Origin of the sequence: Polymorphospora sp. NPDC050346 (assembly GCF_040655695.1) — a bacterium.
GTDB lineage: Bacteria > Actinomycetota > Actinomycetes > Mycobacteriales > Micromonosporaceae > Polymorphospora > Polymorphospora lycopeni.
On sequence record NZ_JBFAKM010000019.1, the window covers coordinates 70,421 to 128,091 of the forward strand.

Consider the following 57,671-nt stretch of genomic DNA (forward strand, 5'->3'; position numbering starts at 1 on the left):
TCCTCCCCCACCCCGTCCCCAGCGCCCCCCACCCCCACCCCCATACCATCCTCCTCCCCCCGGAACTCCACCACTGGGGGGGGGGGGGGGGGGGCCGGCCCCCCCCCCCCCCCCCCCCACGGCCGACCCGACCCGCGACCCGCCACCGACCTGCCGGCCGACCAACGAGAGGTTCCGATGAAAGTCGACGCGCCGTCCCACCCGCCCGTGGCGGCGCCGCGGGGGCGAGCGCGTCCCCGCGGCCGCCGGGCCCTGCTCGGCTGGCTCTACGCGACACCGACCACGCTGTTCGTGGTGGCGCTGTTCGTCATCCCGCTGCTGCTCGTGGTCAGGATGTCGCTGTCGAGGTGGCCGCTGCTCACCGGCGACCAGGGCATCAACGCCCCCGACAACTTCGTCAAGGCGATCAACCACCGCTTCTTCACCGACTCGGTGGTGTTCACCGTCAAATACACGGTGCTCGCGACCGTACTGCTCCTGGCGCTCGGTCTGGGGCTGGCCCTGCTCGTGCAGGAGTCGAGCCGATGGAACAACCTGCTCCGGGCGTCGTTCCTGATCCCCAGCGCCCTGGGGCTGGCCTCGGCGTCCCTGCTGTTCTACGTCCTCTACTCGCCGTACGCGAGTCCGCTGGCGCCGGTGATGGACAATTTGGGCATCACCTTCCTCGGCTCACCCAACGCCGCCCTGTTCTCGACGATCTTCCTCATCGTGTGGCGCTACGCCGGCTTCTACATGGTGCTCATGCTCGTCGGCCTGCAGGGCATCCCGGCCGAGGTGTACGAGGCCGCCCGCTCCGACGGCGCCACCCGGTGGCAGATCTTCCGCAAGATCACCCTGCCGCTGCTGCGCCCGACGCTCGCCCTGACCACCGTGCTCTGCGTGACCGGCTCCCTGCTCGCCTTCGAGCAGTTCTACATCCTCACCAAGGGCGGCCCGGACAACAGCACGATCACCGTCGTCCAGCTCATCTACATGGTGGCCTTCCAGGGGCAGAACGACCTCGGGGTGGCGGCGGCGCTGTCGGTCATCGTGCTCCTGGCCCTGATCCTCATCAACGCGCTGCAGATGCGCGCCTTCCGGTCCGAGGAGAGCTGAGCCGATGCCCGTGGTTTCCGATTCCACCTCGACAACCACCGCCGGCGGGCCACCGCCGGCCCCGGCGCCGGCCGGTCGGCCCCGGCGGGCCGGGTCGTCCGGTGTCACCATCGCCGGAATCGCCTTCCGGACCCCGTACTGGGTGCTGACCGGCGCGGTCGGACTGATCTTCCTGGCCCCGCTGCTGTGGACGGCGGTCGCCTCGGTCTCTCCGCAGGCCGGCACGAACCAGGTCGACGGCTGGGGCCTCGGCAACTACGTCACTTTGGCCAACTACCAGGCCGGCGTCTGGCGCTACCTGGCGAACTCGACGTTCGTCTCGCTGCTCACCGTCGCCCTCACGCTGCTGATCTCCCTGCTCGGCGGCTACGCGTTCGCGCGGTTCCGCTTTCCCGGCCGCAACATCCTCTTCCTGCTCACCCTCGCGATCCTCATGGTCCCGTACGCGACCCTGCTGATCCCGCTCTACGTGCTGCTCAACGAGGTGGGACTGGAGAACTCGCTGGTCGGCGTGGCGCTCGTGCTCACCATGTTCCAGTTGCCGTTCTCCACCTTCCTGATGCGGATCTCCTTCGAGGCGGTTCCCCGCGAACTCGACGAGGCGGCGCTGGTCGACGGCTGCTCCTCGTTCAGCGCCCTGTGGCGGGTGCTGCTGCCGGCGGTGAAGCCGGGCCTGATCACCGTCGGGCTGTTCGCCTTCCTCGCCGCCTGGAACGACTTCATGGCGCCGCTGATTCTCATCAACGACACCGAACGCATGACCCTGCCGCTCGCCGTGTCCAACCTGCGCGGCCAGGTCCAGGGCGTCGTCGACTACGGGGCGACCGAGGCGGGCGTCGTCGTCCTCGCCCTGCCGTGCATCGTCCTGTTCCTGCTGCTCCAACGACACTATGTGCGCGGCTTCATGTCCGGCGCGTTGAAGGGATGACGATGACCGGCACCGCACCCACGGCCGCGCCCGTCCTGCCGAACCGTGGCCGGTTCCGGCCGCTCGGGTTGGCGGAAGTCCGGATCACCGGCGGCTTCTGGGCCGAGCGTCAGTCGGTCAACGCCACCGCGACCCTGGGGCACATCGAGCACTGGCTCGAGCGGGAGGGGTGGATCCGCAACTTCGACCTGGCCGCGCGCGGCGATCTCGGCCACGGCCGCCGGGGACGCGAGTTCTCCGACTCGGAGGTCTACAAGTTCCTCGAGGCGATGGCCTGGGAGATCGGCCGTGGCGGCGACGCGGGTCTCGAGTCGAGGTTCCGCGCCGTGGTGCGGCGGGTGGCGGCGGCGCAGGAGCCCGACGGTTACCTCAACACCAAGTTCGGCCGCCGCGGGCAGGAACCGCGTTGGTCCGACCTGGAATGGGGCCACGAGCTGTACTGCGTGGGTCATCTTCTGCAGGCCGCGGTCGCCCGGGCCCGGACCCGGCCGGGCGCCGACGACGGGCTGCTCGAGGTGGCCCGCCGGGCCGCCGACAACGTGTGCGAGACGTTCGGGCCGGCCGGCATCGACGGCCTGTGCGGACATCCCGAGATCGAGACCGCGCTGGTCGAGTTCGCCCGCACCACCGGCGACGACCGCTACCTCGCCCAGGCCGCTCTCTTCGTCGACCGCCGGGGCCACGGTCGGCTCAGCGACATCGAGTTCGGCCGGGAGTACTTCCAGGACGAGATCCCGGTCCGGCGGGCGACCGTTCTACGTGGACATGCCGTACGGGCGAACTACCTCGCCGCCGGCGCCGTCGACATCGCCGTCGAGTTGAAGGACGCCGCGCTGCTGGACGCGGTACGCGACCAGTGGCGCAGCACCGTGGCCCGGCGTACGTACGTCACCGGCGGGCAGGGCTCCCGGCACCAGGACGAGGCGTTCGGCGGCGACTGGGTGCTGCCGCCCGACCGGGCCTACTCCGAGACCTGCGCCGGCATCGGCTCGGTGATGTTCGCGTGGCGGCTGCTGCTCGCCGACGGTGATCCCCGCTACGCCGACCTGATCGAGCGGACTCTGTTCAACGTGGTGTCGACGTCGCCGTCGGCGGACGGTCGGAGCTTCTTCTACACCAATACCCTGCACCGCCGTGAACTCGGCACGGAGCCCGACGCGGACCGGCCCAGCCTGCGGGCGGCGGCGTCGCTGCGGGCGCCGTGGTTCGAGGTCTCCTGCTGCCCGACCAACGTCGCGCGCACCCTGGCCAGCCTGACGTCGTACGTCGCCACGGCCGACGACGAGGGGCTGCAGCTGCACCAGTACGTGCCCGGCACCGTCGCGTACCGTCTCGCCGACGGGCGGGAGCCGCGGGTGACGGTGGCGACCGGCTATCCCCACGACGGGCAGATCCGGGTGCGGATCGACAGCGACGACGACCGCCCCTGGGCGCTGTCGATGCGGGTGCCGGGGTGGGCGGTGCGGGGCGCGACGGTGACCGTGGACGGGCAGACCCGGCCGGTCGACCCGGGCGTGGTCACCGAGCGACGGGTGTGGCGGCGCGGCGACGAGGTCGTCCTGTCCCTGCCGGTGGCGCCCCGGTTCACCTACCCGGACGCCCGTGTCGACGCGGTCCGGGGCTGTGTCGCGGTGGAGCAGGGTCCGCTGGTGCTCGCCCTGGAGTCGGTGGACGTCGGGGGCGTCGACACGGTCGACGACCTGTACGTCGACACCGGTCACCCGCCCCGCCTGGTCGACGGTCGGGTGACCGTACGCTGCCGGCCCGTCCACCAGCGCGACCTGGACTGGCCCTACCACGCCGGCCCCGCGCCGGCGCCGGCGGACGCGGAGCCCGACGAGGTGCCGCTGGTCGAATACCACGCCTGGGCCAACCGCGGCCCCTCGACGATGCGGGTCTGGCTGCCGACCGCCGGCTGACCGTCGGTGGCCCTGGTGCGGTTCGGGCCGCCGCCGGATGTTAGCGCTAACGCGCCGCCCGTCATCCACACATCACATGCCGCTCGGACCACCGCCAAGGTGCGGCGCTGGTGGCACCGCAAGCGCCCGCCGCACCGGTACAGGAAGGAAGAACATGAGCCGTAGACGCGTGAGAAGGGTGCCCCTGTGGGTCGCCCTGGCCGCGCTGGTCGTGGGAGGAGGGGTCGGCGTGTCGTCTCCGGCGCACGCCGCCAGCCCGATCCTCCCCGGCAACGAGGGTGATGTCGGTGTCTACACCAACGGACAGAACCACGTCATGGAGATCGGCGACCCCACCTACAGCAACGCCGGGGACGTCACCAACCAGCTGCGGCCCGGTGTGCCGTTCACCGCGGCCAACATGCACCAGTCGATCTTCGAAAAGGATCTCGCCGCCGGCGGCACCGACTACTACCTCGACCGCGTTCTCGGCGTCCACGGAACCCTCGGGTCGGCGGTGCTGATGACCCGGGGCCGCACCCTCTATATGCGCGGCGCGAGCAACAACAACTTCACCACGATGGGCTTCGCCGGCAGTGCCTACGTCGGCGGCCCGAACAACCTCGGCAACCTCTACACCGTCACGGTGCCCGGCCAGACCGTCGCCGAGGTCAACGCGAACCGGTTCAACGCGCCGAGCCACGCCAGGAGCCGGTACACGATCGGCGGCACCGGCGTGACCGCCGACCTGACCAAGTTCATCACCTACGACAACCTCGCGGTCACCGCCATCGACTTCACCAACCCCGGCGGCGCCCCGGCCACCTTCACCGTCCGGGCCGCCTCGCCGCTGGCGACCCAGGCCGGCGCGGGTCCGGCCGAGCTGACCGGCACCCGCACCATCACCAGCGGCTCCAACAACGGCACCATCGACACCCCGTGGGACACGATCCGGGTCGACCTGACCGGTGCCGGGTTCACCCGTACCGGCGCCAACCTCGACCGCGAGGTCACCGTGCCCGCCGGTGGCACGGTGTCGCTGGCGGTCGTCGGCGCCGTCTCCTCGGCGACGCTGCCGCAGACGGTCGAGAGCTACCGGCAGTACGCCGAGATGGCCCCGGGGCAGGCCGTCCGCACCGGCGTCACCGAGTTCAACCGCCGCTGGGCGCAGGACGTGCCGTACATCGACGTTCCCGACCCCGCGCTGGAGAAGGCAATCGTCTACCGCTGGTGGGGCGAGCGGTACAACTCGCTGGACGCCAACGCGTCCGGCCACGTCTACCAGTACCCGACGACGATCGAGGGGGTGAACCTCTACCAGAACGCCGTCGCGCTGACCCAGCCGATGCACCTGCAGGACACCAAGTGGCTGCGCACGCCCTACCTGCCGTACGGGCAGATCCTGAACATCGGCGAGTTGTCCGGCTCCTCGGCGTTCCTCGACAGCCCGGGGCACACCAGTTGGAACAACCACTACTCGCAGTACCTCGGCACGGCCGGGCTGGAGGCGTACAACGTGCACGGCGGCGGGCCGGACATCGCCCGCAAGTTCGCGCACTACTTCGAGGGTGACGGCGTCGGCCAGCTCGAGCACTACGACGGCAACGACGACAAGCTCATCGCCTACTCCAGCAACTACATGCCGGGCAACGACTCCGACGCCATCACCTTCGGCTTCCCGCGGGTGAACGGCGGCGCTCCCGGCGCGGCCACGATCGAACGTCCCGAGTCGGCGTACGTGTGGGGTGCGTTCGAGGCCGCCCGCCAGCTCTACCAGATCTCCGGCGCCGACCAGGCCAAGATCGACGAGATGGGGGCCAGCGCCGACGGCATCCGCGACGCGATCCTGGACCGGCTGTGGAGCCCCGACATGCGGATGTTCCTGGCCGGCACGTCGCACGGCGCCACCAGCGCGGCCAGCTCCAACGGCCGGCCCAACCCGCTGCCCGCCTCGGCCCGGGACCTGATCCCGGCCAAGGAGTCGAACCTCTACGACGTCTACGCCGAGAACCTGATCCCGTACGACCAGTGGCAGACGTACGTCGACGGGTTCCGGTTCCTGACGTACGGCGACAACTTCCCGATCTTCCCGTTCTACACGGCCAACCAGTACGACCGGGCGGCCTACGGGATCGGCGGCTCCAACAACTTCTCCAACATCAACTTCACGGTGCAGTACCGGGGGGTCCGGTCCGCGCTGCGGCACTACGACCCGGAGCAGAAGTACATCACCCCGCAGTACGCCAAGCGGCTGCTGGACTGGATGGCGTGGAGCATCTACCCGGGCGGGGACCTGCGGGTCGCGAACCAGGCCGAGTACTACTCGAACTGGAACCCGACCACCAGGAGCTTCGGCCGGAACAACCCGAACCACATCATGCTCGGCAACATGAACTACATCTTCGTCGAGGACATGGCCGGTATCCAGCCGCGTTCCGACGACAAGATCGAGCTGTGGCCGATCGAGTTCGGGTACGAGCACTTCATGGTCAACAACCTGCGCTACCACGGGCAGGACGTCACGATCGTCTGGGACCCCGACGGCAGCGAGTACGGCCTCGGCGCCGGCTACAGCCTGTTCGTCAACGGCGCGAAGAAGGTCAGCACCGACAAGCTCGGCAAGCTCACCTACGACCCGAACACCAACCAGGTCCAGGTCGCCGACGGCCTGACGGTCACCTTCACCGCGTCGACCGGAAGCAGCTTCCCGGCCGCCGTGGACACCCCGATCGAGGACGAGCGGGTCGTGGCATACCTGCGCACGGCCGGCATCGACCTCACCGAGGACGCGCCGAACCTGGCGGCCGGCGCCGGCCTCAGCTCGTCGTACACCCAGCAGGGGGTGCGGCCCACGCCGTGGCGGCAGTTCCACACGCCCGGCTGGAGCAGCACCGCGATGAACCACACGCCGGGCGCCATCAAGGAGACCGAGCGGCCGGTGACCCTGTCGGCGGTGACCGACGGTGTCACCGCCAACGAGCCCTACTGGGGCAACTACGGCGCCACCGAACGCAACGGCTACATCGAACTCGACCTCGGATCGGCGAAGTCCTTCGACAACGTCAAGGCGTTCTTCGTCAGCGACCGCCAGGCCGGCGGCTACCGTGAACCCGCCCGCTGGTGGGTCCAGGTGCCCGACGGCAACGGCGGCTGGCGGGAGGTCCCCGGGCAGTTCAAGAACCCGGTCGTCCCGTCGGCGAAGTTCAACGAGGCGCTGTTCGGCACCGTCACCACCGACAAGCTGCGGATCGCGTTCACCAACAACCCGACCTTCTACACCGCGATCACCGAGATCCAGGTGTTCGACTCCGGACGCGACGTGCCACCGGTGGCCAACCAGGCGCCGGTCGTCACCGCCGCCCGGGACGGCACCGGCGACGGCAACCTGTCCACCCGGCTCGTCGGCACCGCCACCGACGACGGCATCCCGTACGACGACGAACTCACCTTCGGCTGGGAGACCGTCTCGGCGCCGCAGGGCGCGGGCGTCATCTTCTCCGACGCCGGCGCGCTGGCCACCCGGGTCACCGGCACCGTCGAAGGCGACTACGTGTTCCGGTTCTTCGCCGAGGACGGCGAGAAACGGTCCGAGACGACCGTGGCGGTGACCCTCACCGAGCGGGATGTCGTCGCCGAGTTCGGGGCCACGGCGACGGTCAGCACCAGCGGCACCACGTCGTGGGAGAACCACCAGCGGGTCAACGAGACCAGCACCCCGAGCAGCTCGAACCCGGGTTCCGGCAACGGCTGGGGCAACTGGAACCTGCCGCAGAACGGCACCAGCCCGGCCCGGGAGGCGTGGATCCAGTACGCCTGGGCCAGCCCGGTGCGGCTGTCGTCGACCGGCATCTACTGGTACGACGACAACGGCGGCACCCGTCGCCCGACGGCCACGACGTACGCGGTCGAGACGTCCACCGACGGCACCACCTGGACGCCGGTCACCCTCGCCGAGGGCTCGACGTACGCCGGTGCCCTGGCCACCAACACCTACAACAACCTCGAATTCGCCCCGGTCACCACCAGCTACCTACGTATCCGCATCTGGGGCGTCCAGGGCAGCGGGGCCGGCACCGGCGTGCTGCGTTGGCGCGCCAACGGCGAGACCGTCGACTCGGTGCGCGCCCCGGTGCTCATCCGCACCGCCGTCGGCCAGGTGCCCACCCTGCCGGCCACCCTCGACGGGATCTACACCAGCGGCGAACGCGGCACCGTCGCGTTCCGCTGGCAGGAGATCACGCCGGAGATGGTCGCCGAGCCGAACGTCGACCCGTTCGTGGTCTACGGCACCAACGACGCGTACGGGCTGATCGCCGAGGCCCGCGTCTACGTACGGCCGGAGATGTCGACCGGCGGCATCTCGATCCAGGGCGCCGAGACGTTCGAGCAGTCCGTCGACGTCGGTGAACTGCCGTACCTGCCGGACAAGGTGGAGGTCTCCTACAACGACGGCTCGCGGGACAACCAGGCCATCGGTGTCGAGTGGAACTTCGACGAGAGCATCGTCGACACCCCCGGCCGCTACACCGTCACCGGCGACCTGATCCTGCCCGACTACGTCAGCGAGGCCGGCGCCACCCGGACCACGCTGACCCTCACCGTCGGCGACCCGCCGCAGCCCCCGGCCTGGGACGTCGAGGTCCAGGCGTACACCCAGTGCCTGGGCAGCAACGTCTACCTGCGGGTCAACGCCCGCAACGCCGACGACACGCCGCTGACCATCGAACTGGTGACGCCGTACGGGTCGCGCACGGTGTCCGAGGTCGCGCCCGGACAGTCCGCCTACCAGGCGTTCAACACCCGGGCCAGGACGGTGCCGGCCGCGACCGCGACGGTCCGGGCCACCGGAACCGTCGACGGCCAGCCGGTGACCGTCGAGACGGCGGCGTCGTTCGGCGCACTCAGCTGCGGCTAGCCGCTCGCGTGGTGGCGGCGTCGCCGCGACGCCGCCACCACCCCCTCTGCGAGAACGAGGAGACCGACACCGTGAACACCTTTGTGGTGCGCGGCGCCGCCGCCCCACCGACACCCCGGCCACCGCGCCGGTTCCGCACCGCGGCCGCCGTGGCGGCCGCCGCCGGGCTCGTCGCCGGCACCCTCGCCGGCCCCGCCGCGCCGGCCCTGGCCGCCGAACCCGACTCGTACACGTTCACCAACACCGTCAACCCGATCCTCGGCGACGGCAGCTACTACTCGGCCGACCCGGCGCCGGTCGTCGTGCCCGCCGGCGCCCCCGGCAACGACACCGGCCGCGACCAGCTCTACATCTACACCGGCCACGACCAGGCCGGACCGTCCACGAACGACTTCATCATGAACGAGTGGGGAGCGTTCCGGACCACCGACGTCGAGGCCGGGCAGTGGACCCACTTCCCGTCGCTGATGCGTCCCGAGGCGGTCTTCGCCTGGGCGACACCCGGCCGCGCGTACGCCGGCCAGGTGGTCCGCGGCGTCGACGGCCGCTACTACTGGTACGTCCCGATCCACGAGCGCAACAGCCCGGCGTCGGACAAGTTCGCGATCGGCGTGGCCGTCTCGGACAGCCCGACCGGCCCGTGGACCGACCACGCCGGGGGGCCGATCATCTCCCAGCGGGTACCGACGGCCAACAACATCCACAACATCGACCCGACGATCCTCGTCGACGGCGAGGCCCCCAACCAGCGGGTGTACGTCTGGTGGGGCTCGTTCAGCCAGTTGCGGATGCTGGAGTTCCAGCCGGACATGAAGACCCCGATCGGCACCCCGCGCACCGTCACCGGGCTGACCGGCTTCTTCGAGGGCGCCTGGATCTTCAAGCGTGGCGCCACCTACTACATGGCGTACGCCGGTAACAACGCCGGCCCGACCTCGCAGTGCACCCCGGCGAACTACCACGCCTGCATCGCGTACGCGACGGCGTCCGCACCCGAGGGGCCGTGGACCTACCGGGGCACCCTGCTGCGGCCGGTCTCCTCCACGACCAGCCACCCGGGCATCCTGGAGTTCGACGGCCGCTGGTACCTGGCGTACCACACCGCCGACGCGGTCGGCGGCGGCCACTTCCGCCGCTCGGCGGCGATCGACCCGCTGGAGTGGGACGACACCCAGACCCCGCCCCGGATCAAGCTCGTCACACCCACCCCGGCCAAGGGCCGCGACCTCACCCCCCGGCCGAACATCGCGTACGAGGCGCGGGTCACCGTCTCCAACGAGCCGGTGCCCACCCAGTACTGGGTCAAGGCCCTCAACGACGAGATCGTCCGGTCCAACCCGCTGCCGCCGGACATGTGGGGGACCTGGACCGGCAACAACCCGCCCCAGCAGTGGGTGCAGTACACCTGGGACCAGCCGGTGCGGATCTCCGGCTCGCAGATCGAGTTCTGGAACGACCAGCCGCAGGGCAGCGGCGTCGGCGTCGCCGCCCCCGCCCGCTGGCGCATCCAGTACTGGGACGCCGGCGCCGGGCAGTGGGCCGACGTGCCGAACCCGAGCGGCTATCCGACCGGCACCCAGGGCTTCCAGAACACCACCTTCGACCCGGTCACCACCACCCAGGTCCGGGCGGTCTTCGACGCCTCCACCAACGGCAGCACGTACTCCGGCGTGGCGGTCGAGGAGTGGAAGATCCTCGCCGCGCAACCGGAGGCCGTCACCCCGCCGGCGATCACCGTCGAGGTGGGGGAGCGGGACCTGCCCGGCACCGTCGACGTGACGTACGGCGCGCAGACGCTGCGGATGCCGGTCTTCTGGGACCCGGTGACAGCCGAGGACGTCGCCGAGCCCGGCACGTTCACCATCCGGGGCACCGTGCTCGGCTACGCCGCCGACCGCGTCGCCGCGCAGGTCACCGTCGTCTCACCCGACGACACCGAGGGCGACGAGACCCCGCCGACGCTGACGCTGACGCCCAGCGGCAGCGCCGGCAGCGCCGGCTGGTTCCGCTCCGCGGTGCGGGTACGCGTCGCCGGTGTCGACGACCGGGGCGGCCGGCTGACCATCCGGTCGCGGGTCGACGACGGCGAGCCGGCCGTCGCGACCGACGTGCGGCACGTCGACGTCGAGGTCACCGGAGACGGCGAGCACACCGTCACCGCGACCGCGACCGACCGCGCCGGCAACGTCTCGGCACCGGCCGACCTCTCCGTACGCGTCGACGCGACCGCACCGGCCAGCACCGGCACCGTCGACAGCGCCACCCGCGCGGTCACGGTGACCGCCAGCGACGCCACCTCCGGCGTCGCCCGCATCGAGTACGCCATCGGCACCGGCGCCTGGACCGCGTACACCGGCCCGGTCGCCGCGCCCGACCAGAACCGGCACACCGTGTCGTTCCGCGCACTCGACGTGGCCGGCAACCTGGAGACCGCCCGGACGGTCACCGTCCCGGCGGACCTGTCCGGGCCGCTGACCGGAAACATCGGGCCGATCGCGACCCCGACCGCCTCCTACACGGCGGGCTGGAACAGCGTCACCGCGCTCAACGACGGCGCCGACCCGGCCAACCCGAGCCAGGCGCAGATCTGGGGCACCTGGTCGGCCAACCGTCCGGCGACCCAGTGGGTGCAGTACGACTGGAGCCGACCGGTCCGGATCACCGGCACCGAGCTGAAGTTCTGGCGCGACGCCAACCCCGGCACCGGCGACGGCGTCGCCGCACCCGACGGCTGGGTGCTGCAGTACTGGGACGAGGCCGGCTCGGCCTGGCGGGACGTGACCGGCGCGTCCGGCTACGGCACCAGCACCACCGCCTTCAACACCGTCACCTTCGACCCCGTCACCACGCCCCGGGTCCGGGCGACGTTGCGGGCCAACGGCAACGGCACCACCTACTCCGCGGTCGCGGTCACGGAGTGGCGGGTCCTCGCCGACGACCCCGGCGTCCAGGCCGAGGTGCCGGTGACGGTCACCGTCACGCCCCGGTGCATCGCCGGCCGGGCGTACGTCGCCGTACAGGCCCGCAACGACCACGGCGCACCGGTGGACGTCGCGCTGGAGACCCCGTACGGCACCCGGTCGTTCACCGACGTCGCGCCGGGCGCCAACGCCTACCAGTCGTTCACCGTACGGGCGGCCACGGCGCCGGCCGGTTCGGTGACCGTACGGGCCACCGGGGTCGTCGACGGCCGGGACGTCACCACCACCCGCACCGCACCGCACCCCGGCGTCGACTGCGCCGGCTGACCCGCCAGCCCCGATCACGAATCACTTGGAGCAGACCATGAACACACGCAAGCGCCAGCACCTGCTCGCGGCCTGTGCCGCCGGTGCCCTGCTGGCCGGGGCGGCCGTGCTGCCGTCGCCGGCCATGGCCGAACCCGGCGACAACGCCGACGTGGAGGTGACCGTCGACATCGACGAGATCACCGAACCGGGCGTGCTCGCCATGTCGATCGCGGGCGACTCCGTCGCCCTGACCGAGGACGGCTCGACCCTGCTGGTCCGTCAGTTCGTCGGCACCCTGCCGACGGTCACCATCACCGACACCCGCACCGCCGACGAGGTGCCCGAAGGCGCCGCCTGGGCGGTGCTGGGCAGCGCGACCGACTTCGTCGGCGACGCCGGCCAGGCACCGATCGGCGCCGGCCACCTCGGCTGGAAGCCGCGGCTGATCGACGGCGGCGGCACCGGCCAGGTCAGCGAGGGTGAGGAGGTCGTGACCGTCCTCGACGAGCCGACGCAGCCCGGCAACAACGTCGGTCTGGTCGACCAGGAACTGTTGGTCTCGACGTTCGACTCCGGGGGCGCCGCCGGTGACGCGTACTCCGTCGACGCCGACCTGTTCCTGCGCACCCCGGCGGACGTCGCCGCGGGCTCGTACACCTCGACGCTGACCCTGTCGCTGTTCGAATGAGGCACCGGTGGGGGCCGTCGTACGGCGGCCCCCACCGCACCCCTTCTTCCACCGGAGGCCCGCCATGACCCGAACCCTGCCGCGGCTGCTCGCCGTGCTGGCCGCGGTGCTCGTCACCGTGCCGATCGCGCCGGCCGGCGCGCTGGCGGAACCGACGCTCACCTGGGCGGTGCAGCCGGCCGACGGGAACGGCCCCGACGGCCGCCGGTGGATCGAACGCACCCTCGACCCGGGCCAGGTCGTCACCGAACACCTGGCCGTACGCAACTTCAGCGACGCCGCCGCGACGTTCGCGCTGAAGGCCGCCGACGGCTATCTCACCGGCAAGGGACGCTTCAACATGCTCCCGTCCCACCAGAAGTCGACCGACGGCGGCACCTGGATCGCGGTGCAGGAGACGGTCACCGTCGGCGCCAGGCAGACGAAGGTGGTGCCGTTCACCATCACGGTGCCGCGCGACGCCACGCCGGGGGACCACCCGGCCGGCATCGCGGCGACCGTCACCAGCACCGGCGGCACGGTCGCCGTCGAGAGCCGGGTCGGGTTCCGGGTCATGCTGCGCGCCAGCGGCACGATCACCGCGAGCCTGGCGGTCGGCGACCTCACCGCCACCTACCGCCCCTCGTGGAATCCGTTCTCGGCCGGCACCGTCGACGTCGGCTACACCGCGACGAACGACGGCAACGCCGCGGTGACCGGCCGGGGCCGGGTGACGGTCCCGGGGCTGTTCGGCCTCGGCGACCGGATCGTCCCGGCCGACATCGAGGAGACGCTGCCGTCGGGCAACCGCCGGATCGAGGCCCGGGTCACCGGGGTCTGGACTTTCGGGCCGCTGCGTACGGCCGTCGACGTCACCCCGGCCGTCCTCGGCGGCGACCAGGCCGGCGCCGAGATCCGGCCGGCCTCCGCCACCGTGACGGTCTGGGCGGTGCCCTGGTCGCAGCTGGCTCTCGTCGTCGTCCTGTTCGCTCTCGTCGTGGTGGCCCGGACCGTGACCCGGCGGCGCCGGCAGCGGCTCGCGCGGCTGCTCGACCGCGCCCGCGAGGAGGGCCGGGCGCAGGCCCGGGAAGCCACCCTCGCCGGCAGCCCGCCGAGTGCGCCCTGACCCGCGCCGGGAACGGCCGGGTCAGTAGGTGGCGCGCAGGGCGTCCAGGGTCACCGCGACGGCGGGCTGTGCGGTGGACGGCCGGCGGACCGCGGCGGTGATCCGGCGCGTCAACGGACCGCGCAGCGGGCGGGCGACGACGCCGAAGCGGGGGTCGACCGCGAGGCTCGGCAGCATGGCCACCGAAAGTCCGGCCTCCACGTGCTGCAACGTGAGCAGGTAGTTGTTGAGCCGGCAGACGATTCGCGGCTCGAACCCGGCCGCCCGGCACAGCCCGGTCGCCAGCTGCGACATGTAGGAGCCGGCCACGTCGAACGTCCAGCGCTGGTCGGCGCAGGTGGTCAGGTCGACGGACTCGCCGACGGCGGCGGGATGGCCGGCCGGCAGGACCATGACGATCTCGTCCTCGCCGATCGGCACCAGGTCGACGGCCGGGTCGAGTTCGGTCCCGACGAAGTCCGTCGTCGTCACGATGACGTCGACCTCGCCGCGGCGCAACGCCGGCATGCTCTCGTGCGGCTCCAGCTCCAGCACCACGACCTCGACGTCGGGGTGCGCCCGGGCGATCCGCGACACCGCCGGCACCGCCAGGGCGTGCACGGCGCTCTGGAAGACCGCGAGCGTCACCCGCCCGGCCGGTTCGTCGCCGAGCCCGCGCAGTTCGGCCTCGGCCGCGTCCATCCGCTCCAGGATCTCCCGGGCCCGGCGGGCCAGGATCAGCCCCGCCGTCGTCAGCCGCACCCGCCGCCCGGTGCGTTCCAGCAGCTGTGTACGGGTCTCCCGCTCCAGGACACCCAGCTGCTGGGAGACCGCCGACGGGCTCAGGTTCTCGTGCGCGGCGACGGCGCGGATCGTGCCCAGCGCCGCGAGGTCGGCGAGCAGGCGCAGCCGCCACGGGTGCAGGCTCATCACCGCAGACTGTACGGATCCGCTTAACAGCAGCGGAAGTTTTCCGCGATGGACGTGACGCTCGGCCGTGCCTACCGTCGGCGCATGGACTCCTTCTGGCCGGATGTCGACCGGCACCTCGTCCGCTACAGCGGCGCCGGCACCTTCACCCCCGAGATCATCGAACGGGCCGCCGGCAGCTACGTCTTCACCTCCGACGGCCGGCGCATCCTCGACTTCACCTCCGGGCAGATGAGCGCCATCCTCGGCCACAGCCACCCCGAGATCGTCGCCACGGTCCAGCGTCAGGTCGCCACCCTCGACCACCTCTTCAGCGGGATGCTGAGCCGGCCGGTGGTCGACCTGGCCCGGCGGCTCGCCGGGTCACTGCCCGACCCGCTGGACAAGGTGCTGCTGCTGACCACCGGCGCCGAGGTCAACGAGGCCGCGATCAGGATGGCGAAGCTGGTCACCGGCCGCCACGAGATCGTCTCGTTCGCCCGCTCCTGGCACGGTATGACCCAGGCCGCCGCGAACGCCACCTACAGCGCGGGCCGCAAGGGGTACGGCCCGGCCGCCCCCGGCAACCTGGCGATCCCGACCCCCAACGCCTACCGGCCGGACTTCCGTACCCCCGACGGCGAACTCGACTGGCGGCGCCAGCTCGACTTCTCCTTCGACCTCGTCGACGCCCAGTCGGTCGGCAGCCTCGCCGCCTGCATCGTCGAACCGATCCTCAGCTCGGGCGGGGTCATCGACCCGCCGCCCGGATACCTGGCCGCGTTGCGCCGCAAGTGCGACGAACGCGGCATGCTCCTGATCCTCGACGAGGCGCAGACCGGCCTGTGCCGCACCGGCACCTGGTACGCCTTCGAACGCGACGGCGTCGTGCCGGACATCCTCACCCTGTCGAAGACCCTCGGCGCCGGTCTGCCGCTCGCCGCGATGATCACCAGCGCCGACATCGAGCGGGCCGCCCACGACCGCGGCTACCTGTTCTACACCACCCACGTCGCCGACCCGCTGGTCGCCGCCGTCGGCAACACCGTGCTCGACGTCCTGGAGCGCGAGAAGCTCGACGCGGCGGCGGCCGACCTCGGCGCCTTCCTGCGCGAGGGGCTGGCCGACCTGGCCGGCCGGCACGAGGTGATCGGCGACGTCCGCGGCCGCGGCCTGCTGATCGGCCTGGAGCTGGTGGTGTCCCGCGAGACCCGCGAAGGCGCCGACGCGCTCGGTGCCGCGGTCACCCGCCGTTGCCTGGAACTCGGCCTGCACATGAACGTGGTGCAGCTCCCGGGCATGGGCGGGGTGTTCCGGATCGCGCCGCCGCTGACCTGCACCCGCGACGAGTTGGCCGAGGGGCTCGACATCCTCGACCGGGCGATCGGCGACGTGCCCCGGGGGTAGCCGCCCCACGCGCGGTGAGTGGGCGCCCCCGTCAGCCGACGGGTTCGTGGTCGCACCAGTCGAAGCCGACGGTGCCGGCGGCGGCGTACATCCCGATGACCCGGCCGGTGAAGCCGCCGGCCACCTCGGTCGACAGGTAGCGGCCGTCGAGTTCGGCCAGCACGTCGAAGGCGCCGTCGGCCGCCTCGACGCCGAGCCGCAGCAGGTCGGGTTCCTGGCACGGGTGCCAGTCGGCGGGGGAGGAGGCGCGTACGTCGATCCGCAGCCGGACCGCGCCGGCCGGGGCGGGACGGGTGGCGACCGTCTGCCGCGGCCCGCCGGTGCGGGCGGTGACCCGTACCTCGCCGTCGCCGACCTCGATCCCGCAGTGGTGCCGCTCGTCGAGGCGTACCGCCAGACCGCCACGCCCGGCACTGGCGTCGACCAGGGTGCGTACCCGGCAGGACGGGTGCTGCTGGCGGCGACCGACGAACACGATGTCGGGTTCGTCGAGCGACCGGCCACGGGCGTGGAGGGTGAGCCAGCCGGGGCGGTCCGTGGTCGACCACGTCTCGTCGGGCCGCGACCGCACCGAGATCCACCCCGGGTGCAGCCGCCCGGCGTCGAAGTCGTCGCGCACCGGTGGCGCCGCGACCGGCTGCGGCGGCCACGGCGGCGCCGCCATCGTGGAGGTGACCTCGCCGACGACCGGCCAGCCGTCCACCCAGGTGACCGGCGCCAGGAACGTCTCGCGGCCCATGACGTGCCAGCCGGGGGTGCCGCCGTGTGGCCGTACGCCGAGCAGCAACATCCACCACGTGCCGTCGGGTGCCTCGACGAGGTCGGCGTGGCCGGTGTTCTGGATCGGGCGGCCGGTGCTGCGGTGGCTGAGGATCGGGTTGGCCGGGCACGGCTCGAACGGCCCGTCGGGCGCCGGCCCGCGCGCGATCGACACGCCGTGCCCCCGTTCGGTGCCGCCCTCGGCGATCATCAGATACCAGTGGTCGCCGATCCGGTACAGGTGCGGGGCCTCCGGTGCCTGGGCGCCGGGCGTGCCGGACCACAGCCGGCGCGGCCGGCCGAACGAGCGGCCGGTCGCCGGGTCGATCCGGATCTGCTCGACCCCGGCGTACGTGCACCAGCAGTCGCCCCGCTCGTCCCAGGCCAGGTCCGGGTCGATTCCCGCGACGCCGGGGACGCGGATCGGCTCGGACCACGGGCCGGCCGGGTCGGTGGTGGTGAACACCATGGTGCCGCCGCCCGGCGCGGCGTTCGTCGTGATCAGCCAGAAGCGGCCGTCGTGGTGGCGCAGCGTCGGCGCGTAGACACCGCCGGAGGCCGGGGTGCCGGCCGGCAGGGACAACTGGCTGGGCCGGTCCAGCGCGTTGCCGATCTGTTCCCAGTGGACCAGGTCCCGGCTGCGGAACACCGGCACCCCGGGAAAGTATTCGAAGCTGGAACAGACCAGGAAGTAGTCGTCGCCGACCCGGCACACGCTCGGGTCGGGATGGAACCCGGCGACGACCGGGTTGGTGAACGTGCCGGCGGACCAGCCGACCGGAGCGGTCGAGGTGCTGGTGGTGGCTGCTGTCCCGGCCGCGCGCATCCGCTGCCCCCCGTGTCGGCGGTGGTGGGTCCGCGTCGGCGGGCGGCGGGCGCGGACCGGGTTCACCGCGGCCCTGCGACGTCGGAAGGTGTTCCCGGGCGGGTGGCCCGTCGACGCGGGACGCCCGGAATGCGGCGAAGCCAACGATATAGCCACGGAGATCGATACTCAACGCTCTGATGTGGACGCTCTGCCCGCCGCCCGACCGACCGGCCGCCGGCGTCGCGTGGCGGCGCCTATGCTCCCGGCATGCGGCTTGAGCAGATCACCATCGTGGTGCAGGAGTACGACCCGGCGATCACCTTCTTCACCGGGGTGCTCGGCTTCGAACTCGTCGAGGACTCGCCGTCGCTGACCAACGACGGCCGGCCGAAGCGGTGGGTCGTGGTGCGGCCGCCGGGCGCCGAGACCGGCATCCTGCTCGCCCGCGCCGACGGGGAGCGGCAGCGCGCCGCGGTCGGCGACCAGACCGCCGGCCGGGTCGGGTTCTTCCTGCGCGTCGACGACTTCGCCGCCACGTACCGGCGGCTGGTCGACGCCGGGGTCCGGTTCGTGACCGAACCCCGCGACCAGCCGTACGGCCGCGTCGTCGTCTTCCTCGACATCGCCGGCAACCGGTGGGATCTGCTCGGTCCGGCCTGAGCCCCGGGGCCGGGGGAATCCGGGCGGCCGGCCGCCGGACGTGCGATCGTGGCCGGAGCGGCGGGAGAACGGGGGCGCGGAGCGTGGACGACCAGCCGACGGACGGCCGGGTGATCGGGCTGGTGGTGCATCCGACCAGGCCGGTCGCCGACTCGGTACGGACCCTGCTCGACGCCGCCGGACGGCTCGGCGCCACCGTCGTCGCCCGGGACACCGACGCCGGCCGGGTCGCCGACGACCGGGTCACCCTCCTCGACCAGGCCACCTTCCTCGAGCGGGTCGGCATCGTGGTTAGCCTCGGCGGCGACGGCACCATGCTCGGCGCCATGCGGCTGCTCGTCGGGCGGGACGTCCCCGTACTCGGGGTCAACCACGGCCACCTCGGCTTCCTCGTCGAGATCGCCCCGCCCGACCTGGCCGCCGCGGTGGACCGCCTCGTCGTCGGCGACTTCACCCTCGAACCGCACGCCAACCTCGACATCACCGTCACCGGCGGACCGGACGACGTGACCCGCCACGTCGCGTTCAACGACGTCGTCCTGACCCCGGCCGCCCCGCCCGGCGGCACCGTCGTCGACCTGCTCGTCAACGACGCCCGGTACGGCTACTACCGCTGCGACGCGGTGGTCGCCTGCACCCCGACCGGATCGACGGCCTACAACTACGCCGCCGGCGGGCCGGTGCTGTCGCCGTCGGCGGCGACGGTCGCGGTCACCCCGGTCGCGCCGATGTCCGGCATCAACCGGGCGGTGGTCTTCGGCGGCACCGACACCATCGGCCTGCACAACCCGGCGCGGACCGCGCTGCGGATCACCGTCGACGGCACCGACGCCGGCCGGCTGCCGCCCGACGGCACCCTGTCGGTCACCGTACGGGCCGGCGGCGTCAACGTCGTCCGGCTCGATCCGACCGCGCACGCCCAGCGCAGCCGGGTCAAGCTGAGCCTGCTCGACCTGCCGCTGCGCCCCGACCAGCTCCTCGACCTGGTGCCGCCCCGGCTGCGTGACCAGGCCCGCCATGCCGGCGGACTGGCGTCCGGCCGGATTCCCGACGACCGGTAGGGCAAATCGACTTTGGTCAGGTCTGCTGTCGACCAAAGTGGTATGGCTACCGGCCGGTGCGCGCGGTTGGCTGATCGACATGTCAGCACCGCTTCCTCCGGACCTTCGAGACGCCTCGTGACGACGGATCTGTCCCGCCCGACCGCCCTTACGTCGCGCGCCCTGGGGCCCGACCTCGCACGTGGTTTCATGCTGTTGTTCATCGCCCTGGCCAACTCGCATTACTTCCTGCGTGGCTCGTCGGTGCTCGGCGGCTACCCACGCGACGGATCGGGCGTCGACTCGGCCGTCACCTGGTTGCTCTCGACCTTCGTCGACGGTCGGGCGTTTCCGATGTTCGGGCTGTTGTTCGGGTACGGCGTCGCCCAGATCGCGCGCAGACAGCGGGCGCTCGGGCCGTGGGCCGTACGCCGGCTGCTGTGGCGGCGCAGCCTGGTGCTGATCGTCGTGGGCTTTCTGCACGCGCTGCTGCTCTACGCCGGCGACATCCTGGCGGCGTACGGCGTGCTCCTGCTCGTGGGCGTGTGGTTGGTGCGCTGGAAGGACGGCTGGCTGCTACTGACGGCCCTGCTGTTCTTCGTGCTCGGCGCGCTGCCGGGCGACGGATCGTCGACCATCGACAGCAGCCCTCCGGACGTTGCGATGCTGCCACCGGACGTGCCCACCATGCTCGTCGAGCGGGCCCAGGTATCCCTCTACATCGCCTTCCTGGGCCCCGTCGGCTTCCTGTGCCCGTTCGCGATCGGGCTCTGGGCAGGGCGGCGGCGGATCCTGGAGCGGCCGGAGCGGCACCGGATGTTGCTGTGGGGTACGGCGTCGGTCGGGATCGGCGCCGCGGTGCTCGGCGCCCAACCGATCTCGCTGATGCTCGCCGGAGTGCTGACACCCCCGGACCAGCCGACACTCGAACTGATCGGCCCCCTGCATGACGCCACCGGGGTCCTGGGCGGTCTCGGCTACGCCGCGCTGCTGTCGCTGATCGCCGTCCGGTTCCAGGCTCGCGGCCCTGGGCGGATGGTCGACGCGATCGCCGCGGCCGGTGAGCGATCGATGACCTGTTACCTGGCCCAGTCGGTGGTCTGGGCGGTCGTCTTCACCCCGTTCCTCCTTGATCTCTCCGCCACCCTGACCGTCGCCGGCACGGCGTTTCTCGCCACCACGACGTGGCTGTCCACCGTGCTGCTGGCGGACTGGATGCGGCGGACCGGACGACGGGGGCCGTTCGAGGTACTGGTCCGACGGGTCACGTACCGGCGCAGCGGGCGGTGATCCGCGTACCGCCGGGCAGCGTGGCGCGGATGGTCCCGGCGCCGGTCGGAGCGGTCACCGGACACCTGCCGCACTCCGTACAAGGCCGCAAGACATGTTGGCATGGTCCGCCCGCCGCAGCGCAGGGTCGCTGTCGGCGGCGTGGGGTCGCGTCGAATCGCGAACGCGAGCCCGTGACGGTGCCCGAGGACACGGTCTTCGTGATGGGTGACGATCGCGCGATATCGCGGGACTCGCGGGCGTACGGACCCGTCCCCGACGGCGATGTCACCGGCCGTGTCGTGACCCGGCTCTGGCCGCTCGGATGATCGCCCACCGCGCGGGCGTCGCGCTGTCGTATCGCCCCGATGCCGGGCGACGGCGCGCGAGGGTGTGCGGACTCAGCGGGTGGGTGCCGGCTCGGCCGGCGGCCGCCACTCTCGTCTGAGCAGCCCGTAGACCCACGAGTCGGAGACCTCGCCGTTGACGATGCAGTCTTCCCGCAGCGTCCCTTCGCGCACGAACCCGAGCTTCTCCAGTACGCGGGCAGATGCCACGTTGCGGGTGTCGGTCTCGGCCTGGACGCGATTCAGGTCCAGCGTGTCGAACGCCCACCGCAGCAGGGCCCGCGCGGCCTCGGTCGCGTAGCCGTGGCCCCACGCCGCACTGTCGAAGCAGTAGCCCAGCGAGGCGCTGCGGTAGTCCGGATTCCATCGGTTCAGGCTGCACCAGCCGATGAACGCCCCGTCGGAGTCACGATCCACGGCCAGCCGTGCCCCGGTGCCCTCCTCTGCCATCTGTCGGCAAGCCGTGATGAACCGTTCGGAGCGCGCGGGTTCGCTCCACGGTGGCGCGTCCCAGTAGCGCAGCACGTAGGCGTTGCTGTGCAGGGCGAAGAGGTCGTTCGCGTCCGCGTCGTCGAAGGGACGCAGTCGCAGGCGGGTGGTGTGCAGCGTGGGGGTGGGCAGCGGCATCGGCGTCATGGTCCCGTCTGTGATTGATGGCCGATCAACCAGACATCCGCTGCGGGCCACTCGCAATGGGTTTTCTCGGTGGGCGGGCGGAACGGCGTGCTTGCTCATCGACACGTCCGGACGCTGGTGACGGCTCGGCGGGCCGGGCCGTGAAGAAGCGGATGATGTCGTCGGCCGCGGTGTGGGACAGCATCATCGCCTGGACGCGTGCGGACATTTCGGCGATCGGGTGGATCCTGGTGAACATCGCCTCTTCGTACGTCCGGATTGCCGAGTCGGGGTTGGTGGCGAGTTGGGCGGCGAGTTCGGCGGCGTCGAGCATGGCTTGGTTGGCGCCCTCGCCGACCGGCGGCATGAGGTGCGCGGCGTCACCGATGAGGGTGATGCCCGGTTGGTGGGCCCAGCGTGTACCGGTGGGCATCGCTTCGATCCTGCGTGGGGTCGGCGGGCCGTCGCCGGCTTCGATGAGTGCGGTGAGGTCGGGGTTCCAGCCATCGAACATGTCCAGCAGTGCGCGCTTGCTGCGGTAGGTGTCCAGGTGGCGATCGTCCGCGGGTAGGGAGATGCCGACTCGGATGCCGCCGTCGCCGAGGCGTTGGGCTGCCAGGATCTGGTTGACGCCGATGCACCACAGGTTTCCGGGGCCGACCAGTTCGGCGAGATCCGGGTGGCGTCGGTCGGCGTCGCTGATGCCGAGCTCCACCAGGGTGGCCACGGGGGACAGCGTCACGTCGGTCAGCAGCGGCCGGACGGCCGAGCGTGCGCCGTCCGCGCCGACGAGGATGTCGCAGTCGGTGCGGTGGCCGCCAGCGAACGTCAGCCCGAAGCCTCCGTCGGGTCGTGGTGCTGCCGCGACGAGCCGGTGCTGCCAGGCCACCGCGTCGGCGGGGAGCGAGTCGAGCAGAAGATCACGCAGTGTGCCGCGGTCGATCTCGGGGCGCCCGGAGAACGAGCCGGGTTGTGGCTTGTGGTGCACGAGGGTGCGTCCGGCCGGGTCGAGGATGCGATGTTCCTCGCCCTCCGGCCGTGCCTCGGACCGGAATCGGCCGGCGAGGCCGGCGTCGGCCAGGGCCTGTTGTCCGGACTCCGGGTGCAGGTTGAGCATTCCGCCCTGTGATCGCGTGGATCGGCCGGCCTCGCGTTCGTACACCACCGCGTCGATGCCGTGCCGGTGCAGGATTCGGGCCAGGGTCAGGCCGCCGAGGCCGCCGCCGGCGATCGCGATTCGCATCATCATCTCCGTTACCGTACGCTGTATCGTATGGATACGCCGTACGGTAGCGCGCCGGTTCCCGTCTGGGAACGGTCCGAGCCTCAGCCGCGGGCGGCGCCAGTGCCGCTGAGTCGCGCGAAGATCGCCGCTACGGCGGTCCGGCTCGCCGACGCGCACGGCCTCGACGGGCTATCGGTACGCAAGATCGCCAAGGAGCTCGGGGTCGGTCCGATGCGGCTCTACGACTATGTGGTCAACAGGTCCGAACTGCTCGATCTGATGGTCGACGCCGTGTACGCCCAGATCGCCGAGGCCGGCCAGCACTCCGAGTGGCGCGCCACGATCCTGGCCATCGTTCACCGGACCCGCGACGCCGCTCTTGAACATGAGTGGTTCGCCGATCTGTTGGGCGCAAGGCCACACATAGGACCTCATGCGCTCGCCGTGGGCGAATCGACCGCGGCGGCGCTCAGTCAGGCCCCTGGCGTGCGCGGTATCGACGATCTCCAGCGAGCATCGGGCGCCCTCAACGCCTTTGTCGTCGGGGCGCTCCGTACGGAGATCACCGAGCGGCGCACCGCCCGTTCCACCGGCACCGACGTGTCCACCTGGCAGGCCGCTCTCGGGCCCTACCTGACACGCATGCTCGAAACGGGCCGCTATCCCACTGTGGCCCGGCTCGTCATCGACGGCGCCCACCTCAACGCCGACGAGACCTTCCACCACAACCTGACCACCCTCTTGGACGGCATCACCAGCCATCCCCACCCGTGACCTGCCGCTCCCGGGAGCGAGCCGAATCCGTCCGGATCAGGCCGCGTCGCGGGTCGGGCAGTGGCGTCACGAGGTCGACGTCCACCCTGGAGATGCTGCGCACCCAGCTCGGGGTGCAGACGCCAGCCGGGGTACGGCGGGTCGGGACTACCCGCCGTACCCCGGCTCTCACCTGCCGGTCAGCTTCCGGCGGTGACGAGGCGGTACTGGGCCCGTACCTCGGACGGGGTGACCACGCGGTCGAGGAACATCAGGGCGTCCATCCGGCAGTCGCACGGGTTCTGTTCCCGGGTGTCCTGCGGGTAGGAGCCGCCGATCTTGATGCCGCGCGGGTCGGTCGGCGTGGTGTAGTGCGGTCCCTCACCGCCGACCTGCCACGGGTCGCCGGTCGCGGTGTAGAAGCCGTCGACCTTCTCGCCGTTGCGGTACAGCGCCATCGTCCCCTTGTCGAAGTCGAACGTCGCGGTCAGGTGCACCCACTCGTTCTGCGGCAGCAGGGTGCGCCAGTCCTCGCTGGCGGCGAACGTCTGCGAGGCGCCGCCGTCGAGCCGGCGGCCGAGCGCCACCAGGCGCAGTTCACCGTTGACGTTGATCAGCTCCAGCAGGGCGCGGACGCCGTGGCCGTCGGAGTCGCCGGTCAGGATGCCGGCCAGGCCGATGGCGTTGTAGCGGTCGTCGGGGTTGGCGGTGTTGGAGTTCAGCGCCGGGCTGTGCGGCCCGGTCAGTTTGAACCAGCCCATCACCGTGGTGCCCTTGGTCCGGTTGAAGGCGTTCAGCGTCGGTACGCCGTTCTGGTTGAAGATCCCGGCCTTCCAGTCGTCGTTGCCGGCGACGGTCGGGTTGACCTGCTTGGTCTGGATCGAGGTGTTGCTGCCCGGGTAGGCGCCGTCCTTGACCCGCATGTCCGGGCCGCCGTTGACGAGGCGGATGTCGGTGCCGGAGTAGCCCTTGTCGAGTTCCAGGGCGCGGTCCGGCGGGAAGATCGTCTCGAAGTCGTAGTAGGCGGCCAGGCTCCGCTCGATGCTGGGGTGCACGTCGGGGTTGGCCTTGACCCGGCGGGTTTCGGTGACCTTCCAGATCTTGCCGTTGGCCTTTGACAGCAGGTAGAGCTCGCCGTCGGCGTCGGTGCCGAAGCGCAGGTCGACGCGGCCGTCGCCGGCCAGGTCCTGGGTGTTCACCCGGTTTCCGGCCTGGTCGAAGAGGTGCAGTTGGTGGAGCTTGGCGAGCTTCTCCTTGTTGCGGCGCATCTGGTTCGCCTCGGTGTAGAACACCCGGCCCTCGACCAGGTCGCCGAAGACGTACTTGCCGCGCAGGGCCGGCAGGTCGCCGCGGTATACGAAGCCGCCGCTGATGGCGTGGCCGCTGTCGCTGGTGCACGGCCAGCCGGCCGGCGGGTCGTGGTCGTACGCGGCGACCGGGTAGACGTAGCCGCGGTCGTTGTTCGGCAGCGGGTAGAGGTTGCAGCGGTCGTTCTTGTCGAAGACGAAGGCGCCCTCGCGTACGCTCCAGCCGAGGTTGTCGCCGGCGCGGACCTCGTATACGGCCTCGATGGCGTGCTCGCCGATGTGGCCGAGGAACATCCGGTTGTTGGTGCCCGGGTCCCAGCTGAACCGGTGCGGGTCGCGCATCCCGTACGCGTAGATCTCGTCGAGGGCGCCGGCCTTCTTGACGAACGGGTTCTTCTTCGGGATGCCCCAGCGGCCGGTGGTGCTGTTGGTGCCGAGCGGGTCGATGCGCAGGATCTTGCCCTGCGGGGTGCCGAGGTTCTGCGGCTCGTCGGTGTTCACCCCGATGCCGCCGTCGCCGACGGCGAGGTAGAGCAGGCCGTAGTCGTCGTCGCGGGGCTTCGCGGTCGGGTTGAAGTCGATCTGCTGGATGGCGTGGATGTAGGTGGCGAACCCGATCCGCATGACCTCGTGCCGGGTGCCGCTGAACGTGTCGGCGGCCGGGTCGGTCGCGGTCCACTCGGTGACCACGCTGTGCACGACGGTGTTCGGCTGGGTGGTGAAGTCGGGGGTCTTCGAGGTCAGTGCGGCGCCGGCCTCGGTGTGCGTGGTGTAGAACTTGCCGTTCTGGGCGAATTTCGGGTGGAACGTCACGAAACCGAACCCACTGCCCAGGCCGCGGCCGGACCAGAAGTCGGGGGCGAAGGTGGCGCCGACGTCGAGGTAGTCGTGGTTGACGCCGTTCTCGACCAGGTAGAGCTTGCCGTTGAGGTCGGGCACGTAGAGCCGGCCGGACCCGTCCGGGACCTCGCCGAGGTAGTTGATCCGGGCGTGTCGCACCAGGCGCTGGTCGGTCGGTGCCGGAACCGGCTCCGACTTCGGGAAGCTCGCGAACTCCTCGACGACCAGGCCGAGGGTGGCCGGGGTCGGGTCCTCGGGAATCGGGTCGGTGATCGGGGCGTTGTTCGAGTTCGGCGCGCTGTTCGCGGTGGCGCCGGCGGGGGTCGCGGGCAGCGTGGCCACCAGCACCGCGGCGGCGGCGAGGGCGATGCTCCGGTGCCGTTTCTGCAGCCATCTGGGCTTCGACAAGGTAAGCCAACCAATCCGTCGTAGTAGCCAGAGAGCGCTTGCGAAAGCGCTTTCGTAAGCGCTTCCACACCATAGAGGCTGCTAACTGCGTGCGGCAAGCGTCACATGTAACTAGATCGAAATCCGCGAGTAATCCAGGTCCGGCCACCGGCCGGTCGCCGACCGATGTCCGACCGGCCGGTTAGGCTCACGGGCGGTGTCCCACCGGACGCCACCGGAACGAACAGGCCCGAAAGCGGGTGAGCCCACCTGCCAGAGCTGGGAGTACGACGAGTTGACCGCACAGCCCGAGGCCCTCTACGGGGCTGACGACCTCACCCACCTCGAGGGTCTGGACGCCGTCCGCAAGCGGCCCGGCATGTACATCGGGTCCACCGACAGTCGCGGTGTCGGGCACCTCGTCAACGAGATCCTCGACAACTCCACCGACGAGGGCGTCGCCGGGCACGCCACCCGTGTCGAGGTGATCCTGCACGCCGACGGGTCGGTGCAGGTCGACGACGACGGCCGTGGCATCCCCACCGACCGGCACGCCAAGTCCGGCCTGTCCGGCGTCGAGCTGGTGCTGACCAGGCTGCACGCCGGCGGCAAGTTCGGCGGCTCCGGCTACAAGACCTCCGGCGGCCTGCACGGCGTCGGCGCCTCGGCGGTCAACGCCCTGGCCCGGCGCTTCGACGTCACCGTACGCCGCGGTGGGCAGGTCCACGAGATGTCGTTCCGGCACGGCGTACCCGGGGTCTTCGACGGCCCCGACCCCGACGCCCCGCACACGCCCGAGTCCGGGCTGCGGATCGCCCGCAAGATGAAGCGCGGTGAGGCGACCGGCACCTCCATCCGCTACTGGTACGACGCCCGCTACTTCGAGTCCGGCGCCACCCTCGACGTCGCCGCCGTACGCGCCAAGCTGCGCAACACCGCGTTCCTCGTGCCCGGCGTCACCTACGTCCTGCGTGACCTGACCGGTGACGCGGCCGAGGGCGACGGTCCGACCGAGGAGGTCTTCCACTTCCCCAGCGGGCTGACCGACATGGTGGAGTTCCTCGCCCCGACCGGCGAGAAGGCCGTCTCCGGCACCCTGGTCATCACCGGCGAGGGCACCTACAAGGAGAACGCCGCCGACGAGAGCGGCGTCATGCAGGCCGGCGTCGAACGGCGGGCCGAGGTCGAGGTCGCGCTGCGCTGGGGGACCGGCTACGACCGCACCGTCGAGAGCTTCACCAACACCATCCGCAACGCCCACGGCGGCACCCACCGCAAGGGTTTCGAACGCGCCACCCTGCGCGCCCTCGCCGACGCCGTGAAGAACACCCGCGGGCTGCTGAAGGCCAAGGAGGATCCGCCGGTCCTCGACGACGTCCTCGAGGGAATGACGGCCGTCATCCACGTCCGCATCCCCGAGCCGCAGTTCACCTCGCAGACCAAGGACGAACTGTCCACCGCCGGGATCACCCGGGTCATCCAGACCGTCGTCGAACGGCAGCTACGGTCCTGGCTGGACGACCGGCGCAGCCGGGCCGAGGTCCGCACCGTACTGCAGAAGATCGTCGACGCGTCCCGGGTCCGGCTCACCCAGAAGCAGCAGAAGGACGCCGCCCGGCGCAAGACCGCCCTGGAGGGTGCGTCGATGCCGCCGAAGCTGGTCGACTGCCGCTCGACCGGGATCGGCCGCAGCGAGCTGTTCATCGTCGAGGGTGACAGCGCGCTCGGCACCGCCCGGCTGGCCCGCTCGTCGGAATACCAGGCGCTGCTCCCGATCCGGGGCAAGATCCTCAACGTGCAGAAGGCCAACCTGCAGCAGGTCCTCGACAACGCCGAGTGCTCGGCGATCGTCCAGGTCCTCGGCGCCGGCTCGGGCCGCACCTTCGACCTGGACGCGCTGCGCTACGGCCGGGTGCTGATCATGGCCGACGCCGACGTCGACGGCTCGCACATCCGTACCCTGCTGATCACCCTGTTCGCCAAGTACATGCGGCCGGTGATCGAGGCCGGACGGCTCTTCGCGGCGATGCCGCCCCTGCACAAGATCACCACCAAGGGCCGCAACACCCAGACGATCTACACGTATACCCAGGCCGAGATGACCGGCACCGTCGCCCGGCTGGAGAAGGCCGGCAAGCAGGTCGTCACGCCGATCCCGCGGTTCAAGGGTCTGGGCGAGATGAACGCCGACGAACTGTGGGAGACCACGATGAACCCGGCCAGCCGCGCCGTACGGCGGATCACGCTGGACGACGTCGAGGCCGCCGAACGGGTTCTCGAACTGCTGATGGGGGAGAAGGTCGAACCCCGCAAGAACTGGCTCATCGAGTCGGCCGACCGGGTCGACCAGGAGACGATCGACGCCTGACCGGCGTCACCCAGTCCGACCCGCCCGGTACGTCCGAACAGAAGGCTGAACCATGGCACGCCGCAAGGGCAACCAACCCAAGGTAGACCTGTCCGCGTTCGACCAGGCCGGTGCGCGGATCATCGACAATCCGCTCACCACCGAGGTCGAGGACTCCTACCTGGAGTACGCCTACTCGGTCATCCACTCGCGTGCGCTGCCCGACGCCCGCGACGGCCTCAAGCCGGTGCACCGGCGCATCCTGTTCTCGATGAGCGAGCAGGGCTACCGCCCCGACCGCCCGCACGTGAAGTCGGCCCGCGTCGTCGGTGACACCATGGGTAAGTACCACCCGCACGGCGACACCGCGATCTACGACGCCATGGTCCGGCTCGCCCAGGACTTCTCGCTCAACACCCCGCTGATCGACGGCCACGGCAACTTCGGCTCGCCCGACGACGGACCCGCCGCCTCCCGCTACACCGAGGCCCGGATGTCGCGCGAGGCGATGCTGCTCGTCGGCGAACTCGGCGAGGACACCATCGACTTCAAGGCCAACTACGACGGCTCGCTGGAAGAGCCGACCGTGTTGCCGGCCGCGTTCCCCAACCTGCTGGTCAACGGCACCTCCGGGATCGCGGTCGGGATGGCGACCAACATGATCCCGCACAACCTCGGCGAGGTTGTCGCCGCCGCCCGCTGGCTGATCAGGCACCCCGACGCCAGCCTCGACAAGCTCATGGAGTTCGTACCCGGCCCCGACCTGCCCACCGGCGGCATGCTGCTCGGCCTCGACGAGGTCCGCCGCGCCTACGAGACCGGACGCGGTGTCGTCCGCATGCGGGCCAAGGTCGAGATCGGCCCGGTCGAGGGCAGCCGCGGCCGGCAGGCGATCACCGTCGTCGAGCTGCCGTACGGCGTCGGCGCCGAGAAGGTCATCGAGGCGGTCACCGACGAGGTACGCGGCAAGCCGATCACCTCCGGCCCTCGCCGCGGCCAGCGGCAGGCGGCCCGCCTGCAGGGCGTCGCCGACGTCAAGGACCTCACCGACCGGGAGAACGGCACCCGGCTCGTCATCGAGTGCAAGGTCGGCGTCAACCCACAGGCCCTGCTCGCCGACCTCTACCGGCTCACCCCGCTGGAGCAGTCGTTCGGCGTCAACAACCTCGTCCTCGTCGACGGCCAGCCCCGCACCCTCGGCCTCAAGCCGCTGCTCGACGTGTTCCTCGCCCACCGCTACGACGTGGTGACCCGGCGCAGCAGCTTCCGCCGCCGCAAGCGGCAGGAACGCCTCCACCTGGTCGACGGCCTGCTCATCGCCCTGATCGACATCGACCGGGTGGTGGCGCTGATCCGCGGCAGCGACAACGTCCAGGCCGCCAAAGAGGCACTGATCAGCGAGTTCTCGCTCACCGAGGTCCAGGCCACCTACATCCTCGACACCCCGCTGCGCCGGCTGACCCGCTTCGACCGCATCGAACTCGAAACCGAGCAGGAGCGGCTGCGCGGCGAGATCGCCGAACTGTCGAAGATCCTCGACGACGAGTCGGTGCTGAAGAAGGTGGTCTCCGACGAGTTGGCCGCCGTCGCCAAGGAGTTCTCCACGCCCCGGCGCACCACGCTGATCGACGGCGACCTCAAGGAGGTCCTCGCCGCGTCCGCGCCCGCCGGCCCGCTCGAGGTTGCCGACGACCCCTGCCAGGTCATCCTGTCCACGTCCGGGCTCGTCGCCCGGACCGCCGCCGAATCCGAGGAGGCGACCGAGGGCCGCCGCCGCAACGGCCGCGTCCGGCACGACACCGTACGCTCCCTCGTCCACTCCACCGCCCGTGGCCAGGTGCTCCTCGTCACCAACACCGGCCGCGCCTTCAAGACCGACGTACTCCCGCTGCCGGTCCTGCCCGAACAGGCCGGCACCGTCTCGCTCAGCGGCGGCATGTCCGCCAGCGAACTCCTGCCGCTCGAACCGGGGGAGCGGGTCGTCGCTCTCGCCCCGCTCGGCGAGCAGGGCGCCGGCTCCCCGGGCCTCGCCATCGGTACCCGGGCCGGCGTGGTCAAGGTGACCGCCCCCGAATGGCCCGTACGCTCCGACGAGTTCGAGGTCATCAGCCTGCGCGAAGGCGACGAGATCGTCGGCGCGACCTGGCTCACCGACGGCACCGAGACGCTCGCGTTCGTCTCCTCCGACGCCTCGCTGCTGCGGTTCGGCGCCAACCTCGTCCGCCCGCAGGGCATCAAGGGCGGCGGCATGGCCGGCATCAACCTCGCCAACGACGCCCGGGTCGTCTTCTTCGGCGCCGTACGCACCGACGACGCCGCGCACGGCGAGCCGATGGTGGTCACTTCGACCGGTGTCGGCGTGAAGGTCACCCCGTTCGAGGCGTACCCGGCCAAGGGCCGCGCCACCGGCGGGGTCCGCGCCCAGCGGTTCCTCAAGGGCGAGCAGGAGCTGACCGTAGCCTGGATCGGCCCCCGGCCGGCCGGCGCGACCGAGACCGGCGAGCCGGTCGAGTTGCCGCCGGTCGACCAGCGCCGAGACGGCTCCGGCACCCCGGTCATGCTCGGCCCCGGTGTCGTCGGCCACCTCATCGAACGCGACTGACCTTTGGCGCCGACCACCGCCGGCAGGTTCGTGCCGGCGGCGGTCGGGTCTGAGCGGGATCAGCCCACACCGGGTCGCGGCGTCGGGCGGTAACCTGACTCGCGACGAACACGGAGGCGCGGATGCAGACGAGCGACCCGGATCCGCACATCCACGTCGAGCGCAAGGTGCCGAAGGCCGACGCCGACACCCGCAACCTCGTCGTGTCGATGCTGGGCCGCGCGACGGACGCTCCGACCGTCGTCACCACCGGCTGCGGAGTCCAGGTGCCCTACGCGATGACCTCCACCCGTCCGGAGAGCGTCACCTGTCTCGCCTGCCGCGAACACGCCCACCGGGAATGCCTGCGCTTCGCCGACCAGATCGAGCACCTGGGCTTCATGCCCGGGGCGCCCCTCACCGGCGACCAGGTGGCCGAGGGCGCGCGACGGATGCGAGAACTCGCGAAAAGGTTTGCCGGCTGAGCGAGGCAGATGCTCCAGCCCTCTCGGATGCCAATTTGTTGCGTCTGTGCCACGTCTGGACCACGCCGCACGGGTTGAAGATCAAGTTAGTCGGCGACGACGTTCCAGCCGAGGTTCGAGGGCCGGCCGGCCGCCACTGGTCAGGAATTCGTGGGCGGCGGCCCGTGCGCCCGCCGGTGTGACCCGGGTCCGTTCGGGCCAGGCGTCGGTCGGGGTGCCGGCGTAGTCGAAGGTGAAGGTGGGGCCGTCGTCGCCCCGGAGGCGACCCGTCACCCGCTACCGCCGCCGCCACCGTCCCCGCCGCCGCCGTCCCCGCCACCGTCACCGCCGAAGTCTCCACCGCCGCCCTCGCCGCGGCGGCTGGATCCGTTGGAGCTGGTGAAGAACGAGGAGACCGGGGTGCCAGTCGACCAGGCCAGTATCAGTATGAAGACGACGACGATTCCTCCGAGGATCAACGCCGTGGTCAAGGCAGCCATCATGAGTGCCTCTAAGTTCAGCATGTTCCGCCTCCTCCTCTGTTGCCCCCTGGCGGTCTCCATCCAGTGTGGCGTGTCGCGTCGGGTGGACGGAAGGGTCGCACGGGCAACTCGTCGACGAGCACCAGGACAACGACGCCTGGTGCTCGTCGACGCCGGCGGGCACGGGTTCGTACTCGAACTCGACGGAGCCGTCTGCGGCGTGATCGGCGTCGAGGTCGCCGACGGTCGGATCGCCGAGCTGAACCTGGTGGTCAACCCCGCGAAGCTGGGGCTGTGGCCGCCTTCCTCCGCCGCCGGCTCTTGATCGTCTGCGGCTCAGACCGTCGACACGCCGTACCGAGTGGGCCGCAACCGCAGACGATCGTGACGGCTCGGCGCCGCGACCACGGCGTCCGGCACCCCGCCGCCCTACGCCACCTGTTCAACCGGCTCCTCGGCTGTCTCTACCGCTGCTTGGCCACCGAACAGCTATACGATCCGACCAAGGCCTTCGCCCCGGTGACGACGGTAAGCCCCTGAAGTCAGTCGAGTAGTGCCTGGGCAACCTCATCGAGCAGATCCCGAGCATCGGCGCGAACATCCGGATCAGATTCGGCCAGCAGGCCCTCCACCGCGGCTAGGAACCGCAAGCGACTCCGCAAGTCGGCGCAGGACAGTTCGAACAGGACGCGGCTCAGGGCAGCGCCGAGATGGTCCGCTGTCTGCGGCGCCGCGACGTGCCACACCGCGGCCAGCAGCCGCAGCGCCGGTGCGTCACCACGCCTCAGCAGCGCCTCAGCAGTCGCCTCGGTGACCGCGGTGTCACCACGGTCGAGAAGGAGATCGCGCACCGCGGCATCCACCGGCTCCTGCCCGGCAACAGCGCTCAGATGGCGCCCGGCATTGGCCCGGTCCGACCACACCTGCGACCGAGTCAGGCGCAGGGCTTCGTCCGTGTCCACTGGGAGATCATCCCCGGTCCTTGACCTCGACGGATATCGGACGTCTCGGCTGGACCGGCCGAGGATCCGCACCCCACAAGCAGCCGACCGGTAGGCCTGGCTGATCATCACCGCCCCACACCCAACCACGCCTCGCCCGCCACCTCACCACCGATCTGCGCCATCCCTGGGAACGGCCCACGCCACCCGACGGTCAACGACGACCGCGGTGCCCGCGCCGGCATGGGGGCAGCTCTTGCACGCTGCCCTCCCTCGCCGTTGATGGCGTCAGGAGTGACCCGCCACAGTCGTACGGTGTGGTCGCTGCTGGCGGTGGCGAGGGTTTTGCCGTCGGGGCTGAACGCCACGCCGTTGACCGTGTCGGTGTGGCCGGTGAGGGTGACGATGGTCTGGCCGGTGGCAGGGTTCCACAGCCGTACGGTGTGGTCGCTGCTGGCGGTGGCGAGGGTTTTGCCGTCGGGGCTGAACGCCACGCCGTTGACCGTGTCGGTGTGACCGGTGAGGGTGACGATGGTCTGGCCGGTGGCAACGTTCCACAGCCGTACGGTCTTGCCGTCGCTGGCGGTGGCGAGGGTCTTGCCGTCAGGGCTGAACGCCACACTGCGGACCGTGTCGGTGTGGCCGGTGAGGGTGGCGGTGACCTTGCGGGTGGCAACGTCCCATACCAGTACGGTTTCGTCGATGCTGGCGGCGGCGAGACTCTTGCCGTCTCGGCTGAACGCCAGACTGTGGAACCAGGTGGGCTCGGTGAGAGTGGCGACGACCTTGTGGGCGGCCACGTCCCACAGCCGTATGGTGTCGCTGGCGGTGGCGAGGGTCTTGCCGTCGGGGCTGAACGCCACGCCGGTGACGATTCTGTCGTGGCCGGTGAGGTTGGCGGTGGTCTTGCCGGTGTTCACGTTCCACAGTCGAGCGACGTCGTCGAAGCCGGCGGTGGCAAGGGTTTTGCCGTCGGGGCTGAACACCACGTCATAGACACTCTCGCTGTGGCCGAGGAACTCGGCGGTGGCGTTGCCGGCGGCCACGTCCCACAGCCGGACGGTTTCGTCCATACCGGTGCTGGCGAGAGTTTTACCGTCAGGGCTGAACGCCACGCTGGCGACCATGTTGGTGTGGCCGGTCAGGCTACGGGCGTTCGACGTGCGTCGGCCGGTGGGGGCGGTGCTGTTCGGTGGACTGTCGCCAGAGGGGGTGGCGGTGGTCTGGGGCCGGGGGCCGGACGAGTCGGGGTTGGTGGGTAGGAAGCTCGGCAGGCTGGTGGCGGTGACGACTGCCAGTACCAGGGCGATGGCGCCGCCGATGGCGGCTTTGTCGCGTCGGGTTCGAGGTGGCCAGTGCGGCCAGCGGACGAGGGCGGCGGCAACGCCTGGGTCGGGTTTCACCTTGCCCGGGGTGTTGCCGGTCGTCGTCGGCTGACCGGTTTGGTGGGGAGCGTCATCGGTGGTCGGGGGTGGTGCGGCCGGTGGTTCGGCGGGGGCCGGAGGCGCTGTCGCGGGTGGGGTGGGTTCGTTGGCCGTGGTGTGGAGCGCGCCTTCGGCGACGACGAGTTCGGGGTGGTCGAGGGTGGTGGGGGCGATGCGTAGGGCGCGGTGCAGCAGGGAGGCGGCGAGGGGGACCCGGGAGGAGCCGCCGACGAGGAGGATCCCGGTGATGTGTTCGCGGGGTATGCCGGCGTCGCGGAGGATCCGGGTGGTCAGGTTGACGGTGCGGTCGAGGTGGGGGCGGGCCGCCGTTTCGAGTTCGTCGCGGGTCAGGTGGATGACGGTGTCGACGAGCGGGATGTGCAGGTCGGCGGTGGTGTGGCGGGACAGTTGTTCCTTGACGGTTCGGGCGTCGCGCCACAGCAGGTGGCGGGCCCGCTGGTCGGCGGGGGTTTGCGGCCAGTCGAGTCGTCCCCACGCGTCGGTGGCGGTGGCGGTCAGCGACCGGGCGTGACTCACGACGGCGGCGTCGATGTCGAGGCCGCCGACGTCATCGAGCCCGGCGGTGGCCACGACCTGCGGCCCGCCGGGGGTGCGGCGGACGACGCTGACGTCGCAGGTGCCGGCGCCGAGGTCGTAGACGACCAGGTGGCGGTCGAACGGCAGGTCGTGGTCGAGGACGGTGGCGAAGTAGGCCGCGGCGGCGACCGGTTCGGGGACGAGGCCGCAGCCGCCGAGTCCGGCCCGTTCGGCGGCGGTGGCCAGGATTGCGAGGCGGGTGCGGCTCCACCCGGCCGGATGGGTGATCACCACCGTGTCCGGTGGTCTGCGCGCGACGCGTCGGGCTTCGTTGCTGACCCGGGTCAGTACCTCGGCGATCGCGTCGACGACGGTGATCTCCCGTTCGGCGAGCCAGATCGTTCCGTCGTCGATACGCCGTTTCGGATTGGCTTCGAAGCCGGCCGGGTGGGTGGCCACGGCGCGTTCGGCGTCCGCTCCGGTGAGCAGCAGCCCAGGGGCCCGGCCGGCGAAGACCCCGGAGGGTAGCAGCGGCGAGGCGTCGAACAGCAGTGGCCGTGCCCGCCCGTCCGGGGCCGCGAGTATCGCCACCGTCGACGAGGTGCCGAAGTCCACTCCGAGCCGATATCCGCCCATTGTCACCTGATCAGCCTAGAAGGGGGCAACAAGCGGTACGCCACCCGCGAGCGCGGCCGGACCTGCGGTCCGATGGCGGCGAGGTGCCGGCCCCGTACACCGATCATGCCTGCCCGGCGATGCCGAACGCGGCCTCGACCAGGGTGGAAAGGACCTGGACCGCGGATACGCCTTAACTGTCGAACCAGACGACCAGCCGTACGTTGTCGTCGCCATGTCGCTCGGCGAGACCGCGCATCGTGTCCAGCAGCGTGCGCAGCGGCGGGTCGCCACGCAGGACGTCGCCCTGGCGGAGGCGCTCCACCCGCCACATCCTGTCGGCCGCGCGCCACTGGGTTCCTTCGGGATAGCTGCTACCCCGGGGGTCGGCGTCCTCGCCGGCCACCGCGCGCCAAGCGCGCCCGTGGTGACCCGCCTTGCCGGCGAGGATCGGTCCTTCGCTCGTCAGTTCGTACTCGTGGATCCGGTCGTCCACTCGGGGGGCCTGCGCCGTCCAGTCGATGCTGGCCAGTTGTGTCCACGCCACCCAGGTGTGATCGTGTTCGTCGTCGAAGAACCGGAGAGCGAGCAGTTCCGGGCTGGCGTCCGCCGGTAGGCCACGGCCGGGCGAGACGGGTTCGAACCCGGCGTAGTTCCGCACACCGAACAGCAGACCGAAGGCATCGTAGTTGCGCGGCAGGTCATCCACGCCGACGTCGGTCAGCAGCCACGGCGATCCCGGACCGTTCGGCCGGATCTCCACCCCGCCGGCGATATCGGTACCCACGTCAACTCGCCCTTCGTCCGCGACGGCCGGAACATGCCGGCGGAGACGGGTCCCGCACCCCGGCCGTGCGAACACCATACGGAGTCGTGCCGTCGCCGAACCGCGCCACGGTCAACCTGCCGCCGGACCAGTGTGGTTTCCCCTGGCGGGAGAACCGGCCGCGAGCATGGAATGGGCGCCGTGAACGCGTCCTCCTTGCCATCGACGGTTCCAACGCCGGAAAATGCTTGGTGGTCGGTCGTCGGCACGTCGTATGTTCGCCGGATGTCGATCTGGATCACCCGCTTCGATCCACCCGCCGCCAACCCCGACGGGCTCGTCCGCGTCGCCGTCAAGGACGCCATCGACATGGCCGGCGTGATCACGACCGCCGGGTGCGTGGCGGTACGTGATCGGGCGGCCCTCGCCGCGTCCGATGCGCGCTGCCTCGCCGGCGTGCGCGCGGCCGGCGCGTACATCGTCGGCAAGACCACGCTGACCGAGCTGTGTGTCAGCCCGGCGGGCGACAACGCGACGTTCGGCACCCCCGTCAACCCGGTGGCGCCCGACCGCATCCCGGGTGGTTCATCCAGCGGCAGCGCGGTGGCGGTCGCCAACGGTGAAGCGGACATCGGGCTGGGCACCGACACCGGCGGCTCGGTCCGTATCCCGGCCGCGTGTTGCGCGATCGTGGGATTGAAGACGACCTGGGGACGGGTGCCGACGGAAGGTGTCTGGCCGTTGGCGCCCAGTCTGGACACGATTGGTCCGATGGCCCGCGACGTGGCCGGCGTGGTCACCGGAATGCGTCTGTTGGAGCCGGACTGGACGGTCGCGTCGCGTCCCGCTCGCCTGGTCGGACGGCTGCGGATAGACGGCGTCGACCCCGCGGTCGAAGAGGTCGTCGACGCGGCACTACACGCGGTTGGGTTCACCGTCCGCGAGGTGCGGCTGCCCGGATGGGAGCAGACCTACGACGCCCTCGACATGATCATCCTCGGGGAGTTGTGGCGGGCGCACCATACGCTGCTCGACGCCGACGGAGTCGGTGAGTTCGTCAGCGGCGGTCTGTACGCGGGCCGCGACGTCACCGATCAGCAGTTGGCCGAGGCCATGGTCGCCCGCGCGGCGTGGCAGGCGGAAGTGGCCGCGGTGCTGGACGAGGTCGACGTTCTGGCGCTGCCGACGCTGGTCGCGTCCCCGCCACTGTTGACCGCCTTCGCGGGTTTCCCACTCACCCGGCTGACCGCGCCGTTCAATCTCGCGGGCGTCCCCGCGATCTCCATGCCGATACCGTCATCTGGCTTTCCCGTGCCCGTCAGCCTGCAACTTGTCGGCCCGATGTACGGCGAGGGTCTGCTCTGCGCAACCGGGCTCGCGATCGAACGGGCGCTGGATCGTCCGCCCCTGCCGGACTGAGAGCGACCGAACAACGCAGAGGTCCGCCTCAGCGACGGTGCGCCCGTCACATCGCTCGATCGGGCGCAGGCAGCCGCCGTTGCCGTACCCGGCGTCAGTCCCGGTATGGCCACTCGGAGGCACCCACCACCATCCCGTAGAGGACATGGTCGGCCGCGAGGGCCAACTTCTGGCGGACGTCGCCCTCGCCGTCGGCGATCCCCAGCGTTCTCCGAATGACCAACTCGAAGCCCAGCCAGAAGGCGCTCCCGAAGGCGGGGCCGGCCCATGGTCGACGGCGTAGCTGTCGCGGGAGCATCCCGAACAGTACGCCGCCGAACGCCCCGTAGCTCCAGTGGATCCCCTCGACCAGGGCGGTTCGCTGGGCTACCGGGATCGCGTTCATCAGCCGCGGGGCCGTCTCGCACAGGACGGATTCTGGCGGTACCTGGGCTACCAGGCCGAGCGAGGTAGTAACCTGCCGAAGGCCAGACATGGCCATGGCCGCCATGGTCCCGCGGACCATTCCCGTCACCGCGGCACCGGTTCCGTGGCGCATCGGTACCCACCCCTTTCTGGCCCCGGCGTACCTCGAGGTGTCGGTGTGTACCCGCCGTTCAGGGCGGCTAACGCGGGTGATGCGGACCAAACTCCGTGACCTATCCAGAGGAAGGCGCCGACGAGGCCGCGCCGTTCCCGGGGTGTCGGCCTCGCCTGACCGTGCCGCCTCGAGGGCCGGCTCCTGTCACTGGTGCATCCGGGTGCCCTTCGTGATGCGGTCGACCGCGTTGCGTGGTCCGCGGAGCGCGACTCCGACCAGGTCGAGTTCGCCGGCGGGCACGCAGGCAACGGCGGCGCGGTTGGCTGCGTCGTGACCGGTGGAGAACAACTGGTGGGTGTAAACAGCGACCGGGACGCCCCGCTCGAGCGCCTTCTCCCGTGCCGCGGACAGCTTCGCCGCGTCCGCGGTGAAAACGAGCACCGGCTGACGAAGCATCGGCAGGTACTCGTTGCCGTCGTTGTCGCGATACGGCTCCCCGGTCAGGTCCGGAGCGCTTGTCGCGATGCCGCTCATGAGGAACGCGGTGACGTTCAACTCCTGCCAAGGCAGCAGGTCGTCTCGCAGCAGCACCGCAACCTTCGTATCGAAGCGGACAGGTGCGGTTGAGTCGGTAGCCGCGCCGGGCGCGGAAAGGGTGTCCTGCATCCGTCTACTGTCCGACGGCCCCGTCAGCCTGGTCTTGTACGTTCCTAGCATGGTCGACGCGGTGCGCGCGTGGCACCCTGAGGTGCCCTTGGTGCAGGAAGTGCTGCACGCGACGTTCGAGCACCATGCCTACCCGGCCCACACGCACGACTCCTGGACCGTACTGCTCATCGACGCCGGTGCGGTGGCATACGACCTGGACGGCGCCAGACACGAGGCGGTGCCGACGAGCGTGACGCTGCTGCCACCGCACGTTCCTCATGACGGCCGGTCGGCGGTTCGTGGAAAGTCCTTTCGCAAGCGGGTGCTCTACCTCGACCCCGCATGGTTGCCGCCACGTACCGCGACTGCTGCCGCGGCGACCCCCACGCTGCACGACGCACGTGCCGTCGTTGCGGCCCGGCACGTGCACGCGGCGCTGCGGTCGCCCGCCGATACCATGGCGGCCGAACACGGCATCCATGAGTTGCGCGAGCTCGCGCAAGCGCAACTCGTACGGCTGCCCTCGCCCGCGCACGATGTTCCTCTGGCACGCCGATTGCGTGAACTGCTCGATAGCCGACTCACCGAGTCGCTGACCATTGCCGAGGCTGCGCAGACGCTCGGCGCGCACCCGAATCACCTGATGCGAGCTTTCTCGCGGGCCTATGGCGTTCCACCGCACCGCTACGTGACGGGCCGCCGAGTCGACGTGGCGCGAAGACTTCTGCTGAAAGGGCGGACCCCCGCTGCCGCTGCCATCGAGGCGGGGTTTCACGACCAGTCACATCTCACGCGGCACTTTCGTAGGTTCCTCGGAACGACTCCCGCCGCGTTCGTCGGCCGCCGGCGCGGTGATGCGCCGCCGATCGCCTGACGAGGTTGTCGCTTCGGGCTCATCCCAGATGTCGTCTTGATGGGTCGGCGGTGGCTGAGCAGGGCGCAGACAAGGTCGCCGAAGGCCTGTGAGTGGTCGGCTTTGCGTTCGTGGCCGAGGGTGATCCCCGACTAGCTGCGCAGCGTGATCGTGGACAACGTCGCCGATGTGCCGGAGCCGGAGGTCCGTACCGCTGGGGTGCCCCCGGGCACCAACCTCCTCGGGCTGACCAGGCACCTGACCGCCGTCGAAAGGTTCTACTTCCTCGAGGAACCGATCAACAACATGAGCCGCACCTTCCGGCCCACCTGCGGCGCAACCGTCGAGGGCCTCCTCGCAGACTATCGGGCAGCTACTGCTCAAGCGAACCAGGTCATCGAAACCTGGACCGACCTGACCCCGCAGCACCCCGGCTCCCAGGTCGCGCCCTGCTGCCGTCCCAGCGATGGGTCCTGGTCCACATGATCGAAGAAGCCGGGCGGCACGCCGGGCACGCCGATGTCCTCCTGCTGTCGGCGTTCCGGGGCACGCAGAGGCGCCTTCTGCGCCTGACGGTCGGCAGCGACCGTCAGCTCTCGACCTTTCGCGACACCCGCCGCCATGACCGAGTTCGCCGCCGCGTCGATCCAGTTGTCGGTGACATTGACCGGTAACCGGGTGCTGCTACGGGTGGACGCGGCCCAGGAAGTCGCGCATCAGCGCCACCACTACGTCTATGTGCGTCTCCAGGAGCCAGTGCCCGCCGTCGAGCAGGTGCAGTTCGGCGTCCGGCAGGTCGCGCAGATAGGCGCGGGCCGCGCTCTCGGGCATGTAGCCATCGTACGGCCCCCACACGATCAGCGTGGGCGGGCGGTGCTTGCGCAGGTATGCCTGCTGCCGTGGGAACCACGCGACGGTGTTGCGCTGGTCGGCCAAGAGACGGACCAGGTTCTCCGGCCCCGGCGGGCGGCGGACCTGAGCCCACGACAGCGTCCACAGGTCGGGGCTGATTCGGTCGACGATCTCCTCCGGCACCTCGCCGCGAAATTCCGCGCGGAACCCATCCTCGGAGACGTTCTCCGCCACCCGCGCAAGCGCCTCGGGACTCGGGTCGGCCCACATCTCCTTCAGCGGCGCGTACTTCGGACCGTGCTCGTCCTCGTAGATGTCGCCGTTCTGGATGATCAGCGCGGCCACCCGCTCCGGCGCGCTCATCGCCAGCCGCAACCCGAACTGGGAGCCGTAGTCCTGCAGGTAGATGGCGTAGCGGGTCAGCCCCAGCACCTCGACGAACCGGCGCAGAAACTCGGCGTACGCATCGAAGGTGTAGGCGAAAGTGGCCGCCTCCGCCCGCGTGTACCCGAAGCCTGGCAGGTCGGGCGCGACCAGGCGCCAGCGCTCGCCGAGCGCCGGCATGAGATTGCGGAACTGGAACGACGATGATGGATAGCCGTGGGGCAGCAGCACCACCGGGCCGTCTCGTGGCCCGGCCTCCCGGTAAAAGGTCCGGATGCCGTCGACATCGGCAGTGCGGTGTGCGACCGGTACGCCTGGCATGAGGGCTTTCTACCCGCTGAGCCTGCGGTGAACCGCCGGCGTTGACATCGTGCACACCTGTACCCATCTGGTGCACGGGTGTAGTGCCGGGGGCTCGACCCCTCGGACCAATGGTCCCCGGCCTGTTGCCCGGGGCCAAACCCGGGAACGCCGGTGCCGGCGAAACGGGTTCGCGGGGCACGCCCGCCGCCGCCTATGCTGATCACGACCTCGCGGCTGCTGAACCGTCAGGCACACAACCAAACACGGTACGACCCGGATCCACGCGAGCACCATCGCGTGTCGGTGTCCCGTCCCCATCTTCAGCAGCTTCCGAAAGGCCCCACATGCCCGTCTCACAGCGGCCGGACCCCCGTCTGGTCCGGACCGACGACTCCTGGCTCACCCTGCCCAACCCCGCGAACGTGCCGGTGGAGGTCTGCGCCGGTCCCGAGGTCCCGATCGAGTCCGCGGCGATCGACGAACTCCTCACCGTGCTTCAGACCGCCGACACGCTGCGGGCGCTGGCCAGGGCCACGCCCGGCCTCGAGGTGGAACCCCGCATCGACCGGGTGGTGTGCACACCGGACTTCCACAAGGGCGCCGGCATCCCGATCGGCACCGTGCTGCGCACCGTCGGCGCCCTCATCCCGCAGGCGGTCGGCAACGACATCAACTGCGGGATGCGGGTCGAGGCCACCGACGTCACCGTCGACCGGCTGCGTCCGCACCTGGACACCCTCGAGCGACGGCTGCGCCACCTGTTCTTCGAGGGCGGACGCCGTATCGGCCTGACCGCGACGCAGCGGGAAGGGCTGCTGCGCGACGGGCTGCCCGGTCTGCTCGACGGCGGTGTCCCGACCGACGCCGACGGCGCCTGGCGTCAGGTCCGCCCGGACGACACGGCCGACCTCGACGGACGGCTCCACGCGACCGGATTCCCGGTCGGGTCCGCGTCCGGGTTCCGTGACTGGATCACCAGCGGCGGCGGGACGAGCTACGACAGCATCGTCGGCAGCATCGGCGGCGGCAACCACTTCGCCGAGCTGCAGTACGTGTCGGCCATCCACGACGGCGCGGCCGCGCACGCCTGGGGCCTGGCACCCGGCCGGGTCGTGCTGATGGTGCACAGCGGCTCCCTGTCGCTGGGGCATCAGGCCAACGCCACCGGCCAGGACCAGGCCCGCGCCGCCTGGCCGCGCGGCGTACCGATGCCGAACAACCGGATCCTGCCGATGCTGCTCGACGAAGCCGGCGCACCGCGGCGGGAGCGTTACCTGACCGCGTTTGCCAACGCGGCCAACTTCGCGATCGGCAACCGCTTCTTTCTGGCGATGATGCTGCGCGCCGGCCTCGCCGACGTGGTTGGGGAGATCGGCTCCCGGCTGGTCTACGACGCGCCGCACAACCTGCTCTGGCCACACGACGACGGCACCGTCGTGCACCGCAAGGGCGCCACCCCGGCGGGCGGGATCACCGACCATGCGCACCGCGGCCCCGAGCTGTGGGGCGAGCCGGTCATCGTTCCCGGCTCCATGGGCGCACCCAGCTACCTGCTGCGCGGGCTCGGCGAAACCCGCGCGCTGGGTAGCGCCTGTCACGGCGCCGGCCGTCGGGTTCCGCGTGGTGCGGCGGCCCGTGGCAGCGACGCCGAACTGGACGATTTCCTCCGCGAGTTCCGGGTCGTCACCCCGCTCGACCACCGTGACCCGGCCATCGCCGCCCGGCGGGACATCGTCGACGCCTGGCGCCGCGACCTGAAACAGGAAGCGCCGTGGGCGTACAAGGATGTCGGGCCGGTCGTGAACAGCCTCCGACGGGCGGACGTTGCCCGGCCCGTTGCCGAACTTCAGCCGGTTCTGACCGTGAAGGGCTGACCGGTGCCGTGCCCGTGGTCCGTCGAGCCGCAGCAGGGTTCGACCGGACCACCGGCGCGGCGGTCCGGTCAGCCGACCGGGGCGTGGTCGGGTCAGGCGGGCCGGTCGAGCGGATCCGGGCCGGTCAGGTCGAGGGCGGGATCGTGCCGTAGCACGGCGACGTGGAGTCGCTTCAGCTCCGGCGCCGGGTCGACGCCCAACTCGGTGGACAGCCAGACCCGGCGCTGGTGGTAGACGCTGGCCGCCTCGGCGCTACGCCCGGCGCGGTGCAACGCGAGCATCACCGCCACCGTCAGCCGGTCCCGGGTCGGGTGTGTGGCCGACAGGGCCATCAGTTCGTCCGCGATGGACGTGTGGTTCCCCAGTCGCAGCTCGGCCTCGTAGAGATCCTCGGCGGCGGTCAACCGGGCCGACTCGAGGCTGCCCAACAGCGGGTCCGTCGGGCCGGCCGGCGACCACCCGCCCAGGACCGGCCCCCGCCACAGGTCGAGCGCCTGCCGCAACACGTCCCGTACCTGCGGGTCGGAGCCGATCCTGCGGGAGGAGGCGACCAGCTCGAAGAACCGGTGGGCGTCCACCATCCGTTTCGGGATCCGCAGCGTGTACCCGTCGTCGCCCGTGGCTATGGCCCGGTGGGCCGTGCCGCCACCGAGCGCCCGCAACGCGGCCCGTAACTCCGACAGACGGCTGTGCAGGACGGCCCGCGGGCGGGCGGGTGGCCGGTCGCCCCACAACAGCTCGATCAGCCGCCCGCTCGACACATTGCGGTTGGCCTCGATGGCGAGGACGCCCAGGATCAACCGGTGTTGCCGCTTGGCGAGGCGAACCGGAGCGCCGTGGATGACCACCTCGACCGGTCCCAGGACCCGTACTTCCAATAGAGCTCCCGACGGTAAGAGACCTACCACCCAAAGTAATGGCCAGGTCAGGACACGGGAACCGTCCGGGAAGTCGGGGGGAAGGACCCGGCAAGCGCGCAGTCGAAGAATCGCATGTATCGATCAATTAGCGAAGGAGAGATGATCATGCCGATCACCACACTGCCCGATCTTGACCGGCTGCCGACGCAGGACCACATCACCCGGTGGTTGACGGACACCCCGGTCGACGGCTGGGAGAACCCGGCCGGCCCGCTGTTCACCGGCGGCGACTACGCCCTGCAGGAAATCACCATGACCCAGCGGTGCCTGGCCACCCGCTGCAGCTCCTGCACCGGCTCCCGACCCGTCCTGTGCTGCTGACCCGAACATGACCGATACCTCGGCTCCGCGGGCACCCCGCGCAACCGGCACCGCGACGACGGCGTCGAACCCCACGACGGGCCCCGCGGCGGGGGTATCGAACCGGGCGACGGCAAGTTTCGACCCGGTGCTGGACCGCCTGATCGCGCCGGAGGCCGGTCGGTTGGCGGCCCAGCTCCGGGTCGTTGCGGACCTGGGCGCCGACGAGCAGGCGGTGATCCTCGCCGCCGCGACCCGGGCGTGGCGGAACTCCGTACGACCGAAGGTGACCCGGACACTGGTGCTGGAGGTCTACGCCGCCCGGGCCGGTGGCCGGCTGGCGGGCCCCGATCCGCGGTCCCGGTGGGAGCACTGGCTGGAACTGGCCACCACGGACGGCTTCTGGCCGTCGATCGACGACCGCTACCCGACCCTGCGCCCGCGCCTGGACCGGGTCCTGGCGGGCGGCCGCCGCGCGGCGGCGACGTTCGCGCACCGGTTCGCCGCGGACCGGTCCGCGCTGCACGCGGTACTGCCGTCGGGTGACCCGACGCTGCTCGACCTCGACTTCGGCTCGGGCGACACCCACCGCGGCGGGCAGACGGTCGCGATGGTCCGGTGCGCCGCCGGCCCGGTCGTCTACAAGCCGCGTCCCCTGCACGTCGACGCGGAGCTGGCCGGGCTCGTCGCCCGCCTGCTGCCCGACGAACCGCCGGCCACCCGGATCCGGGTGCCCACCGTCCTGGTCCGCGACGGGTACGGCTGGGCCGCCCATGAGGCCCACCGGTACTGCGGTACCGAGGAGGAACTGCACGCGTTCTACCGGGGACTCGGCCACTGGGCCGCGGTGATGCGGATGCTCGGCGGCAGCGACCTGCACGCGGAGAACCTCATCGCGGTCGGACCGGTGCCGGTGATCGTCGACTGCGAGACCCTGTTCACGCCGCAACCGCCGCTCCTGCCGTCGGGGTACGGTCTGGCCAGTGACCGGGCCGGCCGCGCCCTGAGCTCGTCGGTGCTGGGAACCGGACTGCTGCCCGGGCGTGGTGTCGCGCTGGCGTGGCGTGGCCTGGACCCGTCCGGTGCCGGCGGGCTGCGGGGTGAGCAGCCGACGGTGCGGGTGCCGGTCCTCGTCGACGAGGGCACCGACCAGGTCCGGGTCGGCTTCGCCGAACTCGACGCCCCCGAGGCCGCCAACCAGCCGAGCCCCGAGCCCGTCCTGGCCCGCTACTGGGGCGACGTCTGCGACGCCTTCGACGAGTTGACCGACCGGCTGCGGAGCCTGGACCGGCGTGGCCGGCTCGAGCCGTTGCTGGCCGGGTTCACCGGCTGCGAGGTGCGGTACGTTCGCCGCAACACCGAGACGTACGCCGAACTGGCCCGGATGCTGTGGCATCCGGCGTCCCTGTTCGACGAGCCGGCCGCGCGGGCCAGGGCCACCGACCTGCTGGCCCGCCACGCAAGAAACGACGCGGAGGCACCCGACGATCCCGACGTCATCGCCGCCGAGGTCGCCGACCTGCTCGTCGGGGACATCCCGATGTTCACGTCGGCCGCCGACCCGGACCTGATCGCGGGCACGCTGCGCCGCTGGCGCGGAGCCGATCCGGAACTGGACGGCCAGGTACTGCGGTCGACCCTCATCAGCGCCTATCTGAACGAGGCTCCGCCCGCGCCGGCCGGTCCACCGCTGATCCCGCGGCAGGTCCGTGCGGAGGATCTCGACCGCCGCCGACGTGCGCTCGCCGCCGAGGTCGTCCGTACGCTGCTTGCCACCGCCGTCCGGGCGCAGGACGGTACCGCCACCTGGATCGCGCCGGTCCTCACCGCCGGCTCCGGGTGGGCGGTGCAGCCGCTGACGCCCGACATGTACCTCGGTACCGTCGGTATCGCGGTCCTGCTCGCCGCCTACGACAACGAGGTCCGGGCGGGGCGGGCCGACCCGGTCGACGGCGCTGCCGAGCTGCTCGATGCCGTACTGGCGACCATGCGCGCCGACGAGGACCGGGCTGAGGCCGACCGGGGCTCCGGCATCCCGATCCGTCCGGAACCCTCGGGCGGCTACCTCGGACTCGGCGCCCGGATCTGGGGCTGGCTGCTGCTGCGCCGGCTCGGCCGGGGCGACGCAGGCCTTGCCGGCGCGGGCCGGTCCGGCGCCGGGCTACACGGCACGAGCGACGAGGCGCTGCGCCGCGCCCAGGCCCTCGCCGCGCTGCTGCCCGCCGCCGTACGGGCGGACGAGGCGTACGACCTGCTGCGCGGGCCGGCCGGCGCGATCGTTCCGTTGCTACGACTGGCCGAGATCGACGGGGACCCCCGATGGCCGGCGACGGCCGCCGCGATCGGCGAGCACCTGCGGGCCGCCGCCCGCCGGGCCGACGGAGACCCGGCGGCCGTGTGGTGGCCGGGGCCGTTCGCCACCGACGGCCTGGGCGGGGTGTCCCACGGCGCCACCGGCATCGGCTGGGCCCTGTCCCACCTTGCCGGGTGCGGCGATCTGGCGGCGGCGGCGTTCCGGTACGAGGAGTCGCTCTACGACCCCGGCCTGCCGGGCTGGCTCGACATGCGCAAGCCGGAGCGGCCGACCGACGCGGCGGCGTGGTGCCACGGGGCGGTCGGCATCGGCATCGTCGCCGCCGACCGATGGCGACGCGCCCCCGACCCGGGGACCCGCGAACGGTGGGCCGACATGCTGCGCCGGGCCGCGGCGGCGAGCTGGCCGGCGGGCATGGGGGCCAACCACACCCTCTGCCACGGCGAACTCGGCACCTGGGAACTGCTGCGGGTGGCGATCGACGCCGGCGTCGCCCCCTCCGATGTGGACCGCGCTGAGCTCGACGCCCGAGTGCTCACCGGGATGGAGGAGTTCGGGGCGGTCGCCGGCCCGAACCGTGACGCGTTCCGGCCGGGGTTGCTGCTCGGCCTCGGCGGCATCGGCTACCAACTGCTGCGCATGCATCCCGGGTGCCGCCTGCCCTCCGTCCTGCTTCCCGATCCCGGCCCGCCGGACCGGATCGGGCCCACCGATGGATGATGTGGCCGCGCCGTACTGGCGGCTGGAGACACCGACCGACCGGATGGGGCCGTGGCAGGTCATCCGGGGGATGCCGGCGGCGATCGGACCCGCCGTCGGCCTGATCCGGCAGGCGGCGCCCCGCGCCGCCTGGACGGTCGTCACGCTCCACCTCGCCGCCGGCGTCGCGACCACGTACGGGCTCGTCGCCACGGCCGGGGTGCTGGAGCGGCTCTTCGCGGCCGGGCCGACCGGGGCCCGGTTGGCGTCGGCCGCGCCCGCCCTCGCCCTCGTCGTGCTCGCCTTCGCCGGCCGCGCCGGCCTGGAGATCGTGGCGACGCTGGCGCAGGCGCGGATCGCCCCGGCGGTGCGCCGCCTCGCCGACGAGCGGCTGGTGGCGGCCGGCCTGTCGGTGGAACTGACCGCGTTCGACGATCAACGGTTTCTCGACCGCATGTTCCGGGCCCGCGACCGCGGCCTGCTCTACCTGCAACGCGTCGTCGAGAACCTGGTCGAGGTGATCGGAGCGGTGCTGGCCGTGACCGCGGCCGCGGTCAGCCTGACCGTGCTGCATCCGGTGCTGCTGCCCGTACTCCTGGTGACCGTACTTCCGGACGGGTGGGCCGCGTTGCGGGCGGCCCGACTCGGCTACGCCAGCAACGCCCGGCTCGTCGCGCTGAACCGCAGGGTGGCGATGGTGACCGACCTCGCCACGGAACGGCAGCCGGCCGCGGAGGTCCGCGCGACCCAGGCCCAGGGCAGCGTCCTCCTGCGGTACCGGGAGGCGGCCGACCTGGTCCGCGACGAGGAGGTCGCCGTCGCGTCAGCACAGGTCAGGGTCCGGGCGCGGGGGCGAATGCTCGCCGGCGTCGCTCTCGGCGGCGTCTTCGCGGCCCTGTGGCTGCTGCTCGACGCCGGCTGGATCCCGCTCGCCGTCGCCGGTACGGCGCTGATCGCCACCCGGACCGCCGTCGCCGCGCTGGCCCGCCTGGTACGCGCCGCCGACCAACTCTTCGAGCAGGGCCTGTACGTCGCCGACTTCCACGCGTTCCTCGCCGACGCGGCCACCCGGGCCCGTCCGGCGACGGGGCCGCCGGCGCCGGCCGCACCGCAACGGATCGAGCTACGTGATGTCGGCTTCCACTATCCGGGTTCCCGGCTGGTGCTGCGGGGAGTCGACCTGACCCTGCACGCGGGCCAGACGGTGGCGCTCGTCGGCGAGAACGGCTCCGGCAAGACCACCCTTGCGAAGATCATCGCAGGGCTGTACCGTCCCACCATCGGATCGCTGAGGTGGGACGGCACGGACCTGGCCGACCTGCATCCGGACACCGTCGCCGACCGGGTGATGATGGTGCTGCAGGATCCGGTCCGCTGGCCCGACTCGGCCCGGGTGAACGTCCGGATGGGACGTTTCGACCGCGCCGACCCGGACGACCAGGCCCTGCGGCAGGCGGCCCGGGAGGCACTGGCCGACGAGGTCGTCGACTCCCTTCCCCAGGGCTGGGACACGCTGTTGACCACCGCGTTCCGCGGCGGCGTGGACCTGTCCGGCGGCCAGTGGCAACGGCTCGCGGTGGCCCGCGGCCTGTTCCGCGACGCACCCGTGTTGATCTGGGACGAGCCGACCGCCCCGCTGGACGCCCGGTCCGAGTACGCGGTCTACGAGGCACTGCGCCGCCTGGCCGCGGGCCGTACGGTCGTCCTGATCACGCACCGGTTGGCCAGCGTCCGCAACTGCGACCAGATCTACCTGCTCCACGAGGGCGAGATCGTCGAGCGGGGCAGCCACCATGAGCTGCTCACGCTCGGCGGCCGGTACGCCGAACTGTCCCTCCTGCAGGCCCGGATGGCGGAGGATCCGTGGCTCTCGCTGCCGCACCGCTGACCCGGCTCGCCGCCTGATTGCCCGCAGGGGTCGAACCGGGCAGGTCGCCTTCAGCCGGACCCGCCCGTTCGTTCACCCCCGTTGCTGAGCAGGACTTTCAATGCGACGGTTGACGAAGTCAAGAACGCGATCTAACGTCAGTTTCAACCAGATGGTTGAAACTGCTCGGAAGAGGTGGAGATGACGGCGGACGGGCTGTCCCGGATCTTCGCGGCACTCGCGGAACCGACCAGGCGTGACATGGTGACGCGGCTGGCGGCCGGCGACGCGACCGTGCACCAGCTCGCCGAGCCGTACCAGATTTCGCTGCAAGCGGTCTACAAGCACCTGAAGGTGCTCGAGGACGCCGGGGTGGTGAGCCGGCCGCCGGGGCCCCAGCCTCGGCCGGTGCGGTTGGAGGTGGAGGTCTTCGACCTGATGGACAGGTGGATCGAGCGCTACCGGCGCCAGGCGGAGGAGCGTTACCGCCGCTTGGACGAGGTCATCGCGCAACTGAACGAGACCGGCAACGACCAGCAGGAGGGAACCGCGGCATGAGCACCATCGCCGAAACCAGGATCGAGGCCGACCCGAACGTGCCGATCATTCGGATCGTGCGCGAGTTCGCGGGCACGCCCGAGCAGCTGTTCCGGGCGCACACGGATCCCGAGCTGTTCGCGCGGTGGATCGGCCCGAGTTCCTTGCGGACGCGCATCGAGGAGTGGGACGCGCGCTCCGGCGGCAGCTGGCGGTTCGTGTCCAGTCGAGACGGGGAAGAGTACGCGTTTCGCGGCTGCTTCCACGAGGTCCGGCCGGACCGCATCGTGCAGACGTTCACCTACGAAGGCGACCCCGACGGTGTGGCCCTGGAGACGCTGTGGTTCGAGGACCTCGGCAACGGCCGGACCCGGCTGCGCACCCAGTCCCTTGTGGATAGTTTCGAGGGTCGGGACGCATGGCTGAGGAGCGGCATGGAGGTCGGGGTCAACGAGGGCTACACGAAGCTCGAAGAGATGCTCGCCGATGGCACTGCCTGACCGGCCCGCCGAGCGGCACCGGGAGATCAGCCGGGTGTTCACCGACCGCGTCCGGGGTGCCCGGTCGTGGGACGTGTCCTCGCCGGTCACCGGGTGGACCGCCCGGGACGTGGTGCGTCACCTGACGCAGTGGTTTCCCGCGTTTCTGGCCGCCGGCAGCGGCAGACAACTGCCGGGCGGACCGAGCGTCGACGACGATCCGGTCGGCGCGTGGCAGGCACAGTGCCAGGCCGTACAGGCGCTGCTCGACGACCCGGCGACCGCCGACCTGGTTCTGAGCAACCCACATCTCGGCGAGGTGCCGCTGGACCGCGCGATCGACCAGTTCTACACCGCCGACGTGTTCATGCACACCTGGGACCTCGCCCGGGCCACCGGCCAGGACGACCGGCTCGACTCCGACTTCTGCGCCGAGTTGCTGGCCGGGATGGAGCCGATCGAGCAGGTCATGCGGTCGTCCGGGCAGTTCGGTGCCCGGGTGCCGGTGCGAGACGACGCCGACGCGCAGACCAGGTTGCTCGGCTTCATCGGCCGGGACCCGGACTGGACGCCACGTTGACGGCGACAACCTCGACCGGACAGGCCGCGTCGGGGCCCGCTACGACCCCGACGCCGTCTACACCCGCTGACCCGTGACCACCGCCCCGACTCCTCGAAAGTGACGCGGCCTTCGACGACGGCCGACGCGCCTGGCCCCCCGTGGCCGACTTCCGGCCCGCTTGTGACCGGGAGGGCTGGCCGGCGCGAGGGTCCGGTGTCACGGTCCCGGCGGGTTGAAGTAGGGGTCGGCGGCGAAGCCGGCGAAGGCGAGCTGCGCGGGTCCGCCGTCGGGGACGGTGACCCGCCAACGGTTGTCGATGTCGTCGCCGTCGCGGTGGAAGTAGAGGAACGCCTTCAGGTTCGGGTAGTCGCTCTTGACCACCGCCCGGGTGGCGTCGAGCCACGCGGCCTGGACGGGGGCCACGTCGTCGCGGTGCACGCCGGTCTCGCCGACCATGAACGGTTTGCCGTGCGCGACGGCGAAGGCGTGCGCGGTGTCGAACATGAGGTCGAACGGCCGGTAGTGGTAGTCGGGCTTGTCCGGCTTCGGTCGGGCGTAGCCGTCGGCGGCGATCCAGTCGACGTGGTCGTCGCCGGGATAGAACGGCTCGGCCTTGAACGTCTCCCGGTACGCCCGCCAGGTCGGACACCACACGAACGCCACGTTCGGCGCCTGCGCGAACTTGCCGTGCACGTACCGCCAGGTGTCCCGAAACAGTGCCGTGTCGGTGTAGCGCAGGTCGAACTCCCAGGTGAAGCGTAGGAACACGGCGGCGTCGAGGCCCGCCAGAAGCTGGGCCTGGCCGTCGATCTCGGCGTCGTGTACACCGTCAACGATCTGGCGGAGGCGTGCCTCGTTGCCGGCACCCCAGGAGATCATCGGGATGCGCCCGGCGGCGATGTCCTGCTGGATGCGGGTCAGCGGTGCCCCGGTCCCCGCGTGCTGGAAGCTGTGGTTGATCCGCAGCCCGTGGCCGATCTTCGACTCCAGTGCCTCCGGTTGGGAGACGCCGGTGTTGTTGCCGGCGTACACGTAGGCGCCGAAGTGGGCGCCGGAGGCGGGGACGAGGTCGGCGGCGACGGCGGCGGCCGTCCCCGCCACGGCCGGGCTGGCGCCGCCCGCGTACGCCCCGATGGCGGCACCTCCGGCCAGGGTGAGCAGACCGCGGCGACTGATCATGGCGGTCACCGGATCTCGATCAGCGTGAACTCGAGTTCGGGCACCGAACGCCCGGTGTCGTGGTCGGTGACCGCCACCCCCCACTGCGTGAACTCCGGGGTCTTGTCCCGGTAGCCGCGGTTGCCGCGCAGTTCGATCCGCTTGCTGTTTCGGACGCTGACGCCGTACGGGTGCGGGCCGAGGACGGTCGCCACCCGGAACAGCACCGAGTTGGCGAACAGCAGGTCGTTGGAGTCCTCGATCTCGACCGCCTGCGACCGCCACCCGTACAGGTGGTCCTCGGTCTGCAGGCCGAGGAACTGCCACCTGGACACGTCGCGTAGCACCACCTCGCGGGTCTCGTGGTGCTCGACGGAGACCTCGTACACCCGGGTCGGAACCTTGGTGTCCTCGATGAGCAGTCCGTTGTCGGCCCAGCCGTTGACGCTCCAGACGTTGGCGAGCACGCCACCGCCGCCGCGGACCCAGATGCCGTACTTGTGCGCGCCCCGGTAGGTGTAGCCGGGGTCGCCGGACGCGACGTCGGCCGGGTGCCACTTGACGAACTGTGTCGTGACGTCGGCCAGGTAGGAGCCGGTTCCGGACTGCCAGAGCAGGTTCACCGAGCCGGCGGTCTGCTGTGCGGTGTCCAGGCCGATGCCGGTCACGGTGTTGCGGCCGCCGCAGGGTGTCGCGACCAGGGGGCGTGTCTTGCCCGGGTCGCTGAAGTTCGGGTGCCCGTCGGCGGCCAGCAGCCAGGTCTGCCGGGGGTGCAGGCCGATCAGGTTCGTCGTCCGGCCCAGGTGCAGCGTGTCGCTGAACAGGTACTGGCCGATCGGGACGAAGACGGTGTCGTGGCGGTCGACCGCGGCCTGGAAGACCTCGAGGTCGTCGGCGCCGGTGCCGATGCTGCGTCCCATCTCGGCGGCGACGTCGGCGACGCTGACCCAGGTGCGGGTCGGTGGCAGGGCCGGTACGTCGGTTTGCAGCGTGCGGCGGATCTGGGCCGCGGGCGCGGCCCCGGCGAGGTCGGCGTGTACGCCGTCGGCGCGCTTCTCGTGCCGGCTCAACGCCCGCTCCACCCGAAGGCCGTACGTCAGTTCGCGGATGCGGGTCGACGCCGACCGGGTACTCGTGCGGTGGCCGCTTTGGGCGAGCAGGAGCAGGTCCCGGGTGCCGGCGGCGGTGCAGTCGAGCAGCGTCAGCTGGTTGCTGTACCGGATCAGGTCGTTGTCGGCGCCGGGGATGGTGTCGCTGTTGTTGAGTACGACCGCCACGTCGCGGACGTCCTGGAAGTGGGAGTCCTGGATGTAGAGGTGCTGCCACTGCCCTTGCGCGCTCTCGAAGGCGCGCGGCATGCCGTCGAAGGCGGTGCGGACCACGACGAGCTTGGCGTCGTTGAACATCACCACGCCGGCGCGGCGCTGCCCGGTGAACCGGCAGTCCAGCAGTGTGGTCTGCCAGCCGGCCGAGGCCGCGTACGCGTGCAGGCCGATCTCGCCGCCGGTCACCCGTACCCGCTGGATGATGTTCGCGTTGTGGTCGATGCCGGTGTGGCCGTCGCCGACGTCGATGTCCATGTCCTGCAGCAGGCACAGTTGCGCGCCGCCGAACCGTACGGCGACCGCGTCGGTGTTGCCCGGGCCGATGCGGATGTCGACGTTGACCAGCGCGGAGCCGAACGTGTCGTTGTTCGCGTACGCGATCGGGCCGCCGACCGGGCGGCGGCGGAAGGCGAAGATGTCCCTGATCGTTCCGGTGGCGTACCCGGGGGTGTGCGCACCCAGGAGGAACAGCGGGCGGCGGGCGCCGACGCCGACGACGCGTACGGAGTCGTAGACGTTGACCGGGGCGGAGAGCCGGTAGGTGCCCTGCGGCACGAGGACGACCCCGCCGCCGTCGCCGTGCGGGAAGTTTCGTGCGCCGCCGAGGATGTCGCCGAGCTTGTTGGCGATGCCGCGGCGGGACGCCTCGTCGATGGCGGCCTGCAACGCCTGCGTGTCGTCGCCGACGCCGTCGGCGTGCGTGTCGAATCCGGGGGAGCCGAGCACGACGGCGGTGGGGTCGTGCGGCGGGGTGGTGATGACGGACCCGAACACGGTCGGGTCCCAGTGGGCGGCGGTTGGGGCTGTGGCGGTACCGGGGACCGCCGAGGCGATGTCGGGAAGCAGGGGTGTGGCGGCGAGGCCGACACCGGCGGCGACGAGGCGTCGCCGGGACAGTCGGGGGGAGTTGTCCACTGTCAAGGTTCCTTTCGCGGCAGTCAGTTGGGGGCCGGGGCGCAGACGGTCTGCCCGGTCTCGACGCGGCAGGGGAGCAGCCGGTGGCGATCGGTGTCGCCGTGGCCCCCGATGAGTTCGACCAGCAGTCGGAGGGCCTGGGCGCCCATCTCCTCGCGCGGGATGCGGAATCCCGACCAGTTCAGGCCGCTGTGCGCGGCGCTGTCGACCGCGATCTCGGGCTGGCCCAGGATCGCGATCGACAGGTCCGCCGGCACCGTGAGCCCTCGTCGGGCGGCGGCGGCGCGGAGCCCTTCCGCGCGGTGTGCCTCGGCGAGTACGAGTCCGGTCAGGCGGTTGTCGAGCACGACGTCGAGGATCTCGTCGGGGGTGAGGTCCGCGGGATCGAAGGAGGTGGGTCGCAGGCCGGCGTCGCGCATCGCGGCCCGGTAGCCGGTGAGCCGGTCGAGGATCGACTCGCGGTCGCTGAGTTCGCCGACGAAGCCGATCCGCTCGTGGCCCTGGGCGAGGAACAGGCGTACGACGTCGTGTGTGGCCCGTACGTAGTCGGCGCCGACGTAGGGCAGGTCCGCGTTGTTCGGCAGCTGGCGGCGGCCGACGAAGACGAACGGGAGGCCGTCGTCGAGGAGGTGGACGAGTTCCTGCTTGTCCTCGCTGTGGCCGAGCAGCAGGCAGCCGTCGGTGATGCCGAGGTGGGCGCGGGCCTTGCCGGAGAGCCGGCGGCGGCCGTGCTCGACCTGTGCGCTGGTGAACAGCAGCAGGTCGCATCCCCACTGTTCGGCCTCGCCTTCGATCCCGATGAGGAACGGGTGGTAGAAGTCGCCACCTCCACGGGGGAAGACCGGTTCGTAGGTGAAGACGCCGACGATCTGGTTGCGGCCGCCCGCCAGGCGCTGCGCGACCGGGTTGGCCGAGTAGTTGGTCTTGTTGATCGCGTCGAGCACCCGTCGGCGGGTGTCGTCGCCGACGCGGTTGCCGTCGCCCTTGAGTACCAGCGAGACGGTCGCCTGGCTTACGCCGGCCAGGCGTGCCACGTCGGCCTGGGTTGCTCGACCCGCTCCCATGAGACTCCTTGTTATGCGTATAACTACTCAGGTCCGCCAATCGAGGTAGGCGAGGCGGTGGAGCGATCTTGTTGCATCTCAAGATCTATGTCAAGGGTGTTACGAACTCGGGTCCAGCCGGTCATGCGAATAACAAACCGGGTCTCGCTGCCGACCAGGGACATGTTGCGGGAGAGGCCGGGCGCTCCGGACCACCTGCCCGTGCCTCGGCGCCTACGCGCCGACCGTGGTCCGTTCCGCCCGCTACCACGCGCGTGATCATGCATCAACAGCCGTTGCATCCGCCTTCGAAGGCGCAAGGTGTCGTCGTCGCGCCGAACGCGGTCCATACGCTGCGCTCCATGCAGACCGTATCCACGGAAACAGTGAAGTCGCCGATGGCGCGAGAACCGAAGCGGCGGACCCTGAGCCGATGGCTCGTGGTGCTGCTCGTGGCGGCGGTGGTCGGCACGACGGGCACACTGGTGCCGGCACGGCCCGCCCTCGCAGGCAAGGTCGAAGTCGGATGCTGGGGCGACTGGTGTTCTGGCCGGGACCCGGAGGAGACGAAGTGTTCGGTCGATGCCTACACCGTTGCCTCGGCCGGCATCCCCTGGTCGGGCGGCCTCGAGGTCGAGTTGCGGTGGTCGCCGACCTGTCAGACGAACTGGGCAAGGGTGAACTACGGTGCCTTCTCGTTCGTTCGGGCAGTTCAGCCGGGGACCGGCTACACACAGGACTACAGCGCGACCAACGGCACCTACTGGTGGAGCCGAATGATCTATTCGCCTGACCGGTGCGTGAAGGCCAGCACGGCCTCAGTGCTCTACACCCAGGTCGACACGTGGTGCGTGTAGCGACGCCGACAACATCGAGAGATTTACATCGCTGCTAACTGTCCGTACGATTGGCGCTACTCGATCAAGCTCCGGCCCTGGTCCCCAGCCTGCCTGGCGGGCCGGCCGCACAGCCACCGACCACCCTTCGGCCCGGCGGAACGATCGCCACCGCGGTCCGACTCGTCCGCCGATGAGCACGCGACACATCGCCACGACGCCAGCAGTACGGGGGAAGAATGCCGGTAACGATCCGTCCGCGCGCCACCTGGGGCCAGTACGTCTCCGAGCCACGGCGGGCGCACGCCTCCGCGGCCCCGGTGCCGACCACCGGACGCGAATGGGACCCCGTCGGGGGAGTCTTCATCCACCATCGTGGACCCTTCAACCCGTTCGCCCGCAGCTACGACACCGAGGAGGACTGCCAGCGGGACATCGCCGAGATCTACGAGTCGCACTGGAACAGCGCCGACTTCGACGGCGACATCGGCTACAACTTCCTCGTCTGCCAGCACGGCAACATCTACCAGGGCCGGGGATACGAGCGGGGCGAGGCCAACTCCGGCACCGCCCCCAGGATCGACGGCCTCGGCCGCAACGCCGGCTTCTACTCCATCTGCGCGCTGATGCGCTCGAACCACTACGCCGCCGAGCCGCTGCTGCGCGCCTTCCGGTCACTCATCGACCACCTGCGCACCGAGGCACCCAGACGCACCGGCCCGCGCATCCTGCCGCACTCGTACCAACACGGCGAGACCGAGTGCCCCGGCAACCTCACCATGTACGCCCGGGCCGGGTCGACGATCGACCCCGCCGTCGCGTGGTCCGGCCTTGCCGACATCCACATCTACCGGGCGCAGCAGTGGGCGAACGTCACCTACGCCAACGCGCCCGGATACCTCAGGTGTCCGGAGGACGGGCGGACCGGCTGGTCGACGGTCCTGTCCCTCACCCAGGGCCTCCAGCACGAACTCGGCATCTCCCCGACGGTGCAGAACTTCGGTCCGGGCACCTTCAACGCGGTCCGCGCCCGCAACCTGCTCCCGCAGCAGGAGTTCCGGGCCAACCTGATCCGGATCTACAACGGCGCGCTGTGGTGCAAGGGCTACTGGACCTCCACCGAGCAGGGGACCTGGAGCGGTGACTCGCAGGCCGCGATCGAGCAGCTGTACGCCGACGCCGGACTGTCGTACTCGAACCAGACGATGCGGCACGCGATGTGGCCGCACGTCCTCAAGGCGATGCTGCGGATGGACCAGTTCCAGCTCGTGCCCGGCGGCGACGCCAACATCCAGACCATCCAGCGGCGGCTGAACTCCCGGTACGTCGCCGGGATCGGGATCCCCGCGATGGGCCTGGTGCCCTGCGACGGGATCTACTCCCGTGACGTCCAGCAGGGACTCATGATGGCCATCCAGCACGAGATCGGCATCCCGTCCGCCTCGATCAACGGATACTTCGGCCCCGGCACCCAGACCGGACTGCGGACAGTCGGCTCCGGCACCCTCACCGGCGACCTGCGCTACCTGTTCCGCTCGGCCT

45 protein-coding genes and 2 pseudogenes (1 of these 47 cut by a window edge) are annotated in these 57,671 nt (G+C 71.0%); 30 read left to right on the forward strand and 17 right to left on the reverse strand.

Going from position 1 to position 57,671, the window contains the following annotated elements; translation table 11 throughout:
- Positions 1-177 precede the first annotated feature (177 nt).
- The 7 genes from AB0I42_RS20455 (at position 178) to AB0I42_RS20485 (ending at position 13,859) form a co-directional block, all read left to right on the forward strand.
- Complete coding sequence (locus AB0I42_RS20455) at positions 178-1,095, forward strand: sugar ABC transporter permease (RefSeq protein ID WP_357539120.1); 918 nt, start codon at positions 178-180, stop codon at positions 1,093-1,095.
- Between the two features lie 4 nt (positions 1,096-1,099).
- A complete protein-coding gene (locus tag AB0I42_RS20460) occupies positions 1,100-2,023 on the forward strand; it encodes a carbohydrate ABC transporter permease (RefSeq protein ID WP_357539121.1) in 924 nt (307 codons plus the stop codon).
- Positions 2,024-2,025: 2 nt separating this feature from the next.
- Positions 2,026-3,942: a beta-L-arabinofuranosidase domain-containing protein gene (locus AB0I42_RS20465; protein WP_357539122.1), complete on the forward strand. Its 1,917-nt coding sequence runs from the start codon at positions 2,026-2,028 to the stop codon at positions 3,940-3,942.
- Between the two features lie 169 nt (positions 3,943-4,111).
- Positions 4,112-8,836 carry an Ig-like domain-containing protein gene (locus AB0I42_RS20470; RefSeq protein WP_357539123.1) on the forward strand — a complete coding sequence of 1,575 codons (4,725 nt, stop codon included), beginning with the start codon at positions 4,112-4,114 and terminating at the stop codon, positions 8,834-8,836.
- Between the two features lie 149 nt (positions 8,837-8,985).
- Positions 8,986-12,084 (forward strand): family 43 glycosylhydrolase, encoded by a 3,099-nt coding sequence (locus AB0I42_RS20475; protein WP_357539176.1) that lies wholly within the window; start codon positions 8,986-8,988, stop codon positions 12,082-12,084.
- A 37-nt stretch (positions 12,085-12,121) separates the two neighbouring features.
- On the forward strand, positions 12,122-12,754 hold the full coding sequence (locus tag AB0I42_RS20480; protein WP_357539124.1) for a hypothetical protein: 633 nt from the start codon (positions 12,122-12,124) through the stop codon (positions 12,752-12,754).
- Between the two features lie 64 nt (positions 12,755-12,818).
- A complete protein-coding gene (locus AB0I42_RS20485; RefSeq protein WP_357539125.1) occupies positions 12,819-13,859 on the forward strand; it encodes a hypothetical protein in 1,041 nt (346 codons plus the stop codon).
- Positions 13,860-13,880: 21 nt separating this feature from the next.
- On the opposite strand, the gene AB0I42_RS20490 is transcribed toward AB0I42_RS20485, so the two are convergent.
- Positions 13,881-14,768 carry a LysR substrate-binding domain-containing protein gene (locus tag AB0I42_RS20490; protein WP_357539126.1) on the reverse strand — a complete coding sequence of 296 codons (888 nt, stop codon included), beginning with the start codon at positions 14,766-14,768 and terminating at the stop codon, positions 13,881-13,883.
- An 84-nt stretch (positions 14,769-14,852) separates the two neighbouring features.
- Between AB0I42_RS20490 and AB0I42_RS20495 the strand changes: the two genes are divergently transcribed.
- Positions 14,853-16,154, forward strand: a complete 1,302-nt coding sequence (locus AB0I42_RS20495; protein WP_357539127.1) for an aspartate aminotransferase family protein — start codon at positions 14,853-14,855, stop codon at positions 16,152-16,154.
- 31 nt (positions 16,155-16,185) lie between these two features.
- Here AB0I42_RS20495 and AB0I42_RS20500 read toward each other — a convergent pair whose 3' ends face one another.
- The gene (locus AB0I42_RS20500; RefSeq protein WP_357539128.1) at positions 16,186-17,739 is read right to left on the reverse strand and encodes a glycoside hydrolase family 43 protein; all 1,554 of its coding nucleotides are present in this window, start codon (positions 17,737-17,739) and stop codon (positions 16,186-16,188) included.
- Positions 17,740-17,988: 249 nt separating this feature from the next.
- Between AB0I42_RS20500 and AB0I42_RS20505 the strand changes: the two genes are divergently transcribed.
- The 4 genes from AB0I42_RS20505 (at position 17,989) to lepB (ending at position 21,019) form a co-directional block, all read left to right on the forward strand.
- On the forward strand, positions 17,989-18,381 hold the full coding sequence (locus AB0I42_RS20505; protein WP_357539129.1) for a VOC family protein: 393 nt from the start codon (positions 17,989-17,991) through the stop codon (positions 18,379-18,381).
- An 83-nt stretch (positions 18,382-18,464) separates the two neighbouring features.
- Positions 18,465-19,442, forward strand: a complete 978-nt coding sequence (locus tag AB0I42_RS20510; protein WP_357539130.1) for an NAD(+)/NADH kinase — start codon at positions 18,465-18,467, stop codon at positions 19,440-19,442.
- Positions 19,443-19,631: 189 nt separating this feature from the next.
- A complete protein-coding gene (locus AB0I42_RS20515) occupies positions 19,632-20,711 on the forward strand; it encodes a DUF418 domain-containing protein (protein WP_357539131.1) in 1,080 nt (359 codons plus the stop codon).
- Positions 20,712-20,740: 29 nt separating this feature from the next.
- Positions 20,741-21,019 carry a signal peptidase I gene (gene lepB / locus AB0I42_RS20520; RefSeq protein WP_357539177.1) on the forward strand — a complete coding sequence of 93 codons (279 nt, stop codon included), beginning with the start codon at positions 20,741-20,743 and terminating at the stop codon, positions 21,017-21,019.
- A 72-nt stretch (positions 21,020-21,091) separates the two neighbouring features.
- Here lepB and AB0I42_RS20525 read toward each other — a convergent pair whose 3' ends face one another.
- Together AB0I42_RS20525 and AB0I42_RS20530 are read right to left on the reverse strand one after the other, a co-directional pair.
- Positions 21,092-21,664, reverse strand: coding sequence for a GNAT family N-acetyltransferase (locus tag AB0I42_RS20525; protein ID WP_357539132.1), 573 nt, complete (start codon positions 21,662-21,664; stop codon positions 21,092-21,094).
- 34 nt (positions 21,665-21,698) lie between these two features.
- Positions 21,699-22,901, reverse strand: a complete 1,203-nt coding sequence (locus AB0I42_RS20530) for an FAD-dependent monooxygenase (protein WP_357539133.1) — start codon at positions 22,899-22,901, stop codon at positions 21,699-21,701.
- Positions 22,902-22,925: 24 nt separating this feature from the next.
- Between AB0I42_RS20530 and AB0I42_RS20535 the strand changes: the two genes are divergently transcribed.
- Positions 22,926-23,651, forward strand: coding sequence for a TetR/AcrR family transcriptional regulator (locus tag AB0I42_RS20535; RefSeq protein WP_357539134.1), 726 nt, complete (start codon positions 22,926-22,928; stop codon positions 23,649-23,651).
- A 179-nt stretch (positions 23,652-23,830) separates the two neighbouring features.
- Here the strand turns inward: AB0I42_RS20535 and AB0I42_RS20540 are convergent, their stop codons facing one another.
- Positions 23,831-26,185, reverse strand: coding sequence for a PQQ-dependent sugar dehydrogenase (locus AB0I42_RS20540; protein ID WP_357539135.1), 2,355 nt, complete (start codon positions 26,183-26,185; stop codon positions 23,831-23,833).
- Between the two features lie 274 nt (positions 26,186-26,459).
- On the opposite strand from AB0I42_RS20540, the gene AB0I42_RS20545 reads away from it, so the two are divergent.
- The 3 genes from AB0I42_RS20545 (at position 26,460) to AB0I42_RS20555 (ending at position 31,577) form a co-directional block, all read left to right on the forward strand.
- Positions 26,460-28,532, forward strand: a complete 2,073-nt coding sequence (locus AB0I42_RS20545) for a DNA topoisomerase IV subunit B (RefSeq protein ID WP_357539178.1) — start codon at positions 26,460-26,462, stop codon at positions 28,530-28,532.
- A 52-nt stretch (positions 28,533-28,584) separates the two neighbouring features.
- Positions 28,585-31,113, forward strand: coding sequence for a DNA topoisomerase IV subunit A (locus AB0I42_RS20550; protein WP_357539136.1), 2,529 nt, complete (start codon positions 28,585-28,587; stop codon positions 31,111-31,113).
- Positions 31,114-31,235: 122 nt separating this feature from the next.
- Entirely contained in the window at positions 31,236-31,577 is a 342-nt protein-coding gene (locus tag AB0I42_RS20555) for a hypothetical protein (protein WP_357539137.1), read from the forward strand.
- An 81-nt stretch (positions 31,578-31,658) separates the two neighbouring features.
- On the opposite strand, the gene AB0I42_RS20560 is transcribed toward AB0I42_RS20555, so the two are convergent.
- Both AB0I42_RS20560 and AB0I42_RS20565 read right to left on the reverse strand, forming a co-directional pair.
- Complete coding sequence (locus AB0I42_RS20560; protein ID WP_357539138.1) at positions 31,659-31,850, reverse strand: Imm1 family immunity protein; 192 nt, start codon at positions 31,848-31,850, stop codon at positions 31,659-31,661.
- Positions 31,847-32,119, reverse strand: coding sequence for a hypothetical protein (locus AB0I42_RS20565; protein WP_357539139.1), 273 nt, complete (start codon positions 32,117-32,119; stop codon positions 31,847-31,849). Before AB0I42_RS20565 ends, AB0I42_RS20560 begins: the two co-directional genes overlap by 4 nt.
- A 79-nt stretch (positions 32,120-32,198) precedes the next feature.
- On the opposite strand from AB0I42_RS20565, the gene AB0I42_RS20570 reads away from it, so the two are divergent.
- Positions 32,199-32,363 (forward strand): hypothetical protein, encoded by a 165-nt coding sequence (locus tag AB0I42_RS20570; RefSeq protein WP_357539140.1) that lies wholly within the window; start codon positions 32,199-32,201, stop codon positions 32,361-32,363.
- 217 nt (positions 32,364-32,580) lie between these two features.
- Here the strand turns inward: AB0I42_RS20570 and AB0I42_RS20575 are convergent, their stop codons facing one another.
- The 3 genes and pseudogenes from AB0I42_RS20575 to AB0I42_RS20585 form a co-directional block, all read right to left on the reverse strand.
- Complete coding sequence (locus AB0I42_RS20575) at positions 32,581-33,000, reverse strand: hypothetical protein (RefSeq protein WP_357539141.1); 420 nt, start codon at positions 32,998-33,000, stop codon at positions 32,581-32,583.
- Between the two features lie 293 nt (positions 33,001-33,293).
- Positions 33,294-35,576, reverse strand: a pseudogene (locus tag AB0I42_RS20580) (Hsp70 family protein); the annotation flags it as partial.
- A gap of 172 nt (positions 35,577-35,748) precedes the next feature.
- Positions 35,749-36,342 (reverse strand): hypothetical protein, encoded by a 594-nt coding sequence (locus tag AB0I42_RS20585; RefSeq protein WP_357539142.1) that lies wholly within the window; start codon positions 36,340-36,342, stop codon positions 35,749-35,751.
- A 264-nt stretch (positions 36,343-36,606) separates the two neighbouring features.
- Here AB0I42_RS20585 and AB0I42_RS20590 point away from each other — a divergent pair, with 264 nt between their 5' ends.
- Positions 36,607-37,740, forward strand: coding sequence for an amidase (locus AB0I42_RS20590; RefSeq protein WP_357539143.1), 1,134 nt, complete (start codon positions 36,607-36,609; stop codon positions 37,738-37,740).
- Positions 37,741-37,834: 94 nt separating this feature from the next.
- On the opposite strand, the gene AB0I42_RS20595 is transcribed toward AB0I42_RS20590, so the two are convergent.
- Both AB0I42_RS20595 and AB0I42_RS20600 read right to left on the reverse strand, forming a co-directional pair.
- The gene (locus tag AB0I42_RS20595) at positions 37,835-38,221 is read right to left on the reverse strand and encodes a hypothetical protein (RefSeq protein ID WP_357539144.1); all 387 of its coding nucleotides are present in this window, start codon (positions 38,219-38,221) and stop codon (positions 37,835-37,837) included.
- A gap of 243 nt (positions 38,222-38,464) precedes the next feature.
- Positions 38,465-38,926, reverse strand: a complete 462-nt coding sequence (locus AB0I42_RS20600) for a DUF2000 domain-containing protein (protein WP_357539145.1) — start codon at positions 38,924-38,926, stop codon at positions 38,465-38,467.
- 49 nt (positions 38,927-38,975) lie between these two features.
- Here AB0I42_RS20600 and AB0I42_RS20605 point away from each other — a divergent pair, with 49 nt between their 5' ends.
- From AB0I42_RS20605 to AB0I42_RS20615, 3 genes and pseudogenes are all read left to right on the forward strand, one after another.
- Complete coding sequence (locus tag AB0I42_RS20605; protein WP_357539146.1) at positions 38,976-39,782, forward strand: AraC family transcriptional regulator; 807 nt, start codon at positions 38,976-38,978, stop codon at positions 39,780-39,782.
- Positions 39,783-39,980: 198 nt separating this feature from the next.
- Positions 39,981-40,225, forward strand: a pseudogene (locus AB0I42_RS20610) (DUF664 domain-containing protein); the annotation flags it as partial.
- Positions 40,226-40,243: 18 nt separating this feature from the next.
- Positions 40,244-40,435 (forward strand): hypothetical protein, encoded by a 192-nt coding sequence (locus AB0I42_RS20615; protein WP_357539180.1) that lies wholly within the window; start codon positions 40,244-40,246, stop codon positions 40,433-40,435.
- 10 nt (positions 40,436-40,445) lie between these two features.
- On the opposite strand, the gene AB0I42_RS20620 is transcribed toward AB0I42_RS20615, so the two are convergent.
- Entirely contained in the window at positions 40,446-41,318 is an 873-nt protein-coding gene (locus AB0I42_RS20620; RefSeq protein ID WP_357539147.1) for an alpha/beta hydrolase, read from the reverse strand.
- A 326-nt stretch (positions 41,319-41,644) separates the two neighbouring features.
- On the opposite strand from AB0I42_RS20620, the gene AB0I42_RS20625 reads away from it, so the two are divergent.
- The gene (locus tag AB0I42_RS20625) at positions 41,645-43,174 is read left to right on the forward strand and encodes an RtcB family protein (protein WP_357539148.1); all 1,530 of its coding nucleotides are present in this window, start codon (positions 41,645-41,647) and stop codon (positions 43,172-43,174) included.
- 92 nt (positions 43,175-43,266) lie between these two features.
- Here the strand turns inward: AB0I42_RS20625 and AB0I42_RS20630 are convergent, their stop codons facing one another.
- The gene (locus AB0I42_RS20630; protein ID WP_357539149.1) at positions 43,267-44,052 is read right to left on the reverse strand and encodes a BTAD domain-containing putative transcriptional regulator; all 786 of its coding nucleotides are present in this window, start codon (positions 44,050-44,052) and stop codon (positions 43,267-43,269) included.
- A gap of 147 nt (positions 44,053-44,199) precedes the next feature.
- Between AB0I42_RS20630 and AB0I42_RS20635 the strand changes: the two genes are divergently transcribed.
- From AB0I42_RS20635 to AB0I42_RS20660, 6 genes are all read left to right on the forward strand, one after another.
- Positions 44,200-44,415: a DUF6229 family protein gene (locus AB0I42_RS20635; RefSeq protein WP_357539150.1), complete on the forward strand. Its 216-nt coding sequence runs from the start codon at positions 44,200-44,202 to the stop codon at positions 44,413-44,415.
- Positions 44,416-44,542: 127 nt separating this feature from the next.
- Complete coding sequence (locus AB0I42_RS20640) at positions 44,543-47,428, forward strand: type 2 lanthipeptide synthetase LanM family protein (protein WP_357539151.1); 2,886 nt, start codon at positions 44,543-44,545, stop codon at positions 47,426-47,428.
- Positions 47,421-49,295, forward strand: coding sequence for an ABC transporter ATP-binding protein (locus tag AB0I42_RS20645; protein WP_357539152.1), 1,875 nt, complete (start codon positions 47,421-47,423; stop codon positions 49,293-49,295). Before AB0I42_RS20640 ends, AB0I42_RS20645 begins: the two co-directional genes overlap by 8 nt.
- Positions 49,296-49,475: 180 nt before the next feature.
- Positions 49,476-49,832 (forward strand): metalloregulator ArsR/SmtB family transcription factor, encoded by a 357-nt coding sequence (locus AB0I42_RS20650; protein ID WP_357539153.1) that lies wholly within the window; start codon positions 49,476-49,478, stop codon positions 49,830-49,832.
- Entirely contained in the window at positions 49,829-50,311 is a 483-nt protein-coding gene (locus tag AB0I42_RS20655; RefSeq protein WP_357539154.1) for an SRPBCC family protein, read from the forward strand. Before AB0I42_RS20650 ends, AB0I42_RS20655 begins: the two co-directional genes overlap by 4 nt.
- Positions 50,298-50,870 (forward strand): TIGR03086 family metal-binding protein, encoded by a 573-nt coding sequence (locus AB0I42_RS20660; protein WP_357539155.1) that lies wholly within the window; start codon positions 50,298-50,300, stop codon positions 50,868-50,870. The genes AB0I42_RS20655 and AB0I42_RS20660 overlap by 14 nt, the downstream gene beginning before the upstream one ends.
- A 198-nt stretch (positions 50,871-51,068) precedes the next feature.
- Here AB0I42_RS20660 and AB0I42_RS20665 read toward each other — a convergent pair whose 3' ends face one another.
- From AB0I42_RS20665 to AB0I42_RS20675, 3 genes are read right to left on the reverse strand one after another with little or no spacing between them, the layout of a single operon-like run.
- Positions 51,069-52,031 carry a hypothetical protein gene (locus tag AB0I42_RS20665; protein ID WP_357539156.1) on the reverse strand — a complete coding sequence of 321 codons (963 nt, stop codon included), beginning with the start codon at positions 52,029-52,031 and terminating at the stop codon, positions 51,069-51,071.
- Positions 52,032-52,036: 5 nt separating this feature from the next.
- A complete protein-coding gene (locus AB0I42_RS20670) occupies positions 52,037-54,250 on the reverse strand; it encodes a glycosyl hydrolase family 28-related protein (protein ID WP_357539157.1) in 2,214 nt (737 codons plus the stop codon).
- A gap of 23 nt (positions 54,251-54,273) precedes the next feature.
- Positions 54,274-55,314 (reverse strand): LacI family DNA-binding transcriptional regulator, encoded by a 1,041-nt coding sequence (locus tag AB0I42_RS20675; protein ID WP_357539158.1) that lies wholly within the window; start codon positions 55,312-55,314, stop codon positions 54,274-54,276.
- Positions 55,315-55,574: 260 nt separating this feature from the next.
- Between AB0I42_RS20675 and AB0I42_RS20680 the strand changes: the two genes are divergently transcribed.
- Complete coding sequence (locus tag AB0I42_RS20680; RefSeq protein ID WP_357539159.1) at positions 55,575-56,150, forward strand: DUF2690 domain-containing protein; 576 nt, start codon at positions 55,575-55,577, stop codon at positions 56,148-56,150.
- A gap of 218 nt (positions 56,151-56,368) precedes the next feature.
- A protein-coding gene (locus AB0I42_RS20685) for a glycoside hydrolase domain-containing protein (protein ID WP_357539160.1) crosses the window boundary here: on the forward strand, positions 56,369-57,671 show its 5' portion. Its footprint extends 863 nt past the window's final position; 1,303 of the gene's 2,166 nt are visible here — the first part of the coding sequence; its start codon is at positions 56,369-56,371; its stop codon lies off the right edge, out of view.

What these genes read in the sequence shown, in the direction of transcription:
- AB0I42_RS20455 (WP_357539120.1), top strand. Translation starts at nt 178, where the DNA reads ATGAAAGTCGACGCGCCGTCCCACCCGCCCGTGGCGGCGCCGCGGGGG.
- AB0I42_RS20460 (WP_357539121.1), top strand. Translation starts at nt 1,100, where the DNA reads ATGCCCGTGGTTTCCGATTCCACCTCGACAACCACCGCCGGCGGGCCA.
- AB0I42_RS20465 (WP_357539122.1), top strand. Translation starts at nt 2,026, where the DNA reads ATGACCGGCACCGCACCCACGGCCGCGCCCGTCCTGCCGAACCGTGGC.
- AB0I42_RS20480 (WP_357539124.1), top strand. Translation starts at nt 12,122, where the DNA reads ATGAACACACGCAAGCGCCAGCACCTGCTCGCGGCCTGTGCCGCCGGT.
- AB0I42_RS20485 (WP_357539125.1), top strand. Translation starts at nt 12,819, where the DNA reads ATGACCCGAACCCTGCCGCGGCTGCTCGCCGTGCTGGCCGCGGTGCTC.
- AB0I42_RS20490 (WP_357539126.1), bottom strand. Translation starts at nt 14,768, where the DNA reads ATGAGCCTGCACCCGTGGCGGCTGCGCCTGCTCGCCGACCTCGCGGCG.
- AB0I42_RS20495 (WP_357539127.1), top strand. Translation starts at nt 14,853, where the DNA reads ATGGACTCCTTCTGGCCGGATGTCGACCGGCACCTCGTCCGCTACAGC.
- AB0I42_RS20500 (WP_357539128.1), bottom strand. Translation starts at nt 17,739, where the DNA reads ATGCGCGCGGCCGGGACAGCAGCCACCACCAGCACCTCGACCGCTCCG.
- AB0I42_RS20505 (WP_357539129.1), top strand. Translation starts at nt 17,989, where the DNA reads ATGCGGCTTGAGCAGATCACCATCGTGGTGCAGGAGTACGACCCGGCG.
- AB0I42_RS20515 (WP_357539131.1), top strand. Translation starts at nt 19,632, where the DNA reads ATGCTGTTGTTCATCGCCCTGGCCAACTCGCATTACTTCCTGCGTGGC.
- lepB (WP_357539177.1), top strand. Translation starts at nt 20,741, where the DNA reads ATGGTCCCGGCGCCGGTCGGAGCGGTCACCGGACACCTGCCGCACTCC.
- AB0I42_RS20525 (WP_357539132.1), bottom strand. Translation starts at nt 21,664, where the DNA reads ATGCCGCTGCCCACCCCCACGCTGCACACCACCCGCCTGCGACTGCGT.
- AB0I42_RS20530 (WP_357539133.1), bottom strand. Translation starts at nt 22,901, where the DNA reads ATGATGATGCGAATCGCGATCGCCGGCGGCGGCCTCGGCGGCCTGACC.
- AB0I42_RS20535 (WP_357539134.1), top strand. Translation starts at nt 22,926, where the DNA reads ATGGATACGCCGTACGGTAGCGCGCCGGTTCCCGTCTGGGAACGGTCC.
- AB0I42_RS20550 (WP_357539136.1), top strand. Translation starts at nt 28,585, where the DNA reads ATGGCACGCCGCAAGGGCAACCAACCCAAGGTAGACCTGTCCGCGTTC.
- AB0I42_RS20555 (WP_357539137.1), top strand. Translation starts at nt 31,236, where the DNA reads ATGCAGACGAGCGACCCGGATCCGCACATCCACGTCGAGCGCAAGGTG.
- AB0I42_RS20565 (WP_357539139.1), bottom strand. Translation starts at nt 32,119, where the DNA reads ATGGAGACCGCCAGGGGGCAACAGAGGAGGAGGCGGAACATGCTGAAC.
- AB0I42_RS20590 (WP_357539143.1), top strand. Translation starts at nt 36,607, where the DNA reads ATGTCGATCTGGATCACCCGCTTCGATCCACCCGCCGCCAACCCCGAC.
- AB0I42_RS20595 (WP_357539144.1), bottom strand. Translation starts at nt 38,221, where the DNA reads ATGGCCATGTCTGGCCTTCGGCAGGTTACTACCTCGCTCGGCCTGGTA.
- AB0I42_RS20600 (WP_357539145.1), bottom strand. Translation starts at nt 38,926, where the DNA reads ATGCAGGACACCCTTTCCGCGCCCGGCGCGGCTACCGACTCAACCGCA.
- AB0I42_RS20605 (WP_357539146.1), top strand. Translation starts at nt 38,976, where the DNA reads ATGGTCGACGCGGTGCGCGCGTGGCACCCTGAGGTGCCCTTGGTGCAG.
- AB0I42_RS20615 (WP_357539180.1), top strand. Translation starts at nt 40,244, where the DNA reads ATGATCGAAGAAGCCGGGCGGCACGCCGGGCACGCCGATGTCCTCCTG.
- AB0I42_RS20620 (WP_357539147.1), bottom strand. Translation starts at nt 41,318, where the DNA reads ATGCCAGGCGTACCGGTCGCACACCGCACTGCCGATGTCGACGGCATC.
- AB0I42_RS20625 (WP_357539148.1), top strand. Translation starts at nt 41,645, where the DNA reads ATGCCCGTCTCACAGCGGCCGGACCCCCGTCTGGTCCGGACCGACGAC.
- AB0I42_RS20635 (WP_357539150.1), top strand. Translation starts at nt 44,200, where the DNA reads ATGCCGATCACCACACTGCCCGATCTTGACCGGCTGCCGACGCAGGAC.
- AB0I42_RS20645 (WP_357539152.1), top strand. Translation starts at nt 47,421, where the DNA reads ATGGATGATGTGGCCGCGCCGTACTGGCGGCTGGAGACACCGACCGAC.
- AB0I42_RS20650 (WP_357539153.1), top strand. Translation starts at nt 49,476, where the DNA reads ATGACGGCGGACGGGCTGTCCCGGATCTTCGCGGCACTCGCGGAACCG.
- AB0I42_RS20655 (WP_357539154.1), top strand. Translation starts at nt 49,829, where the DNA reads ATGAGCACCATCGCCGAAACCAGGATCGAGGCCGACCCGAACGTGCCG.
- AB0I42_RS20660 (WP_357539155.1), top strand. Translation starts at nt 50,298, where the DNA reads ATGGCACTGCCTGACCGGCCCGCCGAGCGGCACCGGGAGATCAGCCGG.
- AB0I42_RS20665 (WP_357539156.1), bottom strand. Translation starts at nt 52,031, where the DNA reads ATGATCAGTCGCCGCGGTCTGCTCACCCTGGCCGGAGGTGCCGCCATC.
- AB0I42_RS20675 (WP_357539158.1), bottom strand. Translation starts at nt 55,314, where the DNA reads ATGGGAGCGGGTCGAGCAACCCAGGCCGACGTGGCACGCCTGGCCGGC.
- AB0I42_RS20680 (WP_357539159.1), top strand. Translation starts at nt 55,575, where the DNA reads ATGCATCAACAGCCGTTGCATCCGCCTTCGAAGGCGCAAGGTGTCGTC.